57 protein-coding genes (1 of these 57 only partly in view) are annotated in these 54,561 nt (G+C 59.0%); 23 read left to right on the top strand and 34 right to left on the bottom strand.

Annotated elements, in window-relative coordinates; genetic code table 11:
• Positions 1 to 2,391, bottom strand: the 5' portion of a protein-coding gene (polA, locus tag AC1D2Q_RS03160) for a DNA polymerase I (protein WP_477812235.1). 378 nt of this gene lie to the left of the window's left edge; only the first 2,391 of its 2,769 coding nucleotides appear in the window; the start codon lies at positions 2,389 to 2,391; the stop codon falls past the left edge of the window.
• A 74-nt stretch (positions 2,392 to 2,465) separates the two neighbouring features.
• On the opposite strand from polA, the gene AC1D2Q_RS03155 reads away from it, so the two are divergent.
• Together AC1D2Q_RS03155 and AC1D2Q_RS03150 are read left to right on the top strand one after the other, a co-directional pair.
• Positions 2,466 to 2,756: a DUF2782 domain-containing protein gene (locus AC1D2Q_RS03155; protein ID WP_111453131.1), complete on the top strand. Its 291-nt coding sequence runs from the start codon at positions 2,466 to 2,468 to the stop codon at positions 2,754 to 2,756.
• Between the two features lie 58 nt (positions 2,757 to 2,814).
• Positions 2,815 to 3,765 (top strand): homoserine kinase, encoded by a 951-nt coding sequence (locus tag AC1D2Q_RS03150; protein ID WP_018927273.1) that lies wholly within the window; start codon positions 2,815 to 2,817, stop codon positions 3,763 to 3,765.
• Between the two features lie 83 nt (positions 3,766 to 3,848).
• Here AC1D2Q_RS03150 and AC1D2Q_RS03145 read toward each other — a convergent pair whose 3' ends face one another.
• Positions 3,849 to 4,769, bottom strand: a complete 921-nt coding sequence (locus tag AC1D2Q_RS03145) for a zinc ABC transporter substrate-binding protein (RefSeq protein WP_477812234.1) — start codon at positions 4,767 to 4,769, stop codon at positions 3,849 to 3,851.
• Between the two features lie 66 nt (positions 4,770 to 4,835).
• On the opposite strand from AC1D2Q_RS03145, the gene zur reads away from it, so the two are divergent.
• From zur to AC1D2Q_RS03125, 4 genes are read left to right on the top strand one after another with little or no spacing between them, the layout of a single operon-like run.
• Positions 4,836 to 5,318 carry a zinc uptake transcriptional repressor Zur gene (zur, locus tag AC1D2Q_RS03140; RefSeq protein ID WP_026286509.1) on the top strand — a complete coding sequence of 161 codons (483 nt, stop codon included), beginning with the start codon at positions 4,836 to 4,838 and terminating at the stop codon, positions 5,316 to 5,318.
• The gene (gene znuC / locus AC1D2Q_RS03135; RefSeq protein ID WP_477812233.1) at positions 5,318 to 6,103 is read left to right on the top strand and encodes a zinc ABC transporter ATP-binding protein ZnuC; all 786 of its coding nucleotides are present in this window, start codon (positions 5,318 to 5,320) and stop codon (positions 6,101 to 6,103) included. Before zur ends, znuC begins: the two co-directional genes overlap by 1 nt.
• Positions 6,096 to 6,884: a zinc ABC transporter permease subunit ZnuB gene (znuB, locus tag AC1D2Q_RS03130; protein WP_477812232.1), complete on the top strand. Its 789-nt coding sequence runs from the start codon at positions 6,096 to 6,098 to the stop codon at positions 6,882 to 6,884. Before znuC ends, znuB begins: the two co-directional genes overlap by 8 nt.
• Positions 6,885 to 6,921: 37 nt before the next feature.
• The gene (locus AC1D2Q_RS03125) at positions 6,922 to 7,638 is read left to right on the top strand and encodes a PA5502 family lipoprotein (protein ID WP_477812231.1); all 717 of its coding nucleotides are present in this window, start codon (positions 6,922 to 6,924) and stop codon (positions 7,636 to 7,638) included.
• An 81-nt stretch (positions 7,639 to 7,719) separates the two neighbouring features.
• Here the strand turns inward: AC1D2Q_RS03125 and katE are convergent, their stop codons facing one another.
• The gene (gene katE, locus AC1D2Q_RS03120) at positions 7,720 to 9,858 is read right to left on the bottom strand and encodes a catalase HPII (protein ID WP_477812457.1); all 2,139 of its coding nucleotides are present in this window, start codon (positions 9,856 to 9,858) and stop codon (positions 7,720 to 7,722) included.
• Between the two features lie 248 nt (positions 9,859 to 10,106).
• Between katE and AC1D2Q_RS03115 the strand changes: the two genes are divergently transcribed.
• The 3 genes from AC1D2Q_RS03115 to AC1D2Q_RS03105 all read left to right on the top strand — a co-directional run bounded on the left by AC1D2Q_RS03115 (position 10,107) and on the right by AC1D2Q_RS03105 (position 12,639).
• Positions 10,107 to 11,114 (top strand): methionine ABC transporter ATP-binding protein, encoded by a 1,008-nt coding sequence (locus AC1D2Q_RS03115; RefSeq protein ID WP_477812230.1) that lies wholly within the window; start codon positions 10,107 to 10,109, stop codon positions 11,112 to 11,114.
• Complete coding sequence (locus tag AC1D2Q_RS03110) at positions 11,114 to 11,788, top strand: methionine ABC transporter permease (RefSeq protein WP_477812229.1); 675 nt, start codon at positions 11,114 to 11,116, stop codon at positions 11,786 to 11,788. The genes AC1D2Q_RS03115 and AC1D2Q_RS03110 overlap by 1 nt, the downstream gene beginning before the upstream one ends.
• Before the next feature lie 77 nt (positions 11,789 to 11,865).
• Complete coding sequence (locus AC1D2Q_RS03105) at positions 11,866 to 12,639, top strand: MetQ/NlpA family ABC transporter substrate-binding protein (RefSeq protein ID WP_204125570.1); 774 nt, start codon at positions 11,866 to 11,868, stop codon at positions 12,637 to 12,639.
• A 77-nt stretch (positions 12,640 to 12,716) separates the two neighbouring features.
• Here the strand turns inward: AC1D2Q_RS03105 and AC1D2Q_RS03100 are convergent, their stop codons facing one another.
• Genes AC1D2Q_RS03100 through AC1D2Q_RS03080 form a run of 5 tightly spaced genes read right to left on the bottom strand, consistent with a single transcriptional unit; the run spans position 12,717 to position 16,625 of the window.
• Positions 12,717 to 13,352, bottom strand: coding sequence for an SCO family protein (locus tag AC1D2Q_RS03100; protein ID WP_019580295.1), 636 nt, complete (start codon positions 13,350 to 13,352; stop codon positions 12,717 to 12,719).
• Positions 13,349 to 14,248, bottom strand: a complete 900-nt coding sequence (gene cyoE / locus AC1D2Q_RS03095; RefSeq protein ID WP_018927265.1) for a heme o synthase — start codon at positions 14,246 to 14,248, stop codon at positions 13,349 to 13,351. Before cyoE ends, AC1D2Q_RS03100 begins: the two co-directional genes overlap by 4 nt.
• Positions 14,236 to 15,315 carry a COX15/CtaA family protein gene (locus tag AC1D2Q_RS03090; RefSeq protein WP_477812228.1) on the bottom strand — a complete coding sequence of 360 codons (1,080 nt, stop codon included), beginning with the start codon at positions 15,313 to 15,315 and terminating at the stop codon, positions 14,236 to 14,238. The genes cyoE and AC1D2Q_RS03090 overlap by 13 nt, the downstream gene beginning before the upstream one ends.
• A 10-nt stretch (positions 15,316 to 15,325) precedes the next feature.
• Positions 15,326 to 15,919 carry a hypothetical protein gene (locus AC1D2Q_RS03085; protein WP_477812227.1) on the bottom strand — a complete coding sequence of 198 codons (594 nt, stop codon included), beginning with the start codon at positions 15,917 to 15,919 and terminating at the stop codon, positions 15,326 to 15,328.
• Positions 15,885 to 16,625: an SURF1 family protein gene (locus tag AC1D2Q_RS03080; protein ID WP_477812226.1), complete on the bottom strand. Its 741-nt coding sequence runs from the start codon at positions 16,623 to 16,625 to the stop codon at positions 15,885 to 15,887. The genes AC1D2Q_RS03085 and AC1D2Q_RS03080 overlap by 35 nt, the downstream gene beginning before the upstream one ends.
• Before the next feature lie 70 nt (positions 16,626 to 16,695).
• On the opposite strand from AC1D2Q_RS03080, the gene AC1D2Q_RS03075 reads away from it, so the two are divergent.
• Positions 16,696 to 16,899: a twin transmembrane helix small protein gene (locus AC1D2Q_RS03075; RefSeq protein ID WP_018927261.1), complete on the top strand. Its 204-nt coding sequence runs from the start codon at positions 16,696 to 16,698 to the stop codon at positions 16,897 to 16,899.
• 15 nt (positions 16,900 to 16,914) lie between these two features.
• Here AC1D2Q_RS03075 and AC1D2Q_RS03070 read toward each other — a convergent pair whose 3' ends face one another.
• From AC1D2Q_RS03070 to coxB, 4 genes are all read right to left on the bottom strand, one after another.
• Positions 16,915 to 17,802: a cytochrome c oxidase subunit 3 gene (locus tag AC1D2Q_RS03070; RefSeq protein ID WP_477812225.1), complete on the bottom strand. Its 888-nt coding sequence runs from the start codon at positions 17,800 to 17,802 to the stop codon at positions 16,915 to 16,917.
• 33 nt (positions 17,803 to 17,835) lie between these two features.
• Positions 17,836 to 18,393, bottom strand: a complete 558-nt coding sequence (locus AC1D2Q_RS03065) for a cytochrome c oxidase assembly protein (protein WP_018927259.1) — start codon at positions 18,391 to 18,393, stop codon at positions 17,836 to 17,838.
• Between the two features lie 39 nt (positions 18,394 to 18,432).
• The gene (ctaD, locus tag AC1D2Q_RS03060; RefSeq protein WP_477812224.1) at positions 18,433 to 20,025 is read right to left on the bottom strand and encodes a cytochrome c oxidase subunit I; all 1,593 of its coding nucleotides are present in this window, start codon (positions 20,023 to 20,025) and stop codon (positions 18,433 to 18,435) included.
• Positions 20,026 to 20,107: 82 nt separating this feature from the next.
• Entirely contained in the window at positions 20,108 to 21,235 is a 1,128-nt protein-coding gene (coxB, locus tag AC1D2Q_RS03055; protein ID WP_477812223.1) for a cytochrome c oxidase subunit II, read from the bottom strand.
• 372 nt (positions 21,236 to 21,607) lie between these two features.
• On the opposite strand from coxB, the gene AC1D2Q_RS03050 reads away from it, so the two are divergent.
• Positions 21,608 to 22,258 carry a hypothetical protein gene (locus AC1D2Q_RS03050; RefSeq protein ID WP_019580288.1) on the top strand — a complete coding sequence of 217 codons (651 nt, stop codon included), beginning with the start codon at positions 21,608 to 21,610 and terminating at the stop codon, positions 22,256 to 22,258.
• Between the two features lie 58 nt (positions 22,259 to 22,316).
• Here the strand turns inward: AC1D2Q_RS03050 and AC1D2Q_RS03045 are convergent, their stop codons facing one another.
• From AC1D2Q_RS03045 to AC1D2Q_RS03035, 3 genes are all read right to left on the bottom strand, one after another.
• A complete protein-coding gene (locus tag AC1D2Q_RS03045) occupies positions 22,317 to 23,843 on the bottom strand; it encodes a SulP family inorganic anion transporter (RefSeq protein ID WP_477812222.1) in 1,527 nt (508 codons plus the stop codon).
• A 129-nt stretch (positions 23,844 to 23,972) separates the two neighbouring features.
• Positions 23,973 to 24,704, bottom strand: a complete 732-nt coding sequence (locus AC1D2Q_RS03040; protein WP_018927254.1) for a carbonic anhydrase — start codon at positions 24,702 to 24,704, stop codon at positions 23,973 to 23,975.
• Positions 24,705 to 24,947: 243 nt separating this feature from the next.
• On the bottom strand, positions 24,948 to 26,006 hold the full coding sequence (locus AC1D2Q_RS03035; RefSeq protein ID WP_477812221.1) for a PA0069 family radical SAM protein: 1,059 nt from the start codon (positions 26,004 to 26,006) through the stop codon (positions 24,948 to 24,950).
• 242 nt (positions 26,007 to 26,248) lie between these two features.
• Between AC1D2Q_RS03035 and AC1D2Q_RS03030 the strand changes: the two genes are divergently transcribed.
• Both AC1D2Q_RS03030 and AC1D2Q_RS03025 read left to right on the top strand, forming a co-directional pair.
• On the top strand, positions 26,249 to 26,554 hold the full coding sequence (locus AC1D2Q_RS03030) for a hypothetical protein (RefSeq protein WP_477812220.1): 306 nt from the start codon (positions 26,249 to 26,251) through the stop codon (positions 26,552 to 26,554).
• A gap of 255 nt (positions 26,555 to 26,809) precedes the next feature.
• The gene (locus AC1D2Q_RS03025) at positions 26,810 to 27,457 is read left to right on the top strand and encodes a dual specificity protein phosphatase family protein (protein ID WP_477812219.1); all 648 of its coding nucleotides are present in this window, start codon (positions 26,810 to 26,812) and stop codon (positions 27,455 to 27,457) included.
• Here the strand turns inward: AC1D2Q_RS03025 and AC1D2Q_RS03020 are convergent.
• The 3 genes from AC1D2Q_RS03020 to prlC all read right to left on the bottom strand — a co-directional run bounded on the left by AC1D2Q_RS03020 (position 27,435) and on the right by prlC (position 31,971).
• Positions 27,435 to 29,483 carry a M3 family metallopeptidase gene (locus AC1D2Q_RS03020; RefSeq protein ID WP_477812218.1) on the bottom strand — a complete coding sequence of 683 codons (2,049 nt, stop codon included), beginning with the start codon at positions 29,481 to 29,483 and terminating at the stop codon, positions 27,435 to 27,437. The genes AC1D2Q_RS03025 and AC1D2Q_RS03020 overlap by 23 nt on opposite strands.
• 113 nt (positions 29,484 to 29,596) lie before the next feature.
• Positions 29,597 to 29,884: a YheV family putative zinc ribbon protein gene (locus tag AC1D2Q_RS03015; RefSeq protein ID WP_018927249.1), complete on the bottom strand. Its 288-nt coding sequence runs from the start codon at positions 29,882 to 29,884 to the stop codon at positions 29,597 to 29,599.
• Positions 29,881 to 31,971 (bottom strand): oligopeptidase A, encoded by a 2,091-nt coding sequence (gene prlC, locus AC1D2Q_RS03010; protein ID WP_477812217.1) that lies wholly within the window; start codon positions 31,969 to 31,971, stop codon positions 29,881 to 29,883. Before prlC ends, AC1D2Q_RS03015 begins: the two co-directional genes overlap by 4 nt.
• A gap of 62 nt (positions 31,972 to 32,033) precedes the next feature.
• On the opposite strand from prlC, the gene AC1D2Q_RS03005 reads away from it, so the two are divergent.
• Positions 32,034 to 32,579: a gamma carbonic anhydrase family protein gene (locus AC1D2Q_RS03005; protein WP_007940736.1), complete on the top strand. Its 546-nt coding sequence runs from the start codon at positions 32,034 to 32,036 to the stop codon at positions 32,577 to 32,579.
• A 45-nt stretch (positions 32,580 to 32,624) separates the two neighbouring features.
• Positions 32,625 to 33,275: an HAD family hydrolase gene (locus tag AC1D2Q_RS03000; RefSeq protein ID WP_086945262.1), complete on the top strand. Its 651-nt coding sequence runs from the start codon at positions 32,625 to 32,627 to the stop codon at positions 33,273 to 33,275.
• Positions 33,276 to 33,329: 54 nt separating this feature from the next.
• On the opposite strand, the gene AC1D2Q_RS02995 is transcribed toward AC1D2Q_RS03000, so the two are convergent.
• Entirely contained in the window at positions 33,330 to 34,421 is a 1,092-nt protein-coding gene (locus tag AC1D2Q_RS02995) for an aminopeptidase (protein WP_477812216.1), read from the bottom strand.
• Positions 34,422 to 34,480: 59 nt separating this feature from the next.
• On the opposite strand from AC1D2Q_RS02995, the gene AC1D2Q_RS02990 reads away from it, so the two are divergent.
• Together AC1D2Q_RS02990 and AC1D2Q_RS02985 are read left to right on the top strand one after the other, a co-directional pair.
• Positions 34,481 to 34,897, top strand: coding sequence for a PA0061/PA0062 family lipoprotein (locus AC1D2Q_RS02990; RefSeq protein ID WP_477812215.1), 417 nt, complete (start codon positions 34,481 to 34,483; stop codon positions 34,895 to 34,897).
• 40 nt (positions 34,898 to 34,937) lie between these two features.
• Positions 34,938 to 35,357, top strand: coding sequence for a PA0061/PA0062 family lipoprotein (locus AC1D2Q_RS02985; protein ID WP_477812214.1), 420 nt, complete (start codon positions 34,938 to 34,940; stop codon positions 35,355 to 35,357).
• A 6-nt stretch (positions 35,358 to 35,363) separates the two neighbouring features.
• On the opposite strand, the gene AC1D2Q_RS02980 is transcribed toward AC1D2Q_RS02985, so the two are convergent.
• Positions 35,364 to 35,597 (bottom strand): DUF1161 domain-containing protein, encoded by a 234-nt coding sequence (locus AC1D2Q_RS02980; protein WP_018927243.1) that lies wholly within the window; start codon positions 35,595 to 35,597, stop codon positions 35,364 to 35,366.
• A 178-nt stretch (positions 35,598 to 35,775) separates the two neighbouring features.
• The gene (locus AC1D2Q_RS02975) at positions 35,776 to 36,207 is read right to left on the bottom strand and encodes an OsmC family protein (protein WP_477812213.1); all 432 of its coding nucleotides are present in this window, start codon (positions 36,205 to 36,207) and stop codon (positions 35,776 to 35,778) included.
• A gap of 238 nt (positions 36,208 to 36,445) precedes the next feature.
• Here AC1D2Q_RS02975 and AC1D2Q_RS02970 point away from each other — a divergent pair, with 238 nt between their 5' ends.
• On the top strand, positions 36,446 to 37,447 hold the full coding sequence (locus tag AC1D2Q_RS02970; protein ID WP_064615703.1) for an LLM class flavin-dependent oxidoreductase: 1,002 nt from the start codon (positions 36,446 to 36,448) through the stop codon (positions 37,445 to 37,447).
• A 64-nt stretch (positions 37,448 to 37,511) separates the two neighbouring features.
• On the opposite strand, the gene AC1D2Q_RS02965 is transcribed toward AC1D2Q_RS02970, so the two are convergent.
• Both AC1D2Q_RS02965 and AC1D2Q_RS02960 read right to left on the bottom strand, forming a co-directional pair.
• A complete protein-coding gene (locus tag AC1D2Q_RS02965) occupies positions 37,512 to 37,736 on the bottom strand; it encodes a DUF1161 domain-containing protein (protein WP_018927241.1) in 225 nt (74 codons plus the stop codon).
• A 126-nt stretch (positions 37,737 to 37,862) separates the two neighbouring features.
• The gene (locus tag AC1D2Q_RS02960) at positions 37,863 to 38,078 is read right to left on the bottom strand and encodes a dodecin (protein ID WP_007940746.1); all 216 of its coding nucleotides are present in this window, start codon (positions 38,076 to 38,078) and stop codon (positions 37,863 to 37,865) included.
• 156 nt (positions 38,079 to 38,234) lie between these two features.
• On the opposite strand from AC1D2Q_RS02960, the gene AC1D2Q_RS02955 reads away from it, so the two are divergent.
• The gene (locus tag AC1D2Q_RS02955; protein WP_018927239.1) at positions 38,235 to 38,561 is read left to right on the top strand and encodes an ElaB/YgaM/YqjD family protein; all 327 of its coding nucleotides are present in this window, start codon (positions 38,235 to 38,237) and stop codon (positions 38,559 to 38,561) included.
• Here the strand turns inward: AC1D2Q_RS02955 and AC1D2Q_RS02950 are convergent.
• Positions 38,558 to 39,451, bottom strand: a complete 894-nt coding sequence (locus tag AC1D2Q_RS02950) for a LysR family transcriptional regulator (RefSeq protein WP_018927238.1) — start codon at positions 39,449 to 39,451, stop codon at positions 38,558 to 38,560. The genes AC1D2Q_RS02955 and AC1D2Q_RS02950 overlap by 4 nt on opposite strands.
• 112 nt (positions 39,452 to 39,563) lie before the next feature.
• Here AC1D2Q_RS02950 and trpB point away from each other — a divergent pair, with 112 nt between their 5' ends.
• Together trpB and trpA are read left to right on the top strand one after the other, a co-directional pair.
• Positions 39,564 to 40,799: a tryptophan synthase subunit beta gene (gene trpB, locus AC1D2Q_RS02945; protein ID WP_007940749.1), complete on the top strand. Its 1,236-nt coding sequence runs from the start codon at positions 39,564 to 39,566 to the stop codon at positions 40,797 to 40,799.
• Positions 40,799 to 41,611: a tryptophan synthase subunit alpha gene (gene trpA / locus AC1D2Q_RS02940; RefSeq protein WP_477812212.1), complete on the top strand. Its 813-nt coding sequence runs from the start codon at positions 40,799 to 40,801 to the stop codon at positions 41,609 to 41,611. The genes trpB and trpA overlap by 1 nt, the downstream gene beginning before the upstream one ends.
• A gap of 87 nt (positions 41,612 to 41,698) precedes the next feature.
• Here the strand turns inward: trpA and AC1D2Q_RS02935 are convergent, their stop codons facing one another.
• From AC1D2Q_RS02935 to AC1D2Q_RS02890, 10 genes are all read right to left on the bottom strand, one after another.
• Positions 41,699 to 43,660, bottom strand: coding sequence for a DUF7844 domain-containing protein (locus AC1D2Q_RS02935; protein ID WP_477812211.1), 1,962 nt, complete (start codon positions 43,658 to 43,660; stop codon positions 41,699 to 41,701).
• Complete coding sequence (locus AC1D2Q_RS02930; protein WP_018927234.1) at positions 43,657 to 43,977, bottom strand: DUF2388 domain-containing protein; 321 nt, start codon at positions 43,975 to 43,977, stop codon at positions 43,657 to 43,659. The genes AC1D2Q_RS02935 and AC1D2Q_RS02930 overlap by 4 nt, the downstream gene beginning before the upstream one ends.
• A 27-nt stretch (positions 43,978 to 44,004) precedes the next feature.
• A complete protein-coding gene (locus AC1D2Q_RS02925; protein ID WP_477812210.1) occupies positions 44,005 to 44,322 on the bottom strand; it encodes a DUF2388 domain-containing protein in 318 nt (105 codons plus the stop codon).
• Positions 44,323 to 44,429: 107 nt separating this feature from the next.
• Entirely contained in the window at positions 44,430 to 44,747 is a 318-nt protein-coding gene (locus AC1D2Q_RS02920) for a DUF2388 domain-containing protein (RefSeq protein ID WP_477812209.1), read from the bottom strand.
• A 337-nt stretch (positions 44,748 to 45,084) separates the two neighbouring features.
• Entirely contained in the window at positions 45,085 to 45,300 is a 216-nt protein-coding gene (locus tag AC1D2Q_RS02915) for a DUF1127 domain-containing protein (RefSeq protein WP_018927231.1), read from the bottom strand.
• A gap of 325 nt (positions 45,301 to 45,625) precedes the next feature.
• Complete coding sequence (locus tag AC1D2Q_RS02910) at positions 45,626 to 47,119, bottom strand: acetyl-CoA hydrolase/transferase family protein (protein WP_477812208.1); 1,494 nt, start codon at positions 47,117 to 47,119, stop codon at positions 45,626 to 45,628.
• A gap of 188 nt (positions 47,120 to 47,307) precedes the next feature.
• A complete protein-coding gene (locus tag AC1D2Q_RS02905; RefSeq protein ID WP_018927229.1) occupies positions 47,308 to 48,756 on the bottom strand; it encodes an NAD(P)(+) transhydrogenase (Re/Si-specific) subunit beta in 1,449 nt (482 codons plus the stop codon).
• A complete protein-coding gene (locus AC1D2Q_RS02900; RefSeq protein WP_007940759.1) occupies positions 48,756 to 49,079 on the bottom strand; it encodes an NAD(P) transhydrogenase subunit alpha part 2 in 324 nt (107 codons plus the stop codon). Before AC1D2Q_RS02900 ends, AC1D2Q_RS02905 begins: the two co-directional genes overlap by 1 nt.
• A 15-nt stretch (positions 49,080 to 49,094) precedes the next feature.
• Positions 49,095 to 50,216 (bottom strand): Re/Si-specific NAD(P)(+) transhydrogenase subunit alpha, encoded by a 1,122-nt coding sequence (locus tag AC1D2Q_RS02895; RefSeq protein ID WP_018927228.1) that lies wholly within the window; start codon positions 50,214 to 50,216, stop codon positions 49,095 to 49,097.
• A gap of 434 nt (positions 50,217 to 50,650) precedes the next feature.
• A complete protein-coding gene (locus tag AC1D2Q_RS02890) occupies positions 50,651 to 51,550 on the bottom strand; it encodes a LysR family transcriptional regulator (protein WP_477812207.1) in 900 nt (299 codons plus the stop codon).
• Between the two features lie 157 nt (positions 51,551 to 51,707).
• On the opposite strand from AC1D2Q_RS02890, the gene AC1D2Q_RS02885 reads away from it, so the two are divergent.
• The gene (locus AC1D2Q_RS02885; RefSeq protein WP_477812206.1) at positions 51,708 to 52,889 is read left to right on the top strand and encodes an acyl-CoA dehydrogenase; all 1,182 of its coding nucleotides are present in this window, start codon (positions 51,708 to 51,710) and stop codon (positions 52,887 to 52,889) included.
• Between the two features lie 13 nt (positions 52,890 to 52,902).
• Positions 52,903 to 54,123: a CaiB/BaiF CoA transferase family protein gene (locus tag AC1D2Q_RS02880; RefSeq protein ID WP_477812205.1), complete on the top strand. Its 1,221-nt coding sequence runs from the start codon at positions 52,903 to 52,905 to the stop codon at positions 54,121 to 54,123.
• Positions 54,124 to 54,561: the final 438 nt, after the last annotated feature.

The following is a 54,561-nucleotide window of genomic DNA, read 5'->3' as shown; positions in this document are numbered from 1 at the left end:
CTCCATGTACTGCAGCACGCCGGGATAACGGGCGAAATAACGGTCGATGTAGGCCTGGGACTGTTTGCGGTCAACGCCGATCTGCTTGGCCAGGCCAAACGCGCTCATGCCGTAGATCAAGCCGAAGTTGATGGCTTTCGCACTTCGACGCTGATCGTTGGTGACCGCATCCAGCTCGACGCCGAACACTTCTGCGGCCGTGGCCCGGTGGACATCGAGGTTGTTGCGGAAGGCGTGCAGCAAGCCTTCGTCCTTGGCCAGGTGCGCCATGATCCGCAGTTCGATTTGCGAGTAATCCGCGGCCAGCAGTTTGTAGCCTTTCGGCGCGACGAACGCCTGACGAATCCGGCGACCTTCGGCGGTGCGAATCGGAATGTTCTGCAGGTTCGGGTCGATGGACGACAAACGCCCGGTGGCTGCGACAGCTTGCTGGTAAGACGTATGAATGCGCCCGGTACGTGCGTTGATCTGCTCTGGCAAACGGTCGGTGTAGGTGCTTTTGAGCTTGCTCAGCGAGCGGTATTGCATCAGCACCTTGGGCAGCGGGTAGTCCTGTTCGGCCAACTCGGCCAGCACGGCTTCGGCAGTCGAAGCCTGACCCTTGGCGGTTTTGCTGAGTACGGGCAAACCGAGCTTTTCATAGAGGATCACGCCCAGTTGCTTCGGCGAGCCGAGGTTGAATTCTTCCCCGGCAATGGCAAAGGCCTCACGCTCGAGGGCGATCAGTTTCTCGCCCAGCTCGACGCTCTGGATACCGAGCAGGTTGGCGTCCACGAGCGCGCCCTGGCGCTCGATACGGGCCAGGACCGGCATCAGCGGCATTTCAATGTCGTTGAGCACGTTGACTAGGCTTGGCGTCGCGGCCAGTTTTTCCTGCAATACCAGATGCAGGCGGAAGGTGACATCGGCGTCTTCGGCGGCATAGGGGCCTGCCAGCTCAAGGGAAATCTGGTCGAAGGTCAGCTGTTTGACGCCTTTGCCCGCGATCTCCTGGATGTCGGTCTTGCTTTGGCCCAGATACTTGAGAGCCAGGCTGTCCATGTCGTGGCGGGTGGCCGTCGAATCCAGTACGTAAGACTCGAGCATGGTGTCGTAGGCAATACCCTGAACAGTAATCCCGTTGTTCTGATCGCCACCGATGGCGCAATTGGCGAGGATATTGGTGTCGAACTTCGCATGTTGGCCGACTTTCAGTTTATTCGGGTTTTCCAGCAGCGGTTTCAACGCCAGCAGTACGGTGTCGCGATCCAGTTGTTCCGGTACGCCCATGTAGGAATGGGTCAGCGGAATGTAGGCTGCTTCGTTGGCCGCGACAGAGAACGACAGGCCTACCAGTTGCGCGTGTTGGGCATCGCTGCCGTTGGTTTCGGTGACGAAGGCGATCAGCGGCGCCTTGTCGAGTTTGTCCAGCCAGGCCTCGAAGCGCTTCTGGTCAAGGATGGTTTCGTATTTCGCTTCGGCGGCACCCTGCTGCTCCTGGACGACTTCGACGATGTCCTGACCCGAGCGCTTGGCATCGCGCTGGTTCTCTTCAAACCAGCTCTTGAACTCAAGCAGGGAATACAGTTCGGCGAGTTTGTCGTGATCCGGTGGCCCCATATGCAGGTCGTCGAGGCCGAAGTCCAGCGGTACATCGATCTTGATAGTTGCCAGTTGATAGGAGAGGAACGCCATTTCCTTATGCTCTTCGAGCTTGGCCGGCAGGGTTTTGGCGCCGCGGATCGGCAGGGTCGGAACGATATCGAGCTGCGCATAGAGCTCGGTCAGGCCGCCGTTCACACCGACCAGCAGGCCGGACGCGGTTTTCGGGCCAATACCCGGAACGCCTGGAATGTTGTCGGACGAATCGCCCATCAGCGCCAGATAATCGATGATCTGCTCGGGAGCGACGCCGAATTTCTCCTTCACGCCCTCAACGTCCAGCGTGCTACCGGTCATCGTATTGACCAAGGTAATGTGCCCGTCGACCAACTGCGCCATGTCCTTGTCGCCCGTGGAGATAATCACCGGACGGTCGGCGGCCGCGCTGCTGCGGGCCAGGGTGCCGATCACATCGTCCGCTTCGACGTTGTCCACGCACAGCAATGGAAAGCCCAAGGCCTTGACGCTGGCGTGCAGCGGCTCGATCTGAACCCGCATATCGTCAGGCATGCTTGGGCGGTTGGCCTTGTACTCGGCGAACATCGCGTCGCGGAACGTCCCGCCCTTGGCGTCGAACACTACGGCGAACGGGCTGTCCGGGTACTGCTTGCGCAGACTCTTGAGCATGTTCAACACGCCCTTGACCGCACCGGTCGGCAGGCCTTTGGACGTGGTCAGCGGTGGCAGCGCATGAAAAGCGCGGTACAGGTAAGAAGAACCGTCCACCAGGACGAGGGGGGCTTGGCTCATGAGCAGGATCAACCTTTTCGGCGGGTCCGGCGCTAGAATAGCGGGACCGTTGACGACAAAGGGACAAGGTTATCATGCGCACACTAAATCGCTTGTTGCTGGCTGGCTTCTTTGCAATCACTCCATTGGCTGTCATGGCGGCGGATGACAAGCCCTCGGCGGACCCGGAAGTAACGATCCGCACGGAAGGCGATAAAACCATTCAGGAGTACCGCCAGAACGGCTTCGTGTACGCGATCAAGGTCACCCCGAAGGTCGGAAAACCGTATTTTCTGATACGTGCGGACGGAACGGATGCAAACTATATCCGCTCGGATCAGCCGGATATGCTGATTCCCTCGTGGAAAATCTTTGAGTGGAAGTAGTTTCTTAATTTCAATCGGCGCTGGCTCAACCGCGGCGCCCGTACTGGCAGTTTTAACCATGTCTGTGTTCACCCCCCTGGCTCGGCCCGAGCTGGAAACCTTTCTCGCCCCTTACGGGCTCGGCCGCCTGCTTGATTTCCAGGGGATCGCCGCCGGTAGCGAAAACACCAATTTCTTTATCAGCCTGGAGCAGGGCGAGTTTGTCCTGACCCTGGTCGAGCGCGGTCCGGTGCAGGAGATGCCGTTCTTCATCGAACTGCTCGACGTGCTGCACGACGCCAACCTGCCTGTGCCTTATGCCCTGCGCACCACCGACGGCGTTGCATTGCGCGAGCTGGCCGGTAAACCTGCGCTGTTGCAGCCACGTCTGGCGGGCAAGCACATCAAGGACGCCAACGCGCAGCATTGCGCTCAGGTCGGCGAGCTGCTGGCTCACCTGCACCTGGCGACCCAGGCCAACATGATCAAGCGCAAAACCGATCGCGGCCTGGACTGGATGCTGGAAGAGGGCACGCAGTTTCTCTCGCACCTGAACGCCGAACAAAGCGATTTGCTGCAACGGGCCCTGGAAGAAATCACCCAGCAAAAGACGAAAATTCTGGCGCTGCCGCGGGCCAACATCCATGCGGATCTGTTCCGCGACAACGCGATGTTCGAAGGCACGCACCTGACCGGGTTGATCGACTTCTACAACGCTTGTTCAGGGCCGATGCTCTATGACGTGGCGATTGCCTTGAACGACTGGTGCTCGGATGAGCAAGGGCAGCTCGACGGGGCTCGGGCGCGGGCGTTGCTGGGTGCTTATGCCGCGCTGCGACCGTTCACCGCTGCCGAAGCTGAGCTGTGGCCGACCATGCTGCGCGTGGCGTGCGTGCGGTTCTGGTTGTCGCGGTTGATTGCCGCGGAGTCTTTCGCCGGGCAGGACGTGTTGATTCACGATCCGATGGAGTTTCAACTGCGCTTGGCGCAGCGGCAGAAGGTCGACACGCCGCTGCCTTTCGCCCTTTAAAGTCAAAAGATCGCAGCCTCCAGCACCTACAGAGGTACACAAAACCCTGTAGGAGCTGCCAAAGGCTGCGATCTTTTAGGGCGTTACAGCGACTCCAGACACCTCGCCAAATCATTCCCCAACTTTTCCAGCACCTGCTCATACCCCTGGGCGGTCGCTGGCGTGTACCCGCCCAGCGCATCCAGCTCCGCCAGTTTCACCGGCAGCCCGGCCACCAGGGTTTCTGCCAGGCGCGGGCGCAGCGGCGGTTCGCTGAACACGCAAGTTTTGCCGACTTCCTGCAACCGCGTGCGCATCGCCGCGACGTGCTGGGCACCGGGCTGCACTTCGGCGGCGACACTGAACACACCGGCGTGTTTGAGGCCGTAGGCGTCTTCAAAGTAGTCGAAGGCTTCGTGGAACACGAAGTAAGGCTTGTTCGCGATCCCTGCCAGGCGAGCCTTCAGGCGCAGGTCCAGGGCATCCAGGCGCTCATCGAAGGCTTTGAGGTTGCTCTGATAGCGCGCCGCGTTAGCCGGATCGGCTGCACTCAGATCGGTAGCCATTTTGCTGGCGATCACTCGGGCGTTGATCGGCGACAACCACAAGTGCGCATCGAGGCTGCCGGGGCGATGATCGTGGTCATGCTCATCGGCTTCTTCGGCGTGGGAGTGGCTGTCTTCGGCGAAACGTCGCAGTTTCAGACCAGGCAAATCCTGCACCGCGACGCTGGGCAGCGTACGACCTTTCAGTACGCGAGGCAGGAAACCTTCCATGTCCGGACCGATCCAGTAAACCAGGTCCACCGACTGCACCTTCCGTACGTCGGATGGGCGCAAAGCATAGTTATGCGGTGAAGCCCCGGGCGGCAGCAACACTTCCGGAATCGCCACACCCTCCTGCACCGCAGCAGCAATCAGCTGCAGCGGCTTGATGCTGGTAAGGACTTTGACTTCGGCTTGGGCTGAACCGATCAGCAGAAAACTTGCGACAAACGCGACAAAGATAGAAAAAAGTCGGGACACGATGACCACTCGAAGAGGCGAGAACGGGTAACATAATAACGTCTCTCACAACACTCGTCGCCGCTCATGCCTAAAACACCGATTGCCAGTCGTCCCCACGACCACTCTCATTGCGTCCATAGCGCATTGTCTGAGGCCGATGCCTTGTGCGCACGTCAGGGGCTACGCCTGACCGCTTTGCGCCGGCGGGTGCTGGAACTGGTCTGGCAAAGCCATAAACCGCTGGGCGCCTACGACATTCTGGCGGTGCTCAGCGAGCAGGACGGCCGCCGAGCTGCGCCGCCGACCGTGTATCGTGCGCTGGATTTTCTGCTGGAAAACGGCCTGGTACACCGCATCTCCTCGCTGAACGCCTTCGTCGGCTGCAATCACCCGGAACACGCTCACCAAGGCCAGTTTCTGATTTGCCGTCAATGCCACGCCGCCATCGAGCTTGAACAGAAGTCCATCAGCGACGCGATCGTCGGCAGCGCCAGGGACGTCGGATTTATCGTCGAGGCCCAGACCGTTGAAGTCATCGGTCTCTGCTCGGGTTGCCAGGGGGCTTAATGAGCAATGCGCTGATCCGTCTTAAGCAGGTGGCCGTCACTTTTGCCGGGCAAAACGTGCTGGATAACATCGAACTTAGCGTCGAGCCGGGGCAGATCGTCACCCTGATCGGCCCTAATGGCGCCGGCAAAACCACGCTGGTGCGCGCGGTGCTCGGTCTGTTGAAGCCGGACAGCGGCAGCGTCTGGCGCAAGCCGAAATTGCGCGTCGGTTACATGCCGCAGAAACTCCATGTCGATCCGACCCTGCCGCTATCGGTGCTTCGTTTCTTGCGTCTGGTCCCTGGCGTGGACCGCGCTCGGGCCTTGGCCGCCCTCAAGGAAGTCGGCGCCGAGCAGGTAATCGATAGCCCGGTGCAAAGCGTTTCCGGTGGCGAAATGCAGCGAGTACTGTTGGCCCGGGCATTGCTGCGCGAGCCGGAGTTGCTGGTGCTCGATGAGCCGGTACAAGGCGTCGATGTGGCCGGTCAAGCCGAGCTCTATAGCTTGATCACACGCCTGCGCGACCGTCATGGCTGTGGCGTATTGATGGTCTCTCACGATTTGCATCTGGTGATGAGCACCACCGACCAGGTGGTGTGCCTGAATCGCCATGTCTGCTGCTCCGGGCATCCCGAGCAGGTCAGCGGCGATCCCGCGTTCGTCGAACTGTTCGGAAAGAACGCACAAAGTCTGGCGATTTATCACCACCATCACGACCACGCTCACGACCTGCATGGCTCGGTGGTCATTGCGACTCCGTCGGCCCATACCCACGTTCATGGAGATAGCTGCAAGCATGGCTGATTTTCTGCTCTTCGCCCTGCTTGCAGGTCTGGCCCTGGCGTTGGTCGCGGGCCCGCTGGGTTCGTTCGTGGTCTGGCGGCGCATGGCTTATTTTGGCGACACCCTGTCCCACGCCGCGCTGCTGGGTGTGGCGCTGGGCTTTCTGCTGGATGTCAGCCCGACCGTGGCTGTCACCGTCGGCTGCCTGTTGCTGGCGGTGTTGCTGGTGACGCTGCAACAGCGGCAGCCATTGGCGTCTGACACGCTGTTGGGAATTCTCGCACCGAGCACGCTCTCCCTGGGCCTGGTGGTACTAAGCTTCATGCATGAAGTGCGGATCGACCTGATGGCCTATCTGTTCGGCGACCTGCTGGCGATCAGCCCGACCGATCTGGCGTGGATCCTCGGCGGCAGCACGGCGGTGCTGGTGTTGCTTGTCACGCTGTGGCGACCCTTGCTGGCGATCACCGTGCATGAAGAACTGGCCAGGGTGGAAGGTTTGCCGGTGGCGGCGTTGCGTCTGGTCCTGATGTTGCTGATCGCCGTGGTGATCGCGGTGGCGATGAAAATCGTCGGCGTGTTGCTGATTACTTCGTTACTGATTATTCCGGCGGCTGCGGCACAACGTCACGCCCGCTCGCCGGAGCAGATGGCACTGGGCGCGAGCCTGCTGGGCATGCTCGCGGTGTGTGGCGGACTGGCGTTGTCCTGGTTCAAGGACACCCCGGCTGGCCCGTCGATTGTGGTGGCGGCCGCCGCGTTGTTTCTGCTGAGTTTTGTCCTGCCCCGTCGAGGGGTGTAGACTTGCTCGTTTTTTGCGCAAATAGAGAGTCGCAGGAATGAAGCCGTTCGCCTCCCGTTATCTGCTCCTTGTCGCATTTTCGCTGCTACTGGGTGCTTGCCAAAGCACGCCACCGGCGGCCACCGAGGTCCCCGATGCGCGGGCCACGGCTATTGCACAACTGGAACAAAGCCTGGCCAGCAGCGAGCTGGCCACCGCCGAGGATCAATTGGCGGCCTTGCAGGCCGAGTCGCCCAACGATCAATCCCTTGAGCAATACCAGCGGCAATTGGCGGAAGCCTATTTGCTGCGCAGCCAGATCGTGTTGCAAAAAGGTGATGTGAATGCCGCGGCCACTGCCCTCAGCCGTGCCCGGGTATTGATGCCCAAGGCCCCGGCGCTGACCGGTGGCGTTAACAATGCGATTGTTCATGCACGCAAGGCTGAGCTGGATAAAGCCGAAGCGGCCCTCAAGGCTGCCGAAGCCAAACCGCAGGCCAAAGTGATCGACCCGACGGCTGAAAGCACGACGGTGGCATTGAACCTCACCGATATGAGCAAACTTCGTCGTCAACTCGATGCCATCGCCGCCGATGTGGTGAATTATCAGTGCGACGTGAGCATTCAGGTTCCCCGTACCCAGGATTACCCATGGTTGGCCACCTTGCTGACCAAACGGGTGAAGAAGCTGGATTCGGAGTTTGATCTGAAGCTTCAGAAGCAGATTTTGCGCAAAATTCCGGCGCAGATGGTTCTGAGCCCTCGCAAGCCATAAAGAAAAGATCGCAGCCTGCGGCAGCTCCTACGGACCGGTGTAGGAGCTGTAGCAAGCTGCGATCTTTTGCTTTTCTAAATGTCAGGCCGGAATAGCCTTGGCCTTAGGCTCCCTGTCCCACACCCGATGCTGACCGATCGCGGCAAAAAACGCCTTGAACAGCTTGGCATCGTTACCCACGATCAGCCCCGCATCAGTCTCCAGCTTCAACACATCCAGCAACTGCTTCGCTTCGCCATGCAAGGCGATCGCCTTCAGGTGTTTGTATGCCTCCAACAGGTAATGCAGAGCCACACCATCACTGCTTAGTGCCTTGATCGACGCCGCGCCTCCGGGCACGAACACCGCGTCGAAGGCCACGGACGGTAAACCTTCCATCGACGCATCCACCGGCAGTGCTTTGCCATTGGCGGTGGTCACGGGGGCCGAGGTCGGGCCGAGCAGTTTGGCGTGAGCGCCTTCGGCCTTCAGCGCTTTCTTCATGGCATCAATCGCCGCGCCATCGACACCGTTGGCCGCCAGGATCGCGACTTTTCGGGTTTTGATGTCTTCGGGCAACAAGTTGGCCTGGCTCAGGGCAGGGGAGTGATCCAGTGAGGTGTTACGCACCTTGACCGTTCCAGCCTTCGGAACCGGCAAGCCCAGGTTCTGCGCCACGCGTTTGGCCAGTTCCAGATCGATATTGGCCAGGATCTCATTGACCTGACGCACACGAATAAACTCGCGTTCGACCTTGCCCAGCTCAAAGCTGTAGGCGGCAATGATGTGCTCCTGTTCGTGCTTGCTCATGCTGTGGAAAAACAGCCGAGCCTGGGAGAAGTGGTCGCTGAACGACTCGCTGCGCTGGCGGATCTTGGCGGCGTCGATGCGCTCCGGGTAACTCTCGAAGCCGCCGTCCTGCGCTGCGGGCAGGGTCTCCTTCGGCCAGCCACTGTCGATGGAGTTCGGCTCGTAGGAAGCACGCCCCTTGTCGATGGTGGTGCGGTGCTGCGCATCCCGTTGACCGTTATGGAACGGTGCCAGTGGGCGGTTGATCGGGATCTCGTGAAAGTTCGGTCCGCCAAGTCGGCTGATCTGCGTATCGGTGTAGGAAAACAGCCGGCCTTGTAGCAGCGGATCATTCGAAAAATCGATTCCGGGCACGATATGCCCTGGGCAGAAGGCAACCTGCTCGGTCTCGGCGAAGAAGTTGTCCGGGTTGCGGTTGAGCACCATCTTGCCCAGGGGAGTGATCGGTACGATTTCCTCGGGGATGAGCTTGGTCGGATCAAGGATGTCGAAATCGAAGGCGTGTTCGCTTTCCTCCTCGATGACCTGTACGCCCAATTCCCACTCCGGATAGTCCCCCGTCTCGATGGACTCCCAGAGATCACGGCGATGGAAGTCGGTGTCTTTCCCGGCGAGCTTCTGCGCTTCATCCCATACCAGCGAACAGGTACCAGCGACGGGGCGCCAATGGAATTTGACGAACCGCGATTTGCCCTCGGCGTTGATCATGCGGAACGTATGCACCCCGAAGCCTTGCATGCTGCGCAGGCTTTTGGGGATCGCCCGGTCGGACATGGTCCAGATCACCATGTGCGCGGACTCCGGCACCAAAGAAACAAAGTCCCAAAAGGTGTCGTGGGCCGAACCGCCGGTAGGAATCTCGTTGTGGGGCTCGGGTTTTACCGCGTGCACGAAGTCGGGGAACTTGATGGCATCCTGAATGAAGAACACCGGCATGTTGTTGCCCACCAGATCGAAGTTGCCTTCGTCGGTGAAAAACTTCACCGCGAAACCGCGTACGTCGCGCACGGTATCGCCCGACCCGCGCGGGCCTTGCACCGTGGAGAAGCGCACAAAAACCGGAGTTTTTTGATGTGGATCTTGTAGGAATGCGGCCTTGGTCAGCACGGAATGGGGCTCGTAGGCCTGGAAGTAACCGTGGGCGCCAGTGCCGCGGGCATGAACGATGCGCTCAGGAATACGTTCATGGTCAAAATGCGTGATCTTTTCACGCATGATGAAGTCTTCCAGCAATGACGGCCCACGGGCTCCGGCCTTCAACGTGTTCTGATTATCCGCGACCTTCACGCCCTGGTTGGTGCGCAGGGCCTGCTCGGTGGCATCGGAGCGAAATTGTTCCAGGCTGTCGAGCTTGGGATTGGTGTTGCTGCGGTCCGGGGTATCGGTCCCGGCCAGTGCGCTGGTGGCGGCAGGCTTTTTAGTACTCATCAGACGTAGACTCCTCGTTGCGATTCCCGTCGTGCTCAGGGCTAATTAGCATTGCCCGGGCTTTTTCGAGTTGCTTAATGAGTGACTGATGAGGCGCTGGCACCGTTCCTTTTTTCTGACCTTTGATCGCCTTATTGCCAAATCGCTGGTTGAAAGCGAAATAAATGCTAAGAACCTCTATACGGACAGGCTAAAATGCGCGCCCGGCTAACCGCTGATCCTTTTCTAACGCGCCCCACAAGGTTCGCTACGTGATCGAGTTTCAAAACGTCCACAAAACTTACCGCGTCGCCGGTAAGGATATTCCCGCCCTGCATCCGACCAGTCTGACGATTGAGAACGGTCAGGTCTTTGGCCTGATCGGCCATTCCGGTGCGGGAAAAAGTACCCTGCTGCGCCTGATCAACCGCCTGGAAAACGCCAGTGGCGGCAAGATCATCGTCGATGGCGAAGAAGTCACGGCGCTGGATGCCAGTGGCCTGCGGCGTTTCCGTCAGCAGGTCGGGATGATTTTCCAGCACTTCAACTTGCTGGCGTCCAAGACCGTGGCCGATAACGTCGCGCTGCCGCTGACCCTCGCCGGTGAGCTGTCGCGCAGCGAAATCGACCAGCGTGTGGCGCAGTTGCTGGCGCGGGTTGGCCTGGCCGACCATGCGAAAAAATACCCGGCACAACTGTCCGGTGGTCAGAAGCAGCGTGTCGGCATCGCCCGCGCCCTGGCAACCAAGCCGAAAATCCTGTTGTGCGATGAAGCCACCAGTGCTCTCGACCCACAGACCACGGCGTCGGTTTTGCAATTGCTGGCCGAGATCAATCGCGAGCTGAAGCTGACCATCGTCCTGATCACCCACGAAATGGATGTGATTCGTCGGGTCTGCGATCAGGTGGCGGTGATGGATGCCGGTGTGATCGTCGAGCAAGGTTCGGTGGCCGAGGTGTTCCTGCACCCCAAGCACCCGACCACCAAGCGCTTCGTCCAGGAAGACGAGCAGATCGACGAGAACGAACAGCGCGACGACTTCGCTCATGTCCCGGGCCGCATCGTGCGTCTGACCTTCCAGGGCGAAGCGACCTACGCACCGTTGCTGGGTACCGTCGCCCGGGAAACGGGCGTGGACTACAGCATCCTGGCCGGTCGTATCGATCGCATCAAAGAGGTTCCCTACGGCCAATTGACCCTGGCTGTTACCGGTGGCGACATGGAAGCGGCGTTTGCGCACTTCACCGCAGCTGATGTCCACATGGAGGTGCTGCGCTGATGGAAGTCCTGATGAGTTTCTTTTCCAATATCGACTGGTACGAAATCTGGCTGGCCGCCGGCGACACCCTGCTGATGCTTGGCGGTTCGCTGTTGTTCACCGTGCTGCTGGGGTTGCCGTTGGGCGTGCTGTTGTTCTTGTGCAGCCCGCGCCAGTTGCTGGAAGCCAAAGGCGTTTACGCGATGCTGTCGCTGGTGGTGAACATTCTGCGTTCGCTGCCGTTCATCATTCTGCTGATCGTGATGATTCCGTTCACCGTGTTGATTACCGGCACTTCCCTCGGTGTCGCCGGTGCGATTCCACCGCTGGTGGTGGGCGCCACGCCGTTCTTCGCGCGACTGGTGGAAACCGCCCTGCGTGAGGTGGATCGCGGCATCATCGAAGCGACCCAGGCCATGGGCGCGACGACCCGTCAGATCATCACCAACGCCTTGCTGCCGGAGGCCCGTCCGGGCATCTTCGCGGCTATTACGGTGACAGCGATTACACTGGTGTCCTACACAGCGATGGCCGGTGTGGTCGGCGCTGGCGGCTTGGGCGACCTGGCGATCCGTTTCGGATACCAGCGTTTCCAGACCGACGTGATGGTGGTCACCGTGGTGTTGCTGCTGGTGCTGGTTCAAGTGCTGCAAACCGTCGGCGACAAGCTGGTGGTTCATTTTTCCCGCAAATAAACAGTTCTCGTCACCAAGACATGAGCCGGCCATTCGCTGGCAGGCGCCAAACGGGCGCCTCACAAGGAGTTAGCTGAATGAAAAAACTACTCGTCGCGTTCGCTGCCGTTGCAGCCTTTTCCGCCCACGCCGCCGACACCCTGACCGTTGCGGCCACTCCGGTGCCGCACGCGGAAATCCTCGAGTTCGTTAAACCGGCCCTGGCCAAAGAAGGCGTGGACCTGAAAGTCAAAGTCTTCACCGACTACATCCAGCCGAACGTACAGGTGGCCGAGAAGCGTCTGGACGCCAACTTCTTCCAGCACCAACCGTACCTGGATGAATTCAACAAGGCCAAGGGCACTAACCTCGTCAGCGTTGCCGGTGTGCACCTGGAGCCGCTGGGCGCTTACTCCAGCAAGTACAAGAAACTGGAAGAGCTGCCGGGCGGCGCCAACGTGGTGATCCCGAACGACGCCACCAACGGCGGCCGTGCGCTGTTGCTGCTGGCGAAGGCTGGCCTGATCAAGTTGAAGGATTCGAACAACATCCTGTCGACCGTCAAGGACATCACCGAGAACACCAAGGACCTGAAATTCCGTGAACTGGAAGCCGCGACCATCCCGCGCGTGCTGACTCAGGTCGATCTGGCGCTGATCAACACCAACTACGCGCTGGAAGCCAAGCTCGATCCGTCCAAGGACGCGCTGGTCATCGAAGGCAGCGACTCGCCGTACGTGAACATCCTCGTTGCCCGTCCGGACGACAAGGACAGCGCGGCAATGCAGAAACTGGTTGCTGCCCTGCACAGCCCGGAAGTGAAAGCCTTCATTCTCGAGAAGTACAAAGGCGCGGTATTGCCGGCGTTCTGATCTGAAGCTTTAACGAAAAAAATGGGGCGCATTGAATGCGCCCCATTTTTTTGCCTGAAACACCGTACCTGTGGTGCTTATTGACGGTTGAGCATCACCGGCAACTGCGCCACCAGTTTCTGGTTATTCAGCGGTGCACGAATGAACCCGCGTTGAGTCCCGTCCGGTCCGATCACCGCCAGGTTGCCGCTGTGGTCGACGGTGTAGTTCGGCTTGCTGGTGTCCGCCGGAATGAACGGAATGCTCACCGCGTTGGCCATTTTCTGAAGGTCTTCGACTGAGGATGCGGTCAGCCCGATGAATTGCGGATCGAAGTAGCCCAGGTACTGCTTGAGTTGCTTGGGCGTGTCGCGGTTCGGGTCGACGCTGACCAGGATGACCTGCAACTTGTTCACCGCATCCGCCGGCAGTTCACTCTTGATCTGCCGCAGCTGGGCGAGGGTGGTCGGGCAGATGTCCGGGCAGAAGGTGTAGCCGAAGAACAGCAAACTCCACTTGCCTTTCAGTTCGTTGATCGCCACTGGCTTGCCGTCCTGATCGGTCATCTTCACGTCCGGCAGATTACGGCTTTGGGGTAGCAGGATGATCCCCGCATCGATCAGCGCCGTCGGGTCGCCCTGGTTTTTTCCGGTCAGTACTTTATTGACGGTCAGGCCCAGGATCAGCGCGATCAGGGCAACGAGGATGAAGACGGTTTTCTGGGTTCGAGTCATAGGATCAACAGTAAGTAGTGGTCTACGAGCAGCGCGATAAACAGCAGGAACAAGTAGTAGATAGAGTACTTGAACGTGTTGATCGCCGCGTGCGGTCGAGTGCCACGGTACAGCACCACGGCCCATTGCAGAAACCTTGCGCCCAGTAGAAGGGCACACATCAGGTAGAGCACGCCGCTCATGTGGATCACGTAGGGCATCAGGCTGACGGCCAGCAACGCAAAGGTATAAAGCAGGATGTGGACTTTGGTGTAGTGCTCGCCATGGGTCACCGGCAGCATCGGAATGTCAGCCTTGGCGTATTCCTCCTTGCGGTGAATCGCCAGCGCCCAGAAGTGCGGCGGGGTCCAGGCGAAGATGATCAGCACCAGCAACAATGGTTCGGCGCCGACATGACCGGTGGCGGCGGTCCAGCCGAGCAGTGGCGGGGCAGCTCCGGCGAGGCCGCCGATGACGATGTTCTGCGGCGTCGCGCGTTTCAGGAAGCCGGTATAGACCACGGCATAACCGAGCAAGGAGGCGAGGGTCAGCCACGCCGTCAACGGGTTGGTGAAAGTCAGCAACAAGGCCTGACCGAGCATCGCCAGTATCAGGGCGAAGGTCAGCGCAGCGGCTGGAGATACCCGGCCTTCGGCCAGGGGCCGTTTGTGGGTCCGGGCCATGACCGCGTCGATGCGCCGGTCCACCACATGATTGACCGCTGCGGCACCGCCGGCACACAGGGCGATCCCCAGATTGCCGAACACCAGCACCGTCCATGGCACCCCGGCGCGGGTCGCGAGGAACATGCCGACCAGCGAGGTGATGAGCATCAGCACCACCACTTTCGGCTTGGTCAGTTCCAGGTAGTCTCGCCAGATGGCCTGACTGTGACGTTCGCCGATCAGAGTCGCCATGGCATCTCTCCTTTTATTGTTATGGGCCCGGCCGAGTGTTTACGCAGGCGTAGACGCCAGCGCCGAAGGGGCTGATGCTTGACTCGAACCAGACTGGTTCGCGCGTGATAATTGACCAGCACCATCGTCAGCAACAGCGCCGCACCGCCGGCGTTGTGGGCGACGGCCACCGGCAGCGGCAAGTGGAACACCACGTTGCTGATGCCCAGGGTGATCTGTGCGGCAAGGGCGATCAGCACCATGACGGCCAGGCGCGTCATGCCGACGACCTTCAGTTGCCAGGCCAGACCGAGCAGAACAAAGGTGACCAGTAATGCGCCGATGCGGTGAGTCAGGTGAATCGCGGTGCGGGCATCGCTGTCCAGCTGCCCGCCCAGATAATTCGGGCCGATGTGTTGGGTCAGGTGAAAACCGTTGGCGAAATCAGTCGGTGGCAGCCATTGGCCGTGGCAGGTCGGAAAGTCGATGCAGGCTACCGCCGCGTAATTGGAGCTGACCCAGCCACCGAGAGCAATTTGCAGGATCACCAACAGCAAGCCGGCGGTTGCCCAGTATTGCAAACGTCGAGGCACGGTAAGCGCCGGCAATACGCCGGACAGGCGCAAGGTCAGCAGAAACAACAGGCTCAAGGTCGCAAAACCACCGAGTAAATGTCCGGTGACCACTTGCGGCCAAAGCTTGAGCGTCACCGTCCACATGCCGAAAGCCGCTTGGCCAATGACCAACGCCAGCAGGAACAGCGGCAACTTCACCGGCTGCCCCGGATGATGACGATGGACCCAGGCGCGGCCCGCCAGCACCGCGATCAGCAGCCCCAGCGTGCCGGCGAAGTAGCGATGGACCATTTCGTTCCAGCCCTTGTGGGCTTCCACCGGGGTGTCTGGAAAATGCAGTTCGGCATGAGCCAGCTGGGCTTCGCTTTGCGGCACGCTGATAAAACCGTAGCAGCCGGGCCAGTCCGGGCAGCCGAGGCCGGCGTGGGTCAGGCGTGTGTAAGCGCCGAGCAACACCACAATCAGTGCCAGCAAGGTGGCAAACAGCGCGAGGCGAAATCCAGGTTTGGCCATGACGATGCCCTTATCCGATGTTCGACAGTTTCAGCAGGTGGCGCAGGTCGTTGAGCAGGTCCTTGCCCTTCACCGTCGGGTCGTAACGCAGCACCAGATTGCCGTGAGGGTCGATGATCCACAGGTGCGGTGTGTCATTGCTCTGCGCGCCTTTGATGTAGGACGGCAGGTCCAATGAATAGCGTTGCAACTGTGGGTACTCGCGTTGAAGTTTAGTCTCGTAATCGCTGTTCAGCGGCTGCGCGATGGCCAGCGCATGGCTGGCGCGGGCAGCATCGCGACCGAGGCCGATCTGGATCTGCCGCGCCAGATAAACCAGCTGCTGGCAATCCACCGAACAGTCCTTGGGCGCTGTTACCAGCAACTGCCAGCGGTCTTCCTGCGCCTGTACGCCGATGTCGGCGCGGGTCTGGCCGTTGCCGATCAGTTCACCGTGATAACTGCGGCCGTCTGGCACCCAGAACTGCAATTTGTACATACCGGTGGCGAGGATCATCGGACCGATCACTCCCAATAAAATCAGCAACAACTGCAAGCGTCCGCGCCGCCGATTCACCGGTGCTTTCGCCTCAGACATGCCGGGTGGATTCATGGCCACTCCCATTATTGTTCTCCTTTGCGTTGTGCCAGCCGAGATAGAGGTAAAGGCCGAGCAGGGCGATCGCCAGGGCGAACCACTGCACGGCGTAAGCCAGGTGCTTTTCCGGCCCCATGGCCACCACCGGCCAATCGGCCCGGTAGGTCGCAGGGCCACTTTGCGCGCGTAATTCGTAGGCGAAACCGTCACGTTCAAGCGCCGTCCACAACCTCGCCGGTTCAACGGCGGTGATCAGTTGTGGCCAGGTCGTGGTGTTGGGGTCGGCGTGCAACTGGAACGTTGCGCCGGGGGAGACGTAGACCCAGGCGTCGAGGCTCAACACCTGAGTCGGTGTGGTGAATGACGGCGGTGTGCGCCGATCCGGCCACGGCAGCCAGCCGCGATTGACCAGCAACCAGAGCCCGGTGGCCTGATCCTGAAACGGTTGCAACAGCTCGACCCCGACCTTGCCATCGCGCTGCCGGTTATCCAGCAGCACGCTGTGTTCGGCATCGAACTGGCCGTGCAGGCGAACCCGGCGGAAAACCGGATCTTCGGTGTGTTGCAGTTCGGTGCTGGCCATCGGTTCGGCCGCCCGGCGCTCGGCGTAATTTTGCAGCAGCGTGCTTTTCTCCGCGCCCCGGCTCAACTGCCAGAAGCCGAGTGACACCAGCAAGGGCAGCAGCACCGCGACCACCAGAGTCGGCACGAGGCCCGGCCGGAAGCGCTTCATGGCGTCGCCAGAAAGTCGGTCTTCGCGATAGCTATACTCACATGCATCGCCTGTCCCCCGGAGTGTCACCATGCTCAAAGCAGCCATCGTCCTGATGCTGATTGCCACGGTTGTCAGCCTGTTCAGCGGCCTGTTTTTTCTGGTCAAGGACGACAGCAGCTCGAATCGCCTGGTCATCGCCTTGAGTATTCGTGTTGCGCTGGCCGCGATCACTGTCGGCTTGATCGCCTGGGGTTTTTTCAGCGGCCAACTGGTGTCCCACGTGCCTTGGTAGTCATGAGTGCCAGGCTCAGAGCACGTAGACGAAAACGAACAGCCCGATCCACACCACATCCACAAAGTGCCAGTACCAGGTCGCCGCCTCGAATCCGAAATGGTGGTCTGCATTGAAGTGTCCGCGCATGATGCGCATCAGCATGACGAACAGGATGATGGTGCCGATGGTCACGTGGGCACCGTGGAAACCGGTGAGCATGAAGAACGTTGCACCGTAGATGCCGGAACCCAGGGTCAGGCCCAGCTCGTGGTAGGCGTGCAGATATTCTTTGGCTTGAAAGCCCAGGAAGCCGCAACCGAGCAACACGGTCAGCGCCAGCCAGATTTTCAGCGCGCCGCGATGGCCTTTCTTCAAGGCGTGGTGAGCGATGGTCACGGTGACGCTGGAACTCACCAACAGCACGGTGTTGAGCAGCGGCAGGCCCCAGGGGCTGATGACTTCCTTGGGTGGAGGAAAGAGTTTCGAGTCCGGGTTGCTCAGCAGTGGCCAGGTGAATTCGAACGCCGGCCACAGCATGTGGGCGATGCCTTTGGTGCCTTCACCGCCCAAGGCAGGACCTGCGACGTTGCGCACATAAAACAGCGCGCCGAAAAAGGCCAGGAAGAACATCACCTCCGAGAAAATGAACCAGCTCATGCCCCAGCGGAACGAGCGGTCGAGTTGCGGGCTGTACAACCCCGCGCGACTCTCCTTGACCACCGTCCCGAACCAGCCGAACAGCATGTAGGCCAGCAGCAGTCCGCCGACGAAAAAGATCAGCGGGCCATGGGATTCCGGCCGCGCAGCCTTCAGGTCATTGAACCAGGTGCCCAGGCCGAACACCGTGACCAGCATGCCGATCGTGGCGATGATCGGCCATTTGCTCTGGGCTGGAACGTAATAATGTTCATGAGTTGCCATTTATTGTTCTCCTTATCGGGCACGCTTTAACGCCTAGCCACCGGTGCTTGCTGCAACAGCCACGGGCGGATGACGTGCGGTGATATCGAACAGCGTGTAGGACAGCGTCAGGTGCTTCACATCCTTGGGCATGTCGCGGTCAACGATGAACCGTACTGGCATCTCGATGCGCTGACCGGGCTGCAGCACTTGCTGGGTAAAGCAGAAACATTCGGTCTTGTGGAAGTACGCTGCGGCTGCACTCGGCGCGATACTCGGCACCGCCTGGGCGCTCATCGGCCGGTCGGTGGGGTTGTGGGCGATAAAAATCATCTCGTTCACCGCCCCGGGGTGCGCGGTCAGCTCATCCGTCTTGGGATAGAAGTCCCAGGGCATGTCAGCGGCGTTGGTCGACAGAAACTGCACGCGAACCTGCCGCGAGGCGTCGACCGTTTGCTCGCCTTCATACTGCCCGGCGGTTTTGCCATTGATGCCGAATGCCTTGCACATCACGTCGTAGATCGGTACCAGGGCAAAGCCGAAGACAAACATCGCCGCCACCACCAGCAACAGGCGGGTGACCAGCTTCTTCATCGAGATCGAGTCAGCCATGACGTCTAACCTCCACCGCTCCCACAAAGGCTAGTGCGTTCATTTCACTTCCGGCGGTGTGGTGAAGGTGTGATACGGCGCGGGCGACGGAATGCTCCATTCCAGGCCTTCGGCACCATCCCACGGCTTGGCCGGTGCCGGCTCTCCGCCGCGAATGGTCTTGATCACGATGAACAGGAAGAAGATCTGCGTGGCACCAAACATGAACGCGCCGATCGACGACACCATGTTGAAGTCGGCGAATTGCAGGTTGTAGTCCGGAATCCGCCGCGGCATGCCCGCCAGGCCTACGAAGTGCATCGGGAAGAACGCCATGTTCATGCCGATGAAAGACAGCCAGAAGTGCAGCTTGCCAAGGGTTTCGTCGTACATGTGGCCGGTCCACTTCGGCAGCCAGAAGTAAGCCGAGGCGAAGATCCCGAAGATCGCCCCCGGTACCAGCACGTAATGGAAGTGCGCGACCACGAAGTAGGTGTCCTGGTATTGGAAGTCCGCGGGGGCGATGGCCAGCATCAACCCGGAGAATCCGCCAATGGAAAACAGGATCACGAACGCCACCGCGAACAGCATCGGCGTCTCGAAGGTCAGCGAACCTTGCCACATGGTGCTGGCCCAGTTGAACACCTTCACGCCGGTCGGCACTGCGATCAGCAGCGTGGCGTACATGAAGAACAACTCGCCCACCAGCGGAATGCCGACCACGAACATGTGGTGCGCCCAGACGATGAATGACAGGAAGGCAATACTGGCCGTGGCATAGACCATCGAGGTGTAGCCAAACAGCGGCTTGCGCGAGAACGCCGGAATGATCGAGCTGACGGCACCGAAGGCCGGCAGGATCATGATGTACACCTCGGGGTGACCGAAGAACCAGAACACATGCTGGAACAGCACCGGATCACCGCCACCGGCGGCACTGAAGAAACTGGTGCCGAAGTGGATGTCCATCAACATCATGGTCACGCAGCCGGCCAGCACCGGCATCACTGCGATCAGCAGGAACGCGGTGATCAGCCAGGTCCAGACGAACAGCGGCATTTTCATCAGCGTCATGCCGGGGGCGCGCAGGTTGAGGATGGTCGCGATCACGTTGATCGCCCCCATGATCGAACTGATCCCCATCAAGTGGATGGCGAAGATGAAAAACGTCACGCTTTCCGGCGCGTAGGTGGTCGACAGCGGTGCGTAGAAGGTCCAGCCGAAATTCGGCCCACCACCGGGGGTGAACAGGGTCGACACCAACAGAATGAACGCCGCCGGCAACAGCCAGAAGCTGAAGTTGTTCATCCGTGGCAGGGCCATGTCCGGCGCGCCGATCATCAACGGGATCATCCAGTTGGCGAGGCCGACGAAGGCCGGCATCACCGCACCGAAGACCATCACCAAGCCGTGCATGGTGGTCATCTGGTTGAAGAACTCAGGCTGGACGATTTGCAACCCCGGCTGGAACAGCTCGGCACGAATCACCATGGCGAACGAGCCGCCCAGCAGGAACATGGTGAACGCAAACCACAGGTACAGCGTGCCGATATCCTTGTGGTTGGTAGTCAACACCCAACGCATCAGGCCTTTGGCAGGGCCGTGGGCGTGGGCGGTATCGGTATGAACATGGTCATCGACTACAACAGTCATGTCCTGTCTCCTGCAAACGGCTGGGCTGGGCGAACCGGGACGTCATGCCCCGACCGATTCCTTGAGTACGCAATAGACCGGGTCATTTGCTTTCCGCCTGTTTCAACTCCAGCACTTCTTTAGGGGTGACCATGTCGCCTTTGTTGTTGCCCCAGGCGTTACGTTCGTAGGTCACGACCGCCGCGATATCGACTTCCGAGAGCTGCTTGCCGAACGCCGCCATGGCGGTGCCGGGCTTGCCGTGGAAGACCAGGCTCAGGTGATCCTTGATCGGGCCGGTGGCGATTTTCGAGCCCTTGAGTGCCGGGAACATCGGCGGCAGGCCTTGGCCTTCGGCCTGGTGACAGGCCACGCAAGTGGTGTGATAGATCTTGTCGCCGCGCTCCTTGAGCTCGTCGAGGGTCCATTCCTTGCTGGTCAGCTCTTTGAGTTGCGCGGCTTCCGCCTTGCGCTCGCCCAGCCATTTTTCGTAGTCGGCCTTTTCCTTGACTTCGACCACGATCGGCATGAAGCCGTGGTCCTTGCCGCACAGCTCGGCGCACTGGCCACGGTAGATGCCGGGTTTGTCGACACGGGTCCAGGATTCATTGACGAAGCCCGGAATCGCATCGCGTTTGACCGCGAAAGCCGGCACCCACCAAGAGTGGATGACGTCGGCGGAGGTCACCAGGAAGCGCACCTTGGCACCGATCGGCAGCACCAATGGTTTGTCGACCTCCAGCAGGTAATGCTCGCCCTTGGCTTCCTTGTTGTGGATCTGATCGGCGGGGGTGGTCAGGTTGCTAAAGAATTCGACGTCCTGACCCAGGTATTTGTAGTGCCACTTCCACTGATAACCGGTGACCTGGATATCAATATCCGGCTCGGTGTTGTCATACATCTTGATCAGGGTGGCGGTTGCGGGAACCGCCATGGCCACCAGGATAAGCAGGGGCACGATGGTCCAGAGGATTTCAACGGTGGTGCTTTCATGAAATTTTGCGGCCACCTGCCCGGTCGAGCGGCGGTGGACCATCATCGACCAGAACATGGCGCCGAAGACGATGATGCCGATCACTACACAGATCCAGAAAATGGTCATGTGCAGATCGAATACTGCGTGACTGATCTCAGTCGCTCCAGGCGCCATATTGACAGTCCAGGCCGCTTGCGCCTGACTGAAAATCGACCACAACAGGAGGCCCATCCAGACATGTGGATGTCGCATCATTGCGGGTTCCCCTTATCGTTCTTGTTATCCCGTAGGCGTAACGCCTGCGGCAAGGGAGCGGCTTTTTCAGACCACGAACTTGAATCGCCGAGCCTTGCTGCCTATGCAGTCGGGTGTCATCAGCTAACTCCATTCAGAACCGAGTATAGACAGCGACTGCCACCTCGCAACGCGACGGGGTAAATCAACTGAAACAGCCTGGACTTGCGTTCCAGGTCACGAATGGAGAAGGATGTAGACGAGTGGTGGCAAATCGATATAACGCAGACGTCTCAAGGATGAAATAATTATGACAAATGCGTCTTAGCCTTTTTTCTGAGCCAGCTAAGTTATGTCTTCCCTATTCCATTGCCTTTGTTTCCTGGAGTTTTCATGAACACCGCCGCATTGCGCGAGCAGATCCAAAAAGCCCTGCAACACGAGGCCGAGACCGGCCTGCTGACTCGTCAGCTGGAAACCCAACTGCCGCACCTTCACTCCGCCATCCAATTGCCGGATGTCGACGCCAACGGAGTGATGACGCGTTTTGTGGCCGCGTATATAGAACAAGTGCCAGACCTGCTGGACGCAGCCAATGAAGTCGCCAGGGAAGCGGGCATCGAATCGCAGATCAAGCCGGTGCTGACAATCGCCGAGCAGTTCTTCCTCCAGCCGCCGGCGATCATGGCCGGTCACGTCGGCTTGGACAGCCTGCTGGATGAAGCTTATCTGGCGCACCGTTTGGTTGAAGAGGTCAACGACCTGTACATCAAGCATTTTGGCCAGCCACTGATCCCCTTGGACATGACTGTCGCCAACCTGATTGCCCACCAATTGATTGGCGAGGAATTTGCCAACCAACTGGATGAGGCGGTGCATCACGCGGTGGACGAGATGCTTGACGATGAAAGTTTCGCGCTGGAGTCGGTGGAGGCCTACCGCGAGAAACTCAACAGCCCGGACACCGGCGCCGCGTGGAAGCGCTGGCCGTGCCTGTCGCGCCAATTGGGCGTGGAGCTGGAGCTGGATCAGCCAGCGGCTTGATCCAACGGTAAGAACCGAACACCTGTGGGAGCGAGCAAGCCCGCTCCCACACTGTTATCTATCCGGCGGAACCTACGCCCGTCGTGGTCCGCAACCGTCCTTCAAGCCTGCGCTTCAACCCCCGCGCTTCAATCACCAACTTCGAACCCTTGGCCGCATTGGCCCGGCCCCACTCCTCCAGCAACTCAAGGCACGAGTGATCGATGTAGCTCAGGTTATTGAGCGGCACATGCACCGTCGCGCCTGCGGGAATGCTCCCCAGCACCTGGGTCAACGCCGGCACCTTGAGGAAGGTCGCCGCCCCCACCAGTCGCAGTTCCATCTCGCCGTCCGCCGGTAGATCGATCAGGCTGATTTTCAGGCGCGACGCTTTCCAGGCCAGTTTGGCCAGCGTCAGGCCGAAGCCGATCAGCACGCCCGTCAGCAGGTCGGTGAAGATGATTGCCAGTGCAGTCGCCGCATAGGTGAACATCGGCATCCGGCCATAACGGCCCAGGCCGCGAAAGGCCTTGAGGTCTACCAGTTTGAAACCGGTGTAAACCAGCACGCCCGCCAGGCTCGCCACCGGAATGCTTTGCAGCACGCTCGATAGCAGCAGCACGAAAGCCAGCAACCACAGGCCATGGAACACCGTCGACAGGCGGGTGGTGGCGCCGGCCTGAACGTTGGCCGAGCTGCGCACGATCACTCCGGTCATCGGCAGCGCGCCAAGCAGGCCACACAACATGTTGCCCACACCTTGTGCCGACAGTTCGCGGTCGAAGTCCGAACGTTGACCGCTGTGCATGCGATCCACGGCGGCGGCCGAGAGCAGGGTTTCGGCGCTGGCGATAAAGGCCACGGCGAAGGCGGCGATCAGCAGGGTTGGGTCAGCCAGGTTGAGCAGATCCGCCGGGCGTAGCCAATCGATGGCTTCTGCCAGGTTGGCCGGAACCTCCACGCGTTTGACTTGCAAGGCGAGCGCCAGGCTGGCGATCGTTGCCAGACCGACCCCGAGCAATGCACCGGGAACGAAGCGCAGGGAATGCGGGCGGAATTTCTCCCACAGCCACATTACGGCAATGGTCGACACTCCGAGCAAACCCGCCTGCCAGCCGAACGAAGGCACAGCCTGCATCACTGCTGCGGGGAAGGCCGCCAGATTATCCAGTCCCGAGGGTTTGGGCACGGCATCGAGCATCACGTGCACCTGTGACAGCACGATCAACACCCCGATACCGGCGAGCATGCCGTACACCACGGCTGGCGCCGTGACCCGAAACCAGCAACCCAGTTTCAAACGCCCGGCCACCAGTTGCAGAAAACCCGCCAGTAGCAGGATCGGCCCGAGCATGGCGATACCATGCTGGCGCACCAGTTCGAACACCAATACCGCCAGGCCTGCCGCCGGACCGCTGACTTGCAGCGGTGAACCGGCGAGCCAGCCGACCACCAGCCCACCGATGATGCCGGTGATCAGGCCTTTGGCCGGTGGCAGCCCCGAGGCGATGGCGATGCCCATGCACAAGGGCAGGGCAACCAGAAACACAACCACCGAAGCCAGCAACTCCCGTGGCAGAACAGCTTTTAATTGAGCGGCACGCATGGTGACTCTCCCGAAGTTTTCTTCAGGCATGGCAAAGCCGGGCTGCCTGATCAGCAGCCTCGGCTAAACCACACAGGATCTGGTGACCTGTCTCGCAAACGTTGTTGTGAGACAGGCTACGAAGAGGATTTAGAAGCGCGCTTTGGGCGTCGCCACCGGAATCGGATGGCTGCCATCGAGCGGCAGGAAACAACCCTGATCCGCGTCGTAAGCCTGGATTTCGCTGGTTTCGATGTTGTACACCCAACCATGGATAAACAGCTGACCGTTGGCCATGCGCGAGGCCACCGACGGGTGCGTGCGCAAATGCTGCAACTGAGCGATCACATTCTCTTCGGTAAGGATGTGCATGCTCTCGCTTTCATTCGAGCAATGGCAGTTGTCCTGAACCATGGTTTTCGCCACTTCCGCATGGCGCAGCCAGGCTTTGACCGTCGGCATCTTTTCCAGGCTCTGCGGGTTGAGTACCGCGCGCATGGCGCCACAGTCAGAGTGGCCGCAAATGATGATGTGCTGTACGCCGAGCGCCAGCACCGCGTATTCGATGGCTGTGGAAACACCACCGTTCATTTGCCCATAAGGCGGCACGACGTTGCCGACGTTACGGGTGACGAACAGGTCGCCGGGGGCGCTTTGGGTGATCAGCTCGGGAACAATGCGCGAATCGGCGCACGCGATGAACATCGCCCTAGGCCGCTGGGCCGTGGCGAGTTTTTTGAAGAGCTCTTCCTGCTGCGGAAAGATCTCGTGATGAAAATGCAAAAAGCCGTCAACGATATGCTGCAACGCTGCATCGGCGGTTTCCGCCTCTGGTTGGGCTGAAGCCGACGCAGCCAAAGGCTGTTTATCCTTGTCACTCATGATTCATCCTCTTTGGCGGAGTCAGGGAATTTTCCCGTTTTGTCCGATGTGAAGCCAGTGGCTGTATAAAAAACATCCAGGTCGAAAAGCAGACCCGTCAGTCACTCGATGAACAAGGTAGCGGCCGAAGCTTAACTCAAACTGAATCAAGCGCTCTAGAACGTGCGTTCCAGGTCATAAGAAATATGACCAGCTTGAACACGACGTACTTTTTTCACTACTGCACCATAGGTCCAATTGTCCTTAAATCAATGACATCTGGCGACCCGGCGGACAAAAGGCTTTGCAGTCCAGGTCGAAACCTTCCCGACGGTTGAGCCCCAGGCGCCTGATGGTTTTGGCAAAACGCTGCGCCAACAGGTCGGCAAACGGTCCTTCACCGCGCATACGGGCGCCAAACCGACTGTCGTAAAGCTCCCCACCACGGCTCTGGCGGATCAGGCTCAACACATGAGCTGCACGCYGAGGATAGTGGGCGGCCAGCCACTCTTCGAACAGCGGCGCCACTTCCAGCGGCAGGCGCAACATCATATAAGCCGCAGTTTGCGCTCCGGCCGCATGGGCTTCGGTCAGCAAGCTTTCGAGCTCGCTGTCGTTGATCATCGGAATCATCGGTGAACACAAGACACCCACCGGAATCCCCGCTTCACGCATTACCCGGATCGCCCGCAGTCGTGCCTTGGGCGCAGCCGTACGGGGTTCGAGGATGCGTTTGAGCTCATCGTCCAGAGTGGTGAGGCTGATCATCACCGCCACCAGTCGTTGTTCGGCGAGTTCGGCCAGCAAGTCCAGATCGCGCAGAATCAGCGAGCCCTTGGTGATGATGGTCACTGGATGGCGATAGCGCAGCAGCACCTCGAGGATCCTGCGGGTGATTTTGTGTTCACGCTCGATCGGCTGATAAGGATCGGTGTTGGAGCCCAGGTTGATCGGCGCGCATTGATAGCCGCGTTTGGACAGTTGTTCTTCCAGCACATCGGCGGCGTTGGTCTTGGCGATCAGTCTGGTTTCGAAATCCAGCCCTGGCGACATGTCCCAGTAGGCGTGGCTGGGCCGTGCGTAGCAATAGATACAGCCATGCTCGCAGCCACGATAGGGATTGATCGAGCGGTCGAAGGGCAAGTCCGGCGAGTTGTTGCGGGTAATGATGGTCTTCGCCGTCTCGATGCGCACCTCGGTGCCTTGGGTGAGCGGCGCTTCCTGATACCAGCCGTCATCCTCGGCCACCGAACGGTTCGGTGCGAAACGGTTGTGCGGGTTGGTGGCGGTGCCGCGACCGCGGGGTGGCAGAGGCGTGTTCATCGATAAAAGCCCATTGACTGTATGTGCATACAGTATCAAGGGGGCAAGCGACAAGCCAGTGCCGTTCGGCGAGTGAATGTCCGAGATTATATAAAGGAACTAACAAGACAAGTTTCTGGATCAAGCGCATCGCGCAACCGTCATCACCGGAAATATATATAAAGTAGCGCGATTACAAAGGTTGTTAGTACTATCCTCGCTACACGAAGTTGTCGTGGATTATTAATTAAAAGGATTTAATCATGTCGTTTTTTAATCAGCGTGGTATTTTTTTACAACTGTTGGCGCCGAGCATAACCAATCCTCGCGAAGCACAAGTATCGATGCAGCTTGCCCGTAAAGAGCCGGGATGGGATGCGGTAAATGAAATGCAGACAGAGGCACTGGTCGATTCCGTCTATGTGACAGCGGTTTCCAGCGATGGTGGTCAGTCTTTCACGATCAAAACCATTAACAGTGATGTGGACGGTGATGGCGATATTGATGGTGACGACAAGGCAAAACTGCTGGCCTTGGCCAAGGCTTATTCCAGTATCGTAAATCCCTGAAGTTGATAGTAGTTGCCAGGTCTGCATGAGACTCCATGCGGGCCTGGTTTTATCGGCGTCTATTAACTCAAGGTCTTGCCGGATAGTGTCTCTCAGTCAACTAGCGATGTCGGACAGTCTGACTGATCTGAATGACAACCAGGCTCGGGCATTTGCTGTTCTATTCACGATTCTTTGACAGTGCCCTCACAGGTCTTTGACTGTCCCGAGTTCAGGCTATCGATCACTTATCCATCACTTCACGGTCGCCTGAGCATGTCCCTACTGCGCCTTCTACCTGCGACGTTTCTTTTGTCGCTGGCCGCACTTTTCAACCTGACGCTGGCCCACGCTGACGACGCTGCTCTATCCCGGCCTGCGGAATGGGCTCAATCGGTGGAGGTTCAGTACAACCTCTATCAGATGTCCCCGACCCTCTATCGCAGTGCGTTGCCGGACAAGGGGGCGGTGCCGTTGCTGGAAAAACTCAAGGTCGCCACTGTCATCAACTTCCTGCCTGAACCGGACTCAAGCTGGTTGTCCAAACCCGGAATCACCCAGATACAGCTGCCCTACCGCACCAATCATGTGGATGACAGTGATGTGCTCAAGGCCCTTCGCACGATTCAGAGCGCCGAGGCCAAAGGGCCTGTGCTTATGCACTGCAAACACGGCTCGGATCGCACCGGCCTGATGGCGGCGATGTACCGGGTGGTGGTGCAGGGCTGGAGTAAGGAAGATGCGCTGAGTGAAATGACTCAGGGCGGTTTTGGCGATAGCACCCACTTCAAGGACGGCATTCGCTACATGATGCAGGCCGATGTCGACAAACTTCGTACGGCGCTGGCCAATGGTGATTGCAGCACCAGTCCGTTTGCCATGTGTTCGATGAAGAGTTGGTTCAACTCGGCCCATGTCGAGTAACCACTGTCACCGGGAAAAGATCCTCGGCAAGCGACCGTCCCAGAAATGCCTCTAGAGATGACAATAGAGCGCGCGAATCCCCGGATGAAAAAACGGTTTCTCGCAAAGCTTTACCTGTTTTGGCATTGAAAACCCAATCCCGCTCAAAGCGTTTGAAGGCTTCGGTGGCCAGCACATCCGACCAGCTGTAGGCGTAAACCGACGCGCCGTAACCCGTCACCATATAATCGAAACTGTTGGCGAGCCGGCTGTAGGAAGACAGTTTCAGGTGAGGAATTACCCGCTGTACGTCTTCGAACACTTGCCGAACGCTACGACCATCGCCTTGGAATCGGTGCAATTGGAAATCAAACAAGCCAGCCATCAGTAATCTGGCTGTCTGCCAGCTGCTATGGGCTTGAAGCGATGTCAGCGCTTTATCGATTTGAGCCTCGATCAAGCGTTCACCGGTCCGATAATGGGCCGCCAGCCACCGTAGAAACTCTGCTGAAAAGCACCAGCGTTCGAATAGTTGCCCGGCAAATTCCGCCGTGTCGCGCCCCAGCTGGGAGATGCCTGAAAGAGTGTAATGCGGTGAACGAGTCAGAGTGTGGTGCAGGCAGTGGCCAAATTCATGGAAAAGCACCCGCAGATCCAGATGAGTCAGTAGACAAGGCTGATCAGCCAGAACCTCAGTGAAGTTGGCGTGAATAACGGCAATCGGCAGGGTCAATCGGCCTTCGGCGTTCACTCGCCGGTTGCGCGGTGTTGCGGTCCATGGGAAGTCAGGGGCCTCCTTGCGATGGAACGGGTCGAGGTAAATGTGTCCGATCACCTGCCCATGCTCGCTGACTTCAAATAGACGGACGTTGTCATGCCAGCGACTGAACGCTGATTGCTCAACGATCCGGACCCCGAACATGCGCTCGCTGAACAGGCAGATTCGGCGCAGGGTTGCGTCCAGGGGAAAATAATCGCGCAGGTTTTTCAGGGGCGTATCGAGGTATTGCTGGCGCAGCTTTTCGGCGAGAAACTCGTGGTCCCAGGGCTGTACCTCAGCAATGCCCTGTCCGGCCGCGAAGTCCTTGAGCGCTTGCGCATCTTCCTCGAAGGTCGGTGTTTTCAGTGCCACTTGTCGACGCAGGAATCCGCTGACCTGTGCGGTTGAGTCCGCCATTCGGTTCGTCAGGCTCAGTTGGGAAAAGTTTTCATACCCCAGCAGTTGGGCTTTGAGATGACGCTTGGCCAACAGCGACTCCAATACCGGGCCATTATCGAATTGCCCGGCATGCGGACCCTGATCGGAGGCTCGAGTGTTGAAGGCAATGAAATACTCTTCACGCAGGGAGCGATCTTCGGCATAGACCATGACTTGATTGTAGGTGTCCTGATCAAGGGTTATCAGCCACCCCGCATGCCCAGCCTGCCGTGCGTTGAGTGCCAGACGATCTTGGGTCGCCACGGGTAAACCGTTGAGTTGAGCGACTGTGTCGATGCGCTTGCCCCAGGCTGAGCCAGCATTCCCCAGGTGTTTCAGGAATAGGCTCTCGAGCGCGCTGATTTCGCGATTCAGGCGAGCAAGCTGCTGCTGTTGATCGAGGGGCAATTCGATCCCGGAGAAACGAAACCTGCGCAGAATCTTGTTCAGCACGGTTTTGCGAGACTCATCGAAACTTGCGGCGATCGGGCTTTGTGCAAGCTTTTGATAGGCTCGGAACAGTGCCTGATTGCTCATTTTTTCGGTTTTGTACTGCGCCACGGCATCACGACATGCAGCGATTGCCAACTCCCAGGTGTCACCGTCGTGCTTCACCATGGCGAGGGTTTCGATGATACCCATGGCTTCATCCAGGCGTGCATCGGTGTCATCGACCGCCAGCACAAGGTCGTCCCAGGTCGGGAATGCTGATTGGGTGGCGATGATGTCGGAAATGACCTGACGGTTGTCGTTGATGATTTTTTCGATGGCCGGCACCAGATGCTCGGCGCGAACAGTCGAATAGGGCGGCAGATCCCAGTGCTGCAGAAGTGGATTGATATCGGTCATGGCGTCTTCCTTGGATGGAGGCTGGATGTGGTCAGCCTAAAAAGGAAGCGCAGGGCAAAGGTGGTAGATAGATACCACCTTCCACCCCATTGGAAGTGGAAGATGGTGTTCAGTCAGTGCTGTTCGTCAGGCTTTTTCTTCAGCTTCGGGTTCGGGAAAAACTGCACGGCCTGAACCTTGGCGTCCGGCACCTTGAGTGCCGAGGTGTTAACCCGGGTGCCCAATTCCTTGGGCACCGACAGGCCTTGTTCATTCAGCGTGTCGGAATAACCGCAGGCCACACACTCGCGATGTGGAACGGTATCTTCGTTCCACATCATCAACTTGTCGGGTTCGCTGCAGGCCGGGCAGACCGCCCCGGCGATAAAGCGCTTTTTGGTAATCACAGGTCCCTCACTCATGCTGCCGCGTCCTCGGTCAGGCCGCTATGGCGCAAGAGTGCGTCAATCGATGGCGCACGGCCACGGAAGTCGACGAACAGCACCATCGGTTCCTGGGAACCACCTCGTGCCAGGATCGCTTCGCGGAAGGCGCGACCGGTCTGGGCATTGAGCACGCCGTCTTCTTCGAATTTCGAGAAGGCATCGGCCGACAACACTTCAGCCCACTTGTAGCTGTAGTAACCTGCCGCGTAACCACCGGCGAAGATGTGGGCGAAGCTGTTGGGGAAACGGTTGTAGGCCGGTGGACGCATGACCGAAACCTCATCACGCACGCCTTCGAGCACTTGCAGCACGCTGCGGCCGTCGCCGTGAGTGGCGTGCAGCTCGAAGTCGAACAGCGAGAACTCCAGTTGGCGGACCATCATCAGTCCGGACTGGAAGTTCTTCGCCGCGAGCATTTTCTCCAGCAGATCCTGAGGCAACGGTTCGCCGGTTTCGTAGTGACCCGAAATCAGTGCCAGACCTTCCGGCTCCCAGCACCAGTTTTCCATGAACTGGCTTGGCAGCTCGACCGCATCCCAGGCCACGCCGTTGATGCCGGACACGCCAGCGTGCTCGACGCGGGTCAGCAGGTGATGCAGGCCGTGACCGAATTCATGGAACAGGGTGGTCACTTCGTCGTGGGTCAGCAGGGCTGGTTTACCGCTGTCGGCCGGGGTGAAGTTGCACACCAGGTTCGCCACCGGGCTTTGCAGCACGCCATTGATTGTGCGGCGGTGATCGCGGGCGCCGTCCATCCAGGCACCGCCACGCTTGTTGGCGCGGGCATAGAGGTCGAAGAAGAAGCGGCCGACGTGCTGGCCGTTTTCCTTGATTTCGAACAGGCGAACGTCCGGGTGCCAGGTTTCGAAGCCTTTCAGCTCGGCGATCTCGATGCCGTACAGGCGCTGGACGATGGCGAACAGCCCACCCAAAACCTTGTCGATGGGGAAGTACGCGCGAAGGGTTTCCTGGGCAACGCTGTAGCGCTGCTCGCGAAGTTTTTCACCGTAGAAACCGCTGTCCCAGCTTTGCAGGTCCGGGCAACCCTGTTCGGCGGCGTAGGCCTTGAGCTGCTCCAGATCCCGGACGGCGAACGGCTTGCTGCGCTTGGCCAGGTCGCGCAGGAAGCTGAGTACCTGATCGCTGGATTCGGCCATTTTGGTCGCCAGACTCAGCTCCGAGAAGCTGGTGAAGCCCAACAGTTTTGCCAGTTCCTGACGCAGGTCGAGGATTTCTTCCATGACCGGGCCGTTATCGTTCTGACCGGCATTCGGGCCTTGGTCCGACGCACGGGTGCAGTAGGCGGCGTAGACTTCTTCGCGCAGGGCGCGGTCCTGGGCGTAGGTCATCACCGCGTAGTAACTCGGGAATTCCAGGGTGATCAGCCAGCCGTCGAGGTCTTTGGCTTGCGCGGCGGCGGCCATCTGCGCCTTGGCCGAATCGGTCAGGCCGGCGAGGGCGGCTTCGTCAGTGATGTGCTTGGTCCAGGCCTGAGTGGCGTCGAGCAACTGGTTGGAGAAGCGACTGCCCAGCTCCGACAGTTTGCTCTGCACGTCGGCATAACGCTTTTGTTCGGCTTCAGGCAGGTCGATACCTGACAGGCGGAAGTCACGCAGGGCGTGCTCCAGGATGGTTTTCTGCGCCACGTCGAAACCGGCGGCCTCAGGACTGTTCGCCAGCGCTTCATAGGCCTGAAACAGTTCACGGTTCTGGCCCAGCTCGGTGGCGTAGGCACTCAGGGCCGGCAGGCAGGACTCGTAAGCCTCGCGCAACTCAGCGCTGTTGCACACGGCATTGAGGTGGCTGACCGGGCTCCAGGCGGCGCCCAGGCGATCGTTGAGTTCGTCCATCGCCAGCACCAGGCCGGCCCAGGTCGGTTGTTTGCCCTGGGTCTTGAGGATCTCGACAATGGCGGCGCGGTTGTCAGCCAGGATTTTTTCAATGGCCGGTTGCACGTGTTCGGCACGGATCGCCGAGAACGGCGGCAGGTCGTAGGACTGCAGAAGAGGGTTGTTCACGCTCACGGTTGGCACCTTGGCTGGAAAACATGCGGGAAGAAACATGCGCCCATCTTAATTACAATCGACGCTCACCGCAGCTATCGGCAACAGAGAGAAACCCTATCGTGACCCTTCGCAAGTATCAGAACTACACGCCGCTGCTGGGCAAAGGCGCTTTTGTCGACGGCTCGGCAGTGGTGATCGGCGACGTCGAAATCGGCGAAGACAGCTCCGTCTGGCCGCTGACGGTGATCCGCGGCGACATGCATCGCATCCGGATCGGTGCGCGCACCAGCGTGCAGGACGGCTGCGTGTTGCACATCACCCATGCAGGGCCATTCAACCCCGATGGCTTTCCGTTACTGATCGGCGACGATGTGACCATCGCGCATAAAGTCATGCTTCATGGTTGCGCCGTGGGCAACCGGATTCTGATCGGCATGGGCAGCATTGTCATGGACGGTGCGGTGGTCGAGGACGATGTGATCATCGGCGCCGGTAGCCTGGTGCCACCGGGTAAGCGCCTGGAAAGCGGTTTCCTTTATGTCGGGAGCCCGGTGAAACAGATCCGGCCGCTGACGGACAAGGAAAAAGCCTTTTTCACCTACAGTGCAGCGAATTACGTGAAGCTCAAGGACCTGCATCTGGCCGAAGGCTACGACCAGCTCTAAGCCGCTTGATAACGGAAAGCGTCTCGCTATTGCTCAGGAATTTCCATGCATTACCAAACCGTACTGTTCGACCTCGATGGCACGCTGACCGACCCGCGCGAAGGCATCACCCGCTCCATCCAGTTCGCCCTGAGCAAACTGGGTATCGATGAACCGGACCTGACCAGGCTCGAACATTTCATTGGCCCGCCATTGTTGCAGGCGTTCATGCAGTTCTATGACTTCGACGAGCCCAAGGCCTGGGAGGCAGTGAACTTCTATCGTGAACGCTTCAAGGTCACCGGCCTGTATGAAAACCGCGTGTTCGACGGCGTCACGCCGCTGCTGGAAACCCTCGGTGGGCAAGGGCGACAGCTGTATATCGCGACCTCCAAGCCATGGGTTTTCGCCCGGGAAATCGCCCGGCACTTCGACTTCGCCAAGCATTTCAAGATGATTTATGGCAGTGAGCTGGATGGCACGCGGACCAACAAGGTCGAGCTGATTGCACACTTGATGGCCGAAGAGGGGCTCGACCCGGCCAATACGCTGATGATCGGCGACCGAAAGCACGATCTGATCGGCGCTCGCAGCAATGGCCTGGACGCGGCGGCGGTGGGTTATGGGTTTGGCAGCCGGGAAGAGTTGAGCGCCGAAGCACCGGCGTATCACTTCGAGACGCTGGATGAGTTGCATCAGGCGTTTTTGCAGCGCTGATCAAATCCCTTCGAGGGCAAGTCGGATCGCCGCACCGCCTGYGAAGGGGCCCGTTCAGCCACCGGAGTTCGCTGATTCTGCCAACGCCCTCAACGCCGCCTTGCGCTCCCCAACCGGCAACGCGCCCACCTTCTCCACTGCCGCATAAAACCTCACCCAATCCCCATCGACCTGCCTGAACAGTGCGGTAAACGCTGGCACCCACTGGTCATACAAACCAAACGGCAATAATCGGGCGTTGTTCATCGGGGCGTTGATCCATGCATCGTAGCGATTGTTGCCAGCCCATTGGCTGTCACGCAGGGTCCTGTACTCACGGCGCAGTTGTTCGAACTCGGCCGCTTTTCGCTCACGCATTTGGTCGGCCGGCAGCGGTAGGGCGTAAAGCCGTTCAAGCCGGGTGCGGGTGTCCAGAATCAATTGGATGAACTGGTCGCGTTGGCGTACCAACGCTCCATTATCCGGCGGCATGTCTCGGAATGCGCGCCATTGGCGAGTGCCTTCCTGTTCGACGAACGTGGCGAAGGACTCGTTGAACTCGGTGTCGTCTTTCACATAAAAACGTTGGTGCGCGAGTTCGTGGAATATCAGCGTCGCCAACCGCTCGTCGCCCCACGCCATCATCGAGCTAATAATCGGATCGTTGAACCAACCGAGCGTCGAATAGGCCTCGACGCCGCCAATCGACACGTCCATACCTTGCAGGCGTTGCAAGGCAGCCTCGCCGCGAGCAGCGCTCTGACTGTAAAAACCGCGATAAGCGACGCAGCCGGCGACGGGGAAGCAATGGTTCTGCGGCTTCAGCGAAAACTCCGGCGTGGCGAAGACATTCCAGACTACAAACGGTCGGCCGATGTCGGCGTACAAGCGGTAGCTCTGGTTGTCCGGCAGATGCAGGTGTTGGCTGGCGAACGTTCGAGCCTTTTGTGACTGGGCCAGGTGCGCACGCAATTGCCGGTCGCGGTCGGGGTCGGCAATCACATTGGCAATCGGCTCCCGGGCCCGCAGCAAGTGCAGCTGACCACTGGCCAATTGGCCGTAATAGCTGACGCTCGCGCAGCCATTGAGCGACAAAAGAAAAACACCCGGAAACAAAATGCGTAAAACGCGATCAAGTAACCCAAGGCTTGGACGCGGCCTGATCAAAATAAAAACATCCCTGGAAAGTCTGCCCGCAAGACTATCCCGCCTATTGGAGCTCCGCTATGCGCAAGTTGATGCTGACGGGAGGCCTGCTGATGCTGGCCGGTTGTGCCGGATTGCCCACCCCTGATCCTTCGCAGGCCTGGATCGATCTGGATTCACTGCAGCAAGACACCGCGCTGCAAGCGCTGAAAGTCGATGACCAGGCTTCCGTCGACAAGCGTTACTTCGAGGTACAGCCCGGCAGCCATGAACTGAAGGTTCGCTATTTGTTCGCGGTCCAGCCGACCAACATTGGCCCCGATGCCGAGCCGCTGTGGCGCGATTGCCAGCTGAGTGTGAAATTCAAGGACTTCAACGCCGGGCAGCGGTATCAGCTACAAGCAGGGAATATCGGTTTTCGGCCGTGGGCAAAGCTCTATGACCAGCAGCGAAAAGTGATTGGGCAGGGTAAGCCAGCGGGCTGCCAACGTACCTGATCGGCGCTATGCTGAATGACCAGTCCTTGGGATATTCATCATGCGCAGGTTGTTGCTGTTGCTCGCTGCAGGTGCCTTTGTCGGCTGTACGAGCCCGTTGCCGACGGTCGATCCGCAGATGGCCTGGGTCGACTTTGCTACGCCAGTTCCCGGCGGGAAACTGCTGATGGCCGATCGTCTGGACAACCAGCGGTTGAGCGATGGCCGTTACTTTCAGGTCACCCCGGGTAGTCATGAGCTCAGGGTACGTTTTGACTTTGAAGTGTTTGGCGGAGGGCCGGGGTTGCTGAACACTCCTCTGGAGCGAATATGCTACCTGACCATCAATTACGACCATTTCGAGGCCGGCCAGCGTTATCTGTTGGAAGCTCGCTCCATAGCCTTCACCCCCAGCGCCCGGCTGTATAACGCCAAGCGGGAGATTGTCGCCGAAGATCGCGAGAGCTACTGCCTCATGTGAGGCGAATCAACGGTCATTTTTTTGGTAGATGATTTTCTTCGTGCCGCCGTCGCACGTGCCGACCACCATATTCTGATCGTGCACTTCGTCGTTGGTGACGATTTCCAGGGTGTAGGACGAGACGTTATTGGCCTGGATCTTGGCTTCGATCTCAGCCTTGAGTTCCTCACACGATTTGGTTACCGCGAGAGCCGATGTGGCCAGCGTGCAACAGATAACCGCCAAGGCAAAACGTTTCATGGTTGAAGCTCCCTTGAGGCAGCGCGCACGGTGATGCGCTAAAGCTGCTGTCATTTATTCGACCACAATTACGCCAGCCATGTTTTGTTCCAACGCAAAAAAAGATCGCAGCTTTCGACAGCGTATACCGATCAATCAATAATCCAGGCGCTGCCGACGGCTGCGATCTTTTATCGGTTTAGCTGACCATCGTCGCATCCAGGCTGATTTTCGCATTCAGCACCTTGGACACCGGACAGCCCTCTTTGGCCTTGTTGCTCAATTCCTCGAATTGCGCTTGGGTCGCCCCGGGGATTTTCGCCTTGAGGATCAGTTTCACTGCGGTGATTGCAAAGCCGCCGTCCACCTGGTCCAGGGTCACTTCGGCGTTGGTGTCGATGCTGTCGGCCTTGAGGCCGGCCTCGCCGAGAATCATTGAAAACGCCATGGAGAAGCAGCCCGCGTGGGCCGCGCCGATCAACTCCTCCGGATTGGTGCCTTTACCGCCTTCGAAACGGGCCTTGAAGCCGTAGGGGGCTTCTCTGAGTACACCGGTTTCCGTGGAGATCGAGCCGATGCCGGTTTTCAGGTCACCTTCCCAATGAGCCGATGCTTTCTTTGTGATAGCCATGTCTGCCTCCTCAAGATCCGGCGCGAAGCGTCGCGCCTTCGTGGTTTTCGGTTACCAGGGTTCTGAGGATAGACCGTCAGGCAAAGTTCACCTCATCTGATCAGTCCTCTAATCGTGTAGGAATTTTGTCTCTTCTATTGAAACTCGGGTATATGCCCTCATTGCATAGAACACGCTTATAGCCTCGGCAGGTTTTCGTTGGTGAAAAAACCTGCTTACCCATTGGAGAAGCAGGTTTATGAAACGACTGTCTGAGATCAAGTTTTCGACCCTCGATCTGGTGCCCGTGCGCGAGAACGGCAGTGCGGCCCAGTCTCTGCGCAATTCCCTGGACCTGGCGCAGCACGTCGAAAAATTCGGCTACAACCGCTTTTGGGTCGCCGAACACCACAACATGGACGGGATTGCCAGTTCGGCGACCTCGGTCCTGCTGGGCTATCTGGCCGGCGGCACTTCGACCATTCGTGTCGGTTCGGGGGGTGTGATGTTGCCCAACCATGCGCCGCTGGTGATCGCCGAGCAGTTCGGCACCCTTGAAAGCCTGTACCCAGGCCGGATCGACCTGGGCCTGGGTCGCGCGCCCGGCTCCGATCAAATGACCGCCCGCGCCTTGCGTCGTGAACGCTCCGGCAGTGCCGATGACTTCCCGGAAGACGTCGCCGAACTGATGCGCTACCTCGGCCCGCGGACACCGGACCAGCGAATCATTGCCATGCCGGGCACCGGCACTAATGTCCCGGTCTGGTTGCTGGGTTCGAGCCTGTTCAGTGCGCAGCTGGCCGGTGAGCGCGGTTTGCCCTACGCCTTTGCTTCACATTTCGCACCGCGCTTCATGCATGAAGCGATTCGCGTCTACCGCAACCACTTCAAGCCTTCAGCGGTGTTGGATAAACCTTACGTGATGCTCGGTGTGCCACTGGTTGCGGCAGACACCGACGAGCAGGCCGATTACCTGGCCACTTCGGTGTACCAGCGGATTCTTGCGTTGATGCGTGGCCAGAGCCTGGTGCAACGCCCACCCGTGAAGACCATGGACGGCCTGTGGCTGCCCCATGAGAAAGAAGCGGTCGGTGATTTCCTGGGGCTGGCCATGGTCGGCAGTCCGCAGAAAATCCGCGCCAAGCTTGAGGTGCTGATCGAACAGACCCAGGCGGATGAACTGATTTTCACCTGTGACCTGTACGAACATGCCGATCGCGTGCACTCCTATGAACTGTTGGCACAGGTCATGAAGGGCTGACGCTTGCACAGCACCCACAAAAAAGCCGACGCCATTGCGTCGGCTTTTTCATTTTTGAGGGAGGTCAGCCTTGCTTGTAAACGATTACCTTGGAGCCTTTCTCACATTTTCCGACGACTTTTCCACCGGCAGCAGTGCCTTTGTCGACGATCTCCAGCGTGTAATTTGAAACACCCTTGGCGTCCAGTTTTGCAGCGATTTCGGCCTTCAGCTCTTCACACGACTTGACCTGGGCAAAGGCTGTTCCCGCAAGGCTCAACAAACCTACCGCCAGAATAAACTTCTTCATGGGTTGCACTCCTTGGTCGGATCAATAGAGGGAGGGCATCCAGCTACCGGATGCGCTCACTCTGTAGCACTTTGCTGTTTCCTATGGCATTCAGTCGTCGCGCAAGTTCAGCCGGCTGGCTCAAACTCAGCTGCTGGCAATCCGGAACCCGACTTTGAGTGTCACCTGGAAGTGTGCAGCTTTGCCGTCTTTGATATGCCCGCGAGTTTCGGTCACTTCAAACCATTCCATGTACTTGAGGCTTTTGTTGGCTTCGGCCAAGGCATTGTTGATGGCGTCTTCAATGCTGCTGGTGGACGAGCCAACCAGTTCGACTTTCTTGTAGGTGTGATGGTCAGTCATGGCGTTCTCCTTGAGGTGTGAAATACAGCCTAGCAGTGATTTTTCGTATTTCTTCTGTCGACCAATCCGTAGTGACGTTCAGATTTACTGCACTTTCTCGAACCCCTGAAGTCCCAACCAACACACGTCACTCATCAACAATGCAGGAGAGCCATCATGGCCAACACGTCGTTACGCAACGCCTCATTGCAAAGCATGGAAGCCGAGATCGAGAGTCTGTTGAAATCGTTGGAAAGCTTGAAGGACGACGCCTCGGACGAGTCGCGTAAAACTATCAAGACGTTGAAAAGCAACGCCGAGAACGCGCTGAAACACTCACGCCATCTGCTCGCCGATGCTTATGAAGAGGTTAAGGTCAAAACCCGTGAAACCGGGATCGCGACTCGTGACTACGCCCAGGAGCACCCTTGGACTACAGCCGGTGTTGCCGTGGGTGCGCTGGGATTGCTCGCGGCCTACTTATTGTTCAAGCGTGGTCATTAAGGTGTCTGGCGCAGTTCGTTTTTAAGCCATTGCGCCAACTGCCGAGCGCGCCCGTCCGCGGCGCGCTTGGGGAGCCACAACGCCAGTTGCGCCGGGGTTTCACGGAAGCCCCATGGCGCAACCAGGCGACCGGCCTTCACGTCTTCGGCCACCAGCGGCTCGGGCGCGATGGCCACGCCCAGCCCGGCCACTGCCGCTTCCAGTAAGTAATACAAATGCTCGAAGCCCTGACCGTACTTCAGCGCCTTGTCGTCGAGGCCGCTTTGCTGTGCCCATATCGGCCAGGCTTGCGGACGTGAGGTGGTGTGCAGCAAGGGTTCGCTCAACAATGTGCTTGCCGGTGCGTTTCGTAGTCTTTCGTAGCCGGCAAATCGCGGGCTCATGACCGGGCCGATTCGTTCGCTCACCAACTCGTAGACCTGCATATCCGCCGGCCACGGCGGCTCCGCAAATACCAACAAAGCATCCAGACCAGGCCGTCGTGGATCGAGATCGCCTTCGCCAGCCGACAGGTGCAAGCGCAGATCCGGCAGGTCCGCATTCAGGCGCCCCAAACGCGGAATGAACCAGCGCGCCAAAAGACTGCCCGAGCAGCCGAGCACGAACGGCGCATCGGCGGTGCTTTGGGTCAACTCTGCGCAAACGCTGCGCAAACGCTCGAAGGCTTCACCGCTGGCATCGCGCAAACGAACGCCGGCATCTGTGAGTTTAAGGCCGCGTCCATCCTTGATGAACAGGCTCACGCCGAGGTGTTCCTCCAGCACCTTGAGTTGCCGGCTGACCGCGCCATGGGTGACGTGCAGCTGTTCGGCAGCCTGACTGACGCTGTTCAGGCGGGCAGTGGCTTCGAAGGCGCGAAGCGCGTTCAGCGGGGGGAGGTCATGGCTCATTGGATTTGTGAGTTTTCCTGACAGGTTGCGGCGATCTTATCGGTTTTCAGCGTGGGATGTCAGGGGTAGAGTGAACCCCATCGTCACCTCTCGAATACAACTGGAGCGACCCATGACCCAGACTAATCTGCGCAACGGCCCCGACGCCAACGGCCTGTTTGGCGCGTTCGGTGGCCGTTACGTCGCCGAAACCCTGATGCCGTTGATCCTCGATCTGGCCCGTGAATACGAAGCGGCCAAGGAAGATCCGGCATTCAAAGAAGAATTGGCCTACTTTCAGCGTGATTACGTCGGACGTCCAAGCCCACTGTATTTCGCCGAGCGCCTGACAGAGTTCTGCGGCGGCGCGAAGATTTACCTCAAGCGCGAAGAGCTGAACCACACTGGCGCGCACAAGATCAACAACTGCATCGGCCAGATCCTGCTGGCGCGGCGCATGGGCAAAAAACGCATCATTGCCGAGACCGGCGCCGGCATGCACGGCGTGGCGACCGCCACCGTGGCCGCGCGTTTCGGCCTCGATTGCGTGATCTACATGGGCACAACTGACATCGAACGTCAGCAAGCCAACGTGTTTCGCATGAAGCTGCTGGGCGCCGAAGTGATCCCGGTAGTCGCGGGCACCGGCACCCTCAAAGACGCAATGAACGAAGCCCTGCGTGACTGGGTGACCAACGTTGACAGCACCTTCTACCTGATCGGCACCGTGGCCGGTCCGCACCCGTACCCGGCCATGGTTCGCGACTTCCAGGCCGTTATCGGCAAGGAAACCCGTGAGCAGTTGCAAGCCCAGGAAGGCCGTCTGCCCGACAGCCTGGTGGCGTGCATCGGCGGTGGTTCCAATGCGATGGGCCTGTTCCACCCGTTCCTCGATGACAAGAGCGTCGAGATCATCGGCGTTGAGGCGGCCGGTTACGGTATCGAAACCGGCAAGCACGCGGCCAGCCTGAACGGCGGCGTACCGGGCGTGCTGCACGGCAACCGTACGTTCCTGTTGCAGGACGATGACGGCCAGATCATCGACGCCCACTCGATTTCTGCCGGCCTCGACTATCCGGGCATTGGCCCGGAACACGCCTGGTTGCATGACATCGGCCGCGTCCAGTACACCTCGGTGACCGACGACGAAGCCCTCGACGCATTCCATAAATGCTGCCGCCTGGAAGGGATTATTCCTGCACTGGAAAGCGCCCATGCCCTGGCCGAAGTGTTCAAGCGCGCACCGACCCTGCCGAAAGATCACCTGATGGTGGTCAACCTGTCCGGTCGTGGCGACAAAGACATGCAAACCGTGATGCACCATATGGAAAACTCTCAACAAGTGCAGTCCAAGCAGGAGAAACACTGATGAGCCGCCTGCAAACGCGTTTTGCCGAACTCAAGGAACAGAACCGCGCCGCCCTGGTGACCTTTGTGACCGCCGGCGATCCAAGCTATGAAACGTCCCTGGCGATCCTCAAAGGTTTGCCCGGTGCTGGCGCTGACGTGATCGAGTTGGGCATGCCCTTCACCGATCCGATGGCCGACGGCCCGGCGATCCAGCTGGCCAACATCCGTGCCCTGGGCGCCAAACAGAACCTGGCGAAAACCCTGCAAATGGTTCGCGAGTTCCGCGAAGGCAACAGCGAGACTCCGCTGGTGTTGATGGGTTACTTCAACCCGATTCACATGTACGGCGTGCCGCGTTTCATCGCTGAAGCCAAAGAAGCCGGTGTTGATGGCCTGATCGTGGTCGACATGCCGCCAGAACATAACGCTGAATTGTGCGACCCGGCACAGGCAGCGGGCCTGGACTTCATCCGTCTGACCACTCCGACGACTGACGATGGGCGTCTGCCGACCGTTCTGAATGGCAGTTCCGGATTTGTTTACTACGTGTCGGTGGCGGGTGTGACCGGTGCGGGCGCGGCGACTCTGGAACATGTCGAAGAAGCCGTCACCCGTCTGCGTCGCCATACCGCTCTGCCGATCAGCATCGGCTTCGGTATTCGCACACCGGAACAGGCCGCGGCCATCGCGCGTCTGGCCGATGGTGTGGTGGTGGGGTCGGCGCTGATCGATCACATCGCCAACGCCTCGACCCCGGATCAGGCTGTGGAGGGCGTTCTCAGCCTGTGCGCGGCCTTGTCCGACGGCGTGCGTAAAGCGCGGGTCAGCTGAAAGTAAGAGAGGAATTAGTGCCTCGCGGCACAGCACATACAGCAAGACCGAGGGCTTCAGGACTACGTTCTGAAGCCCTTTTTGCTTTCAGGGCAACTCCAACCCACCCGCAGCCTTGTGCAACTTCCTCAAATGTTCGCCAACCTGTTTCAGGTTCTCTTCGTTGGCGGCCATTTCAGCAGCGCGGCTTGGCTCGAGCAGCGCTCGCACTTCCTTGTCGAGGTCCCCGGTCAGCACTTGAAGCTGCTTCTGACGCAGATTGCTTTCCGACTCCAGGCGTGTCCACTCGTTCGGCTGCGGCAAGCCATAGCCACCAGTACCGAGCAGTTCGGCCGGACGGCTGAGGAAGCCGCTATTGGCGAGAATCTGCTGCAAGGTCGCGTTGGCTTTATCCATGCCGCCGTTGTTCAATTCCCGAGCGCCCAGGTAGCGCTGTTTGACTTCGTCCTGAGCCAACACTAATTGTTGGCGGAAGCTCGCCTGCTCCAGTAACAGCAATGCCGCGCTGGTGCGCAGGTCCGCCTGGTCAATCCATTTGCGGCGCTCATCAGCTTTCAATGCCAGCCAGTCTTCGACCTTTTCCTGCTTGATCGGCAAATGCTTTTTCAACACCTCGAACATCGCTTGATAACGCTCGCGGAAGGAGTCGAAGCGATAGCCCAGGCGTAACGCTTCGCGAGGGTCGTCGAGCACGCTGGTATCCGCCAGTCCGCGGCTCTTGAGTACTTCCAGCAAGCCGTTGGGCATGATGCTGTCGAGCCCTGTCAGCTGGGCATTATTGCTGCCGCTGCGCAGCAGTTTCAGGCTTTCCACGGCGCAGTTGTTGGACAGGAAGAAGTAATTGCCGTCGTAACTCCAGTGCATCTCGGCGGCGTGTTCCACCACGTCTTCGATCTCGCTGCGCGACAGGTTCAGCGGTACCGAGGCCAGGCTGCGCAGTTCGGTCTTGGTGTATTCGTCGATCACCTGGGCCAGCGGCAACACAAACAGGCGCGATGGGTATTTGCCCACCAGCCCATCCCAACTCGACAACTGTACGTCACCGACGAAGGCGCGGTAGGACAGCACCAGATGTTGATCCAGATCGAGGCGGCAATCCGGCCCGCGAGGCCGACCGGGCGCGCAGATCACCAGTCGCAGCATGCTGTGACCCCAGCGGCTGACCCAGTTCTGGTTGGCTTCTGCCAGCAGATAGTCGACGGCATACACCCGTTCCGGATCGACCTGGCCCAAGGGCTGTTTGGCGAAATCGTTACCCGCATTGAGGAAGGCGAATGATCGGGCGCAGGTGTCTTTGGCGGCGGGCGCCCAGCCGAAGTGTTCTTTGTAGTAGCGATACAGCGCAGGGCGACGGCAGGCATAGCTTGGGTCGAGGAGGAAGTACTCCATGTTGACCGCGACGAACTCCTTCGGGCTGCTCGTCTCGTAGATGTCCGGGCTGCGGGCAATCTGCCGGTTGTGCTGTTCGCGCTCACCGCGCCGACCGACGTATTGCGGCCAGCCGGCCAGATCGAGCAGGCGAGGGTCGTCGCTGAGGGTCCAGCGTCGGTCGGTCTGTCCGCGGCACTGATCCGGGATGCCGATCAGTCCGGAGCTGCTGTTACGTTGTGTGCAGCGCTGGATCAGTGTGCGCTCGGCATCCGGCCACAGGCGTGCGCGGTCGTAGATGTGGGTGAGCTCGTGCAACACCGTGGCGAGCAGTTCCTGACGCACGGTGCCGTGGGGACGATAGGTTTTTTTGGTCGCGGCGCTGCCGTCGGTGAGGCTGGCGAGCAGGTTGCGATTGAGGTCGAGCTCGGACACCAGCGATGCCTGGCCATAGGCATTGCTCGGCATGTTGTCGGTCCAGCCGACATCGATGTGCCGGTCCAGCTGCTCGATGAAGCGTGGCGGTAACGCCTGCATGGCTTCATCGAGCAGCGCCTGACTGGCCTGCTGTTGCGCGGGGCTCAGGCCGTCGGTCTTGAGCCGTAATTGCAGGCCGGCCTGGGCCGTGTTGCCAAGCAGCAACACAACCCCGGCCAGCAGCCAGGTGCTTAGTGATTTCACAGTGCGAGGATGGCTTCGGCGAGAACCTGATCACTGGCGTCGCGGGCTTCCGGTACGCGGGTGCGCAAGGTGTCGAAGGCCGCTTCCAGGTGTGCACCACGGATTTCACCCTCGCTGGCGACGAAACTGGCCGCATCGTCGTGGGCTTCACGGACGATCTTCGAATCGCGGATGGACGTGGTGGTATCGGAAGTGAAATCAAGCGTGCGCTGGGAGGCACGAATGATCATGTTACTGGTGGCTACCAGGGTGTGGGCCTGGGCCACGTCGGCCAACAACAGCAGGCCAAGGGTGGCAGCAATCAGCGGGCTACGCATGGAGTGACTCCGGAGAAACAAGGATAACTATTGGACGAGAATTGCCTGCGCCAGTTCAAGGTCGCTGGCATGAAGTTTTGGCTGGGTCCGGCGCAGGTAGATCAAGGCCGATTCCAGTTGTGCTCCTCGCAGTTGGCCGTCACTGGCGATGAACGCTGCAGCGTCATCCCGGGCGGCGATCAGCATTTTATGGTCGAAGGGGGCGGAGGTCACCATGCTGGTGGCATAACCACTGGCTACGGTGCCTTGTGTGGACAGGTTGAAAGCGTCGAAGGCATGGGCCGAACCCGACCAGCAGGCCGCGAGAAAAACCGGAGCGATCAACAGACTTGAAAGAAAACGCATGAGGCTCGATAGCTGAAAGCGAGCCCCAAGGCTAGCGCAATGCCCGGGCTAGAGCCAGCGCCGAAACATTGGGACACGACGGGCGTGTCCCGGTTCGGCGCAGTTGCTTAGATCGTCAGGATGGCCTGGGCCAGCTGTGCGTCGGTCGCATTCAGTTGCGGAGCCTGTTGGCGGATATGGTCGAGCGCGCTTTCCAGTTTCACCCCACGGATGGCACCTTCACTGGCAACGAAGCTGGCGGCATCGTCACGGGCAGCACGGACGATTTTGTCGTCGCGAAAGGAGGACGAGACATCTGAAGTCGCGTCGGAGGAAGCCTTCAGGCCATTAACGATGGAATCGGTGGTCACGATAAAACTGCTGGCTTGGGCATTGGCAGCCATGGCAAGCAGGGCTGCAGCGCTGAGCAGGCGAAGGCGGGACATGAGGTAGCTCCTTTGGATAGATCGATAGAGAGGTGGCACAGGATCAGACGCCTGTCGTCTTAAAGCGTTCGCCACGTTCTTTCCAGATATTAGGCCTGAGTACATCGGTTAGAACAGTCCCGCTTGTTCATACAGGCGAACGCAGACACGCTCAGATTAAACTGTACTGGTAGTATTTTATATATCTAAAACTGTAACTGTTGGTGATATTCTCTTCTATACGCCCCGATATAAAGCCAAAACGACAGAACCCGTCGTGGTTTCCCACGACGGGTTCTGTTTGTTCAATTCGGGTTGCTGGCGGTGGACCCGGTGGGTCAGAGCCAGCGACGTTAACTTAGCGCCAGAACGGCTTGCTCAGCTCTTCGTAGCGTTGTGCTTCGCTAATCCCGGCGTCAGCCAGCAGACGCGAATCCAGACGAGCCAGTTGATGGCGGCTGGAGATGCGGCGCTGCCACAGCATCAGGTTGGCGATAACGCGCAAAGGCAGGGAAGCCTGGGTTTTTGCTGCAGTGTCTTCGAAGAACAGCTCGGAACTGAGTGTACGTTCCATGGTTGACATCCTTCCGCTTATGGCGGGATTAGGTAGTGGTTTAACTTTGACTGATGCCAATGATCCTCTCGTTTGGCCAGTCTCTGTAGATACAGTTCACCTGTATTGTGAGAGACCAGTTAACTGTTAAACGGTGGTGTACTGGTCTAAATTGAGGCAACTGTACCTATCAGCACCATTATGGTGCATTTATAGGCGTTAGGCTGGAAAAGGTAGGCAATTACGGTAGGAAAAGACCGGTACAGCAGTACAGTTTTTGATCGAAAAGAATGCTGCAACAGCGAGCTGACGAAACTGTGTTTGCGTCAGCTGCTATCTGTATCAATTACACCGCCAGCATGTGCCCGGTTTCTTCCAGGTTCATGTGCCAGCTCAGGGCATCGCGCAGGATATGCGGGGTGTGCCCGCCGACTGCGCAAGCGGCGGTGAAGTAGTCATTCAGGGCCTGGCGATAGTCCGGGTGAACACAGTTATCGATAATGACGCGGGCCCGCTCGCGCGGGGCCAGGCCACGGAGGTCGGCCAGGCCGATCTCGGTCACGAGAATATCGACGTCATGTTCTGTGTGGTCGACGTGGCTGACCATGGGGACCACGCTGGAAATGGCACCGCCCTTGGCGATCGACTTGGTGACAAAGATCGCCAGGTGCGCATTGCGCGCGAAGTCGCCCGAGCCGCCGATGCCATTCATCATCCGCGTGCCGCAGACGTGAGTGGAGTTGACGTTGCCGTACAGGTCGAACTCCAGCGCGGTGTTGATGCCGATGATGCCCAGGCGCCGCACCACTTCGGGGTGATTGGAGATTTCCTGGGGGCGCAGCACCAGCTTGTCCTTATAGTGCTCCAGATTCCCGAATACATCGGCATTGCGCCGGCTCGACAGGGTGATCGAGCTGCCCGAAGCGAAGCTCAACTTGCCGGCGTCGATCAAATCGAAAGTCGAATCCTGCAGCACTTCGGAGTACATGGTCAGGTCTTCGAATGGCGAGTCGATCAAGCCGCACATCACCGCGTTGGCGATACTGCCGATACCGGCTTGCAGCGGGCCGAGTTTGTTGGTCATGCGGCCGGCAGCCACTTCTTGCTTGAAGAAGTCGATCAGGTGGTCGGCGATGGCCTGGGTGTCCACATCCGGCGGCAGCACAGTAGAGGGCGAGTCGGATTGATTAGTGATCACGATCGCGACGATTTTTTCCGGCGGTATCGGGATGGCAGTGCTGCCGATACGGTCATCGACCTTCACCAGTGGAATAGGTGTGCGGGTAGGCCGGTAGGTAGGGATATAGATGTCGTGCAAGCCTTCGAGATTGGGGTTGTGCGCCAGATTGATCTCGACGATCACGTGTTTGGCGAAAATCGCGAAGCTGGCCGAGTTGCCCACCGAGGTGGTCGGCACGATATGGCCCTGCTCGGTGATCGCCACGGCTTCGATCACCGCGATGTCCGGCAGCTTGAGTTGCTGGTTACGCAGCTGTTCTACGGTTTCCGACAGGTGCTGGTCGATGAACATGACTTCGCCGGCATTGATCGCCTTGCGCAGAGTGCTGTCCACCTGGAACGGCATGCGTCGCGACAGTACGCCGGCTTCAGTCAGCTGTTTGTCGAGGTCGTTGCCCAGGCTGGCGCCGGTCATCAAGCTTATTTTCAGCGGCGTGACCTTGGCGCGCTCGGCCAGTGCATGAGGCACGGCTTTGGCTTCGCCGGCTCGGGTAAAGCCGCTCATGCCGACGGTCATGCCGTCCTGAATCAGAGCGGCAGCGTCGGCGGCGCTCATTACCTTGTCCAACAATGAAGGCAAGCGAATACGGTCACGGTACATGATTGTTATCTCGGGCAACGGAAGCAAGGTGCGCAGTCTAGTGAATTCGAGCGGTGCCCGTCCCGCTACCAAGGTCGCATTCGGGGCGTCTATTCCGGTGCTTTCAGGCAAAACACCTTTGCAGGATCGGTAACAGACGCAAACAAAAACGCCCCGACGAGTCGGGGCGTTCAGGTTGCCGAAGGGGTTTACTCGACGGCTTTAACCATGTCTTCGATGACTTTCTTGGCGTCGCCGAAAACCATCATGGTCTTGTCCAGATAGAACAACTCGTTGTCCAGACCGGCATAGCCGCTGGCCATCGAGCGCTTGTTGACGATGATGGTCTTGGCCTTGAACGCTTCGAGAATCGGCATGCCGGCAATCGGCGATTTCGGGTCGTTCTTGGCTGCCGGGTTCACCACGTCGTTGGCGCCGAGCACCAGCACCACGTCGGCCTGGCCGAACTCGGAGTTGATGTCTTCCATCTCGAACACCTGGTCGTAAGGCACTTCGGCCTCGGCCAGCAATACGTTCATGTGGCCAGGCATCCGGCCGGCAACCGGGTGAATCGCATACTTCACGGTCACGCCACGGTGGCTCAGTTTCTCGGTCAGCTCTTTCAAGGCGTGCTGCGCCCGTGCTACCGCCAGGCCATAGCCTGGAACGATGATCACGGTGTCGGCGTTGGTCAGCAGGAAGGTGGCGTCATCAGCCGAACCGGATTTCACCGGACGGGCTTCCTTGGAGCCCGCCGGGCCAGCATCCGCGGTGTTGCCGAAGCCGCCGAGCAGTACGTTGAAGAACGAACGGTTCATCGCCTTGCACATGATGTACGAGAGGATCGCACCGCTTGAGCCCACCAGCGAGCCGGCAATGATCAGCATCGAGTTGTTCAGCGAGAAGCCGATACCCGCTGCTGCCCAGCCGGAGTAGCTGTTGAGCATCGACACCACGACGGGCATGTCGGCGCCGCCGATCGGGATGATGATCAGCACGCCCATCACGAAGGCCAGGATCAGCATCAGGGCAAAGGCGCTGAAGTTGCCGGTCAGCATGAACGTGACACCCAGTGCCAGCGTCGCAAGACCCAGCAGCAGGTTCAGTTTGTGCTGACCGCTGAACTGTACTGGTGCGCCCTGGAACAGGCGGAACTTGTACTTGCCCGACAGCTTGCCAAACGCGATCACCGAACCGGAGAAGGTGATTGCACCGATGGCCGCGCCGAGGAACAGCTCCAGACGGTTACCCGCCGGAATCGAATCGCCCAGATGTTTAACGATACCCAACGACTGCGGCTCGACGACGGCTGCAATGGCGATGAACACCGCCGCCAGACCGATCATGCTGTGCATGAAGGCGACCAGCTCCGGCATTTTGGTCATTTCAACGCGCTTGGCCATGATCGAGCCGGCGGTACCGCCGGCCAGCAGGCCGACGATGACGTAGCCGATGCCGGCGGTAGCACCGCCTTGCTCAATGGAGAGCGCCGCCAGCTTATAGATGAGACCGATGGTGGTGAGGATCGCCAGGGCCATGCCGAGCATGCCGTACACGTTACCGCGCCGCGACGTGGTTGGGTGCGACAGGCCTTTGAGGGCCTGGATGAAGCAGATCGACGCGATCAGATAGAGCGTCGTTACCAGGTTCATGCTCATTACTTGGGCGCCTCTTCTTGTACGGCTTTCGGGGCTTTTTTCTTGAACATCTCAAGCATGCGACGGGTGACCAGGAAACCACCGAACACGTTCACGGCCGCCAGAGCCACCGCCAGGGTGCCCATGGTTTTGCCCAGTGGTGTTACGGTCAAAGCGGCCGCCAGCATCGCGCCGACGATCACAATCGCCGAAATGGCGTTGGTCACCGCCATCAATGGCGTGTGCAGTGCAGGTGTAACGTTCCAGACCACGTGATAACCGACATAAATCGCCAGCACGAAGATGATCAGGTTGTAGATACCGGGGGAGATAAGCTCTTCCATCGTCTGAATCCCTGCTTAGGCGTTTTTGCGGATGACTTGGCCGTCGCGGCACATCAGGCACGCGGCGACGATGTCGTCTTCTAGGTTCACTTCGAACTGGCCTTCCTTGTTGAAGACCAGCTTCAGGAAGTCCAGCAGGTTGCGTGCGTACAGCGCCGAAGCGTCTGCCGCCACCGCACCGGCCAGATTGGTCGGGCCGACAATGGTCACGCCATTCGAGACCACGACCTGGTCCGCCACGGTCAGCGGGCAGTTGCCGCCCTGGGCTGCAGCGAGGTCGACAACCACCGAGCCTGGCTTCATCTGCGCCACGGTTTCGGCGCTGAGCAGCGTCGGCGCCTTGCGACCCGGGATCAGTGCCGTGGTGATGACGATGTCAGCCTGCTTGGCGCGTTCGTGTACGGCCAGGGCCTGGCGCTGCATCCAGCTGGCCGGCATGGGGCGCGCATAGCCGCCGACGCCGACGGCGCATTCGCGTTCTTCATCGGTTTCGTACGGCACGTCGACGAATTTCGCACCCAGGGATTCAATTTGCTCCTTCACCGCAGGACGCACATCGGACGCTTCGATCACGGCGCCCAGACGTTTTGCCGTGGCAATCGCCTGCAAACCGGCCACACCGGCACCGAGAATCAGCACGCGCGCCGCTTTCACGGTGCCCGCGGCGGTCATCAGCATCGGCATGAAGCGTGGGTAGTAGTGAGCGGCCAGCAGCACCGATTTATAGCCGGCGATGTTCGCTTGGGAGGACAGCACATCCAGGCTCTGGGCGCGGGATGTGCGTGGCGCAGCTTCCAGCGCAAACGCGGTAATGCCGCATTCGGCCAGTTTGGCGATGGTTTCATTGCTGAACGGGTTGAGCATGCCGACCACTACGGTGCCGCTCTTGATCAGCGTCAGTTCGCTGTCGCTGGGGGCGACCACCTTGAGAATCAGCTCGGCACCAAACGCATCGTTGGCGCTGCCAATGGTTGCGCCTGCCGCTTCATAAGCACTGTCGACAACGCTGGCGTTAATGCCGGCGCCGCTTTGTACAGTGACCTTATGACCCTGGCCGATCAGCTTCTTGATGGTTTCCGGGGTTGCAGCAACCCGTGTTTCACCCGTCTGGGTTTCGAGAGGAACACCAATGTGCACGTCAAATCTCCTGCGTGATCTTATTGAGTAAACCCAGGCACTTCGGATGGTGCGGCTGGGGCGGCCGATCAGCACGACCCCACCAAATCAGGGCGGGGCGCGGCATTTTGCAGGCGAACATTGTGCCCTTCAAGGGATTATGACGGGTGACGGAAAATTAACTACAAGTCACCCCGTGACCGAATGTCGCACCTTTCCGTTAAATCCCTTGCAGGCCGTGGCTTCTAAGGATTTTTGCCAAAATTCAAGAATTTACACATCCGCACGGTGAATAGGTTGTCATTGCCTGCCAATAGAGGCTCAAAGCCACGTACTCAAACGCTTGTGGGACGTTTGTGCTGTTTGTCGGTACAGTCTGTCAATATGCGACAAATACTTATATCTGTAGTGCATTTATATTGCTGACTACGTAGTCAACTAATGGATGTAAGCCTTTATCCTTCTAGGTTGTAGCTGTGTGCCTGATTCACCAGCCAATCGCGAAATGCCTTCAAAGAGGCTGATTCGACCTTTCGATCAGGAATCATCAGGTAGTAGGCCTTGATGCTCGATAGTGCTTGGGTATTGGCGATGATCAGGCGCTTCTCCGCCAATTCGCGCTGAATCAGGAATGGCGGAATCAGCGCGATCCCCATGTCATGCATCGCTGCTTGGGCGAGCATGGAGAATAGCTCGTAACGCGGCCCTGTCATGTCTCGCGGGATATTCAGGTTCTGTGAGTTGAACCATTGGCGCCAGGCATAAGGGCGAGTGGTCTGCTGCAGCAAGGGCAACTCGGCGATTTCACCGGGGCTCAGGTTGGTTTTTTGGCCCAGCAGCGTGGGGCTGCACACCGGCATCGGGTTCTCACCCATTAACCTGTGGGATTCGGTACCTGGCCAGTCGGCGTCGCCGAAATAAATGGCGGCATCGAAGTCGGTGTCGGCAAACAGGAAGGGGCGCGTACGGTTGGTGAGGTTGACCGTCACCTCCGGATGTTTGTGCTGGAAATCCTTGAGTCGTGGCAGCAGCCATTGAGTGCCGAAGGTCGGAACCACCGCCAACTCAATCGCATTAGCGCCTTGCTGGCCCATCACTGACAAGGTGTCCCGTTCAACCGCGTCGAGTTGGGTCGCCACCCTGCGGCTGTAGGAAAGCCCGGCTTCTGTCAGCTTCACTCCGCGCCGTGAACGCCGGAACAGCTCAACATTGAGGAACTCCTCGAGGCTGGCGATCTGTCGGCAAATCGCTCCCTGAGTGAGAGAAAGCTCCTGGGCAGCCTTGGTAAAGCTCTCGTGGCGCGCTGCCGCTTCAAAGCTGATCAGCGCTGTTGTGCTGGGGATCTTCCTGCGCATGTACGTCAACCTCACTAATGCATTGCATGAAGGCGATTTTGCAACGTTTCGAAGTGAGAAATTAGCACAACAGTATGCGAAAACCTCGTTTGCCGGGATGCCGAACCCGGCCTAGGATCAATCCACGTTATTTGACCCGATTCGAGAGGACTCACTCATGGGCGGTAAAGCTAGCTTCAACTGGATCGATCCCCTGCTGCTGGATCAACAGCTCACTGAAGAAGAACGCATGATTCGCGACACGGCTCAGCAATTCGCTCAGCAGAAGCTCGCGCCGCGCGTTCTCGAGGCTTTCCGTCATGAGAAGACCGACCCGGCGATCTTTCGCGAGATGGGTGAGGTGGGTCTGTTGGGTGCGACCATTCCTGAGCAATACGGTGGCAGCGGCCTTAACTACGTCAGCTACGGTCTGATTGCCCGTGAAGTTGAGCGTGTCGACTCCGGCTATCGCTCGATGATGAGCGTGCAGTCCTCGCTGGTCATGGTGCCGATCAACGAATTCGGTACCGAAGCACAGAAGCAGAAATACCTGCCGAAGCTGGCCTCGGGTGAGTGGATCGGTTGCTTCGGTCTGACCGAGCCTGACCACGGTTCCGACCCGGGCGCGATGATTACTCGTGCACGCAAAGTGGAAGGCGGCTACAGCCTCACCGGCAGCAAAATGTGGATCACCAACAGCCCGATCGCTGATGTATTCGTGGTTTGGGCCAAGGACGACGCGGGCGACATTCGTGGCTTTGTGCTGGAGAAGGGCTGGAAAGGTCTGAGCGCTCCGGCGATTCACGGCAAGGTCGGCTTGCGTGCCTCCATCACCGGCGAGATCGTCATGGACAACGTGTTTGTTCCTGAAGAGAACATCTTCCCGGATGTCCGTGGTTTGAAAGGCCCTTTTACCTGTCTTAACTCGGCGCGTTACGGCATTTCCTGGGGCGCACTGGGCGCTGCCGAGTTCTGCTGGCACACCGCTCGTCAGTACACCCTGGATCGTCAGCAGTTTGGTCGTCCATTGGCGGCCACTCAGTTGATCCAGAAAAAGCTGGCCGACATGCAGACCGAAATCACTCTGGCGCTGCAAGGCTGCCTGCGTCTGGGGCGTATGAAAGATGAAGGTACTGCCGCGGTCGAGATCACTTCGATGATGAAGCGCAACTCCTGCGGCAAGTCTCTCGACATCGCCCGCATGGCGCGCGACATGCTGGGTGGCAACGGTATCTCCGATGAGTTCGGTGTGGCTCGCCACCTGGTCAATCTGGAAGTGGTGAATACCTATGAAGGTACGCATGACGTCCATGCGCTGATCCTCGGTCGCGCGCAGACCGGCCTCCAGGCGTTCTATTAATAGGAGAACGGCCATGGGCGCGCTTTCGCATCTACGGGTACTGGATTTGTCGCGGGTGCTCGCCGGGCCTTGGGCCGGGCAGATCCTTGCGGACCTTGGGGCTGACGTCATCAAGGTCGAGCGCCCGGGCAATGGCGATGACACGCGTGCCTGGGGGCCTCCGTTCCTTAAAGACGCTTATGGCGAGAACACCAGCGAGGCGGCCTATTACTTGTCCGCCAACCGCAACAAGCAATCGGTGACCATCGACTTCACGCGGCCAGAGGGTCAGCGGCTGGTGCGTGAGTTAGCGGCGAAGTCGGATATCCTCATCGAGAACTTCAAGGTCGGTGGTCTTGCGGCATATGGGCTGGACTACGAGTCGCTAAAGGTGGCCAATCCGAAGCTGATCTATTGCTCGATCACCGGGTTCGGTCAGACCGGCCCGTATGCCAAGCGTGCGGGTTATGACTTCATGATCCAGGGCTTGGGCGGTCTGATGAGTTTGACCGGTCGCCCCGAAGGAGATGAAGGTGCGGGCCCGGTGAAAGTCGGCGTGGCGCTGACAGACATTCTGACTGGGCTGTATTCAACGGTAGCGATCCTGGCTGCGCTGGCTCATCGGGATCATGGCGGTGGCGGTCAGCACATTGATATGGCATTGCTGGACGTTCAGGTGGCGTGTCTGGCGAACCAGGCGATGAACTACCTGACGACGGGCATTGCGCCTAAGCGCCTGGGCAACGCCCATCCGAACATCGTGCCTTATCAGGACTTTCCTACAGCCGATGGCGACTTCATCCTCACCGTGGGTAATGATGGGCAGTTCCGCAAATTTGCGGAGGTGGCCGGGCAGCCTCAGTGGGCGGATGATCCGCGTTTTGCGACCAATAAGTTAAGGGTGGTAAATCGGGCGGTGCTGATCCCGCTGATCCGTCAGGCGACCGTGTTCAAGACCACTGCTGAATGGGTGACGCAGTTGGAGCAGGCAGGCGTGCCGTGTGGGCCGATCAATGACCTGGCCCAGGTGTTTGCCGACCCTCAGGTTCAGGCTCGTGGGTTGGCTATTGAGCTGCCTCATGCTTTGGCCGGGATCGTACCGCAAGTTGCGAGCCCGATACGCCTGTCCGAGACGCCAGTGGAGTACCGTAGCGCACCTCCTTTACTGGGTGAGCACACGCTGGAGGTTTTGCAGCGGGTATTGGGTCTGGATGCCGGTGCAGTCGCTGCTTTCAAAGAGGCGGGGGTGCTCTGAAGTCCTCTTCTATTATAGAGGGAGTGGTTTTGCTCTCCTCTATAGAAGGAAAGCGGGCGGTTTTCCGGCTTTCTGCAAGCTATTGATAGAAAAGCCAAATTAGAGGTTGACGGCAGATTCTGGACGTCTATAATTCGCCCCACTTCCGGCGCAGTCGAAACGGAAAACTCCTTGGTAAACAACGAGTTACGTAGTTTTCGACAGCGATTACGCTTCAGTTCATCGAGGCCAGAAGGAGTTGGTAAGGCAGGATGTTGTCGCCTTATTAACGATTCGATCTTCTCGGTCGAAAGCGGAGAAAAAGAGGTGTTGACAGCAGCGACTAACGCTGTAGAATTCGCCTCCCGCTAACGAGAGATCGGAAGCGCAAGTGGTTGAAGTTGCTGATGTTTCTTACGGGAAACTTTGAAAACTTCTGAAAATAACCGCTTGACAGCA

It is taken from the genome of Pseudomonas sp. P1_A1, assembly GCF_056406935.1.
This window is presented reverse-complemented; position numbering and strand designations above follow the sequence as displayed.

Coding starts and splice junctions, on each gene's coding strand:
- AC1D2Q_RS03155 (WP_111453131.1), top strand. CDS start 2,466: ATGCGCACACTAAATCGCTTGTTGCTGGCTGGCTTCTTTGCAATCACT.
- AC1D2Q_RS03150 (WP_018927273.1), top strand. CDS start 2,815: ATGTCTGTGTTCACCCCCCTGGCTCGGCCCGAGCTGGAAACCTTTCTC.
- zur (WP_026286509.1), top strand. CDS start 4,836: ATGCCTAAAACACCGATTGCCAGTCGTCCCCACGACCACTCTCATTGC.
- znuC (WP_477812233.1), top strand. CDS start 5,318: ATGAGCAATGCGCTGATCCGTCTTAAGCAGGTGGCCGTCACTTTTGCC.
- znuB (WP_477812232.1), top strand. CDS start 6,096: ATGGCTGATTTTCTGCTCTTCGCCCTGCTTGCAGGTCTGGCCCTGGCG.
- AC1D2Q_RS03125 (WP_477812231.1), top strand. CDS start 6,922: ATGAAGCCGTTCGCCTCCCGTTATCTGCTCCTTGTCGCATTTTCGCTG.
- AC1D2Q_RS03110 (WP_477812229.1), top strand. CDS start 11,114: ATGGAAGTCCTGATGAGTTTCTTTTCCAATATCGACTGGTACGAAATC.
- AC1D2Q_RS03105 (WP_204125570.1), top strand. CDS start 11,866: ATGAAAAAACTACTCGTCGCGTTCGCTGCCGTTGCAGCCTTTTCCGCC.
- AC1D2Q_RS03100 (WP_019580295.1), bottom strand. CDS start 13,352: ATGACTCGAACCCAGAAAACCGTCTTCATCCTCGTTGCCCTGATCGCG.
- cyoE (WP_018927265.1), bottom strand. CDS start 14,248: ATGGCGACTCTGATCGGCGAACGTCACAGTCAGGCCATCTGGCGAGAC.
- AC1D2Q_RS03090 (WP_477812228.1), bottom strand. CDS start 15,315: ATGGCCAAACCTGGATTTCGCCTCGCGCTGTTTGCCACCTTGCTGGCA.
- AC1D2Q_RS03085 (WP_477812227.1), bottom strand. CDS start 15,919: ATGGGAGTGGCCATGAATCCACCCGGCATGTCTGAGGCGAAAGCACCG.
- AC1D2Q_RS03080 (WP_477812226.1), bottom strand. CDS start 16,625: ATGAAGCGCTTCCGGCCGGGCCTCGTGCCGACTCTGGTGGTCGCGGTG.
- AC1D2Q_RS03075 (WP_018927261.1), top strand. CDS start 16,696: ATGCTCAAAGCAGCCATCGTCCTGATGCTGATTGCCACGGTTGTCAGC.
- AC1D2Q_RS03070 (WP_477812225.1), bottom strand. CDS start 17,802: ATGGCAACTCATGAACATTATTACGTTCCAGCCCAGAGCAAATGGCCG.
- AC1D2Q_RS03065 (WP_018927259.1), bottom strand. CDS start 18,393: ATGGCTGACTCGATCTCGATGAAGAAGCTGGTCACCCGCCTGTTGCTG.
- ctaD (WP_477812224.1), bottom strand. CDS start 20,025: ATGACTGTTGTAGTCGATGACCATGTTCATACCGATACCGCCCACGCC.
- coxB (WP_477812223.1), bottom strand. CDS start 21,235: ATGATGCGACATCCACATGTCTGGATGGGCCTCCTGTTGTGGTCGATT.
- AC1D2Q_RS03050 (WP_019580288.1), top strand. CDS start 21,608: ATGAACACCGCCGCATTGCGCGAGCAGATCCAAAAAGCCCTGCAACAC.
- AC1D2Q_RS03045 (WP_477812222.1), bottom strand. CDS start 23,843: ATGCGTGCCGCTCAATTAAAAGCTGTTCTGCCACGGGAGTTGCTGGCT.
- AC1D2Q_RS03040 (WP_018927254.1), bottom strand. CDS start 24,704: ATGAGTGACAAGGATAAACAGCCTTTGGCTGCGTCGGCTTCAGCCCAA.
- AC1D2Q_RS03030 (WP_477812220.1), top strand. CDS start 26,249: ATGTCGTTTTTTAATCAGCGTGGTATTTTTTTACAACTGTTGGCGCCG.
- AC1D2Q_RS03025 (WP_477812219.1), top strand. CDS start 26,810: ATGTCCCTACTGCGCCTTCTACCTGCGACGTTTCTTTTGTCGCTGGCC.
- AC1D2Q_RS03020 (WP_477812218.1), bottom strand. CDS start 29,483: ATGACCGATATCAATCCACTTCTGCAGCACTGGGATCTGCCGCCCTAT.
- AC1D2Q_RS03015 (WP_018927249.1), bottom strand. CDS start 29,884: ATGAGTGAGGGACCTGTGATTACCAAAAAGCGCTTTATCGCCGGGGCG.
- prlC (WP_477812217.1), bottom strand. CDS start 31,971: ATGTTTCTTCCCGCATGTTTTCCAGCCAAGGTGCCAACCGTGAGCGTG.
- AC1D2Q_RS03000 (WP_086945262.1), top strand. CDS start 32,625: ATGCATTACCAAACCGTACTGTTCGACCTCGATGGCACGCTGACCGAC.
- AC1D2Q_RS02990 (WP_477812215.1), top strand. CDS start 34,481: ATGCGCAAGTTGATGCTGACGGGAGGCCTGCTGATGCTGGCCGGTTGT.
- AC1D2Q_RS02985 (WP_477812214.1), top strand. CDS start 34,938: ATGCGCAGGTTGTTGCTGTTGCTCGCTGCAGGTGCCTTTGTCGGCTGT.
- AC1D2Q_RS02980 (WP_018927243.1), bottom strand. CDS start 35,597: ATGAAACGTTTTGCCTTGGCGGTTATCTGTTGCACGCTGGCCACATCG.
- AC1D2Q_RS02975 (WP_477812213.1), bottom strand. CDS start 36,207: ATGGCTATCACAAAGAAAGCATCGGCTCATTGGGAAGGTGACCTGAAA.
- AC1D2Q_RS02970 (WP_064615703.1), top strand. CDS start 36,446: ATGAAACGACTGTCTGAGATCAAGTTTTCGACCCTCGATCTGGTGCCC.
- AC1D2Q_RS02965 (WP_018927241.1), bottom strand. CDS start 37,736: ATGAAGAAGTTTATTCTGGCGGTAGGTTTGTTGAGCCTTGCGGGAACA.
- AC1D2Q_RS02960 (WP_007940746.1), bottom strand. CDS start 38,078: ATGACTGACCATCACACCTACAAGAAAGTCGAACTGGTTGGCTCGTCC.
- AC1D2Q_RS02955 (WP_018927239.1), top strand. CDS start 38,235: ATGGCCAACACGTCGTTACGCAACGCCTCATTGCAAAGCATGGAAGCC.
- AC1D2Q_RS02950 (WP_018927238.1), bottom strand. CDS start 39,451: ATGAGCCATGACCTCCCCCCGCTGAACGCGCTTCGCGCCTTCGAAGCC.
- trpB (WP_007940749.1), top strand. CDS start 39,564: ATGACCCAGACTAATCTGCGCAACGGCCCCGACGCCAACGGCCTGTTT.
- trpA (WP_477812212.1), top strand. CDS start 40,799: ATGAGCCGCCTGCAAACGCGTTTTGCCGAACTCAAGGAACAGAACCGC.
- AC1D2Q_RS02930 (WP_018927234.1), bottom strand. CDS start 43,977: ATGCGTAGCCCGCTGATTGCTGCCACCCTTGGCCTGCTGTTGTTGGCC.
- AC1D2Q_RS02925 (WP_477812210.1), bottom strand. CDS start 44,322: ATGCGTTTTCTTTCAAGTCTGTTGATCGCTCCGGTTTTTCTCGCGGCC.
- AC1D2Q_RS02920 (WP_477812209.1), bottom strand. CDS start 44,747: ATGTCCCGCCTTCGCCTGCTCAGCGCTGCAGCCCTGCTTGCCATGGCT.
- AC1D2Q_RS02915 (WP_018927231.1), bottom strand. CDS start 45,300: ATGGAACGTACACTCAGTTCCGAGCTGTTCTTCGAAGACACTGCAGCA.
- AC1D2Q_RS02910 (WP_477812208.1), bottom strand. CDS start 47,119: ATGTACCGTGACCGTATTCGCTTGCCTTCATTGTTGGACAAGGTAATG.
- AC1D2Q_RS02905 (WP_018927229.1), bottom strand. CDS start 48,756: ATGAGCATGAACCTGGTAACGACGCTCTATCTGATCGCGTCGATCTGC.
- AC1D2Q_RS02900 (WP_007940759.1), bottom strand. CDS start 49,079: ATGGAAGAGCTTATCTCCCCCGGTATCTACAACCTGATCATCTTCGTG.
- AC1D2Q_RS02890 (WP_477812207.1), bottom strand. CDS start 51,550: ATGCGCAGGAAGATCCCCAGCACAACAGCGCTGATCAGCTTTGAAGCG.
- AC1D2Q_RS02885 (WP_477812206.1), top strand. CDS start 51,708: ATGGGCGGTAAAGCTAGCTTCAACTGGATCGATCCCCTGCTGCTGGAT.
- AC1D2Q_RS02880 (WP_477812205.1), top strand. CDS start 52,903: ATGGGCGCGCTTTCGCATCTACGGGTACTGGATTTGTCGCGGGTGCTC.